Raw genomic sequence first — 42,737 nt, forward strand, 5'->3', positions numbered from 1 at the left:
ATGGGTCGGTACATCTGCGGCGTTTTCTGTGTCTGAAATATAGCCTTCGCGAGCAAGCTCCCACAAGGCTTATGCCGAGTGCTGAAGCGTGTGTCGTGCCAATGCACACGCGAGAAGCAGTTGCCATCAGAACGAATGCGACTGTTTGCGTCTGCGCCATTGCCCCAGTGATTCTGCCAGTCGCAAGGGGCTGTCGATCTGTTGGCGGCGGGCGTGGCTGAAGAGGATCAGCGCCAACTCGGCGGTGACCAAAGCATCGGCGCTGGCGTTGTGGCGTTCTTCGGCGTTCAGGCCGAAATAGCGGGTCCAGTCGTCGAGCCCGGCATGCCGCAGGTTGGCCTGCTCGAACAGCATCGGGGCGATTTCGGCGGCGTCGAAAAACGGGTGCTGCAGGTGGTAGCCCAGGCTTTCCTTCAGTGCCCGCGCCAGCATGTGCTGATCGAACGGCGCATGAAAACCCAGAATCGGGCTGTCGCCGACAAACTCCATGAAATCCAGCAACGCCTGGGCTGGCTCGCTGCCCGCCGCAATCGTGCTGGGCGCCAGGCCATGAATCAACACCGCCGGGCTGACTTTATGGTCGACGCGCAACAGGGTGCGTTCGAACTGCTGACCCAGATCGATGGCTCCGTCCTCGATGACGACCGCCCCGATGGACAGCACCTGATCGCGGTTCATGTTCAAACCGCTGGTTTCCAGATCCAGCACCACCCAGCGTTGTTGGCGCAACGGCTTGTCACTGAGCCGCGCGCAAACGAGCAGTTGTTCAAGCCGCTGCAGTTGATGAGCGTGCAGTGGCGCTGGCTTGCGACGCGGCCTGAGCCATTCGAACAGATTCATAGCTGATAACGCAGGGTCAGGCTGGTTTGCAGCCGCTGCGCCTGACGGAACGACTCGCGCAGGATGCGTCGGTCCAGATGGTTGAGCGTGTCCGGGTCGATGCGGTTGGAGTAAGCGAGGTTCTGGCGGCTTTGCAGTTGATGCTGCTGCATGCGGGTTTGCTGGATGAAGTGATAAGCCTCTTCGTAAGCCGCGCCATCCAGCGGGTCGATGACTTCGCGCTCGACCAGTTGCCGCAGACGTTCCTGGGTGTTGTTGGCCCCGATCCCGTTGGCCAGCGCCAGCAGGCGCGCGCCATCGACAAAGGGCGTGAGGCCTTCAGTCTTGAGGTCCAGTGTGTCCTTCTCGCTGCCTTTGCGGGCCAGCACGAAATCCTTGAAGCGGCCCACCGGTGGGCGCTGACGCAGCGCGTTTTCAGCCATCAGGCGCTGAAAAAGCCGGTTATCCGCGACCTGCTCAAGCACGCCACGGCGCAATTGCTCGCAGCCGCTGTCATCACCCCAGACCACACGCAGATCGAAATAAATGCTCGACGCCAGCAGGTTTTCCGGTGTCGCTTCGCGAATAAAAGCAGCAAAGCGCCTCGCCCATTCCGCACGGGACAGACACAGCTCCGGGTTGCCAGCCATGATATTGCCTTTGCACAGCGTGAAGCCGCATTGCGCCAGGCTCTGGTTGATGCGCTCGGCAATGGGCAGCAGCTGCCGACGAATCTGCTCCGTCTGCGTCGCATCGCTGGTTTCGAAAAGAATGCCGTTGTCTTGATCGGTGTGCAGCGTCTGTTCACGTCGCCCTTCGCTGCCGAAACACAGCCAGCTGAACGGCACGCCGGGGTCGCCGGTTTCTTCAAGCGTCAGCTCGATCACCCGGCACACCGTGTGATCGTTGAGCAAGGTGATGATCTGAGTGATCTGCGTCGAAGAGGCGCCGTGCGCCAGCATGCGATCGACCAGCTGAATGATGTCGCCCCGCAGGCCGCTCAGCGTTTCAATGCGCGGCGCCGTGCGGATGGTGCGCGCCAGGTGCACCAGATCGACCCGCTGCAATGAAAACAGATCGCGCTCCGACACCACGCCACACAGTCGCCCGTCTCTGACCAGGCAGACATGCGCAATATGTCGCCCGGTCATGGCGATGGCGGCGTCAAAGGCACTGGCATCCGGGCTCAGGTGAAAGGGCGCCAGGCTCATGGTGTGTCTGACGGGGGCGCTGAAGTCGGCATGCACATCGGCGACCGCTTCACGCAGGTCGCGCAGGGTAAAAATACCCAGTGGCGACTGCTGCTCGTCGACAATCACAATGCTGCCCACCTGCTGCTCGTGCATCAGCTTCACGGCTTCCCGCATCGGCGTTTCAGGGCTGCACATCACCGGGTGGCGCATGGCCAGTTCACCGAGGCGCGTGTTCAGCGAGTACTGCGTGCCGAGGGTTTCGGCGGCGCGTTGGCGGACCTGGTGATTGACCTGGTCCAGCAGGCTGCTGACCCCGCGCAGGGCGAAGTCGCGGAACGTGGTGGACAGCGCGAACAGCTTGATGAACGCCTGTTTGTTCAGTTGCAGGCAGAAGGTGTCTTCGGCCGCGCGATGCTCGGTTCGGGTCGCTCGTTCACCGAGTAAAGCCGCCAGCGGAAAGCATTCGCCGGTGGTGATTTCGAAGGTCGTCTCGGTGCCACCCTTGGCAGTATGCGGACGTTCGCCTGCAACTCTGCCTTGTTTGACGACGTAAAAATGTTCTACTGGCCCATCGCCAGGCTTGATGATGCTCTCATCGGCAGCGTAGAACCTGAGCTGACACTGTTCTACCAGGTAGGCGAGATGGGCATTTTCCATCTGATTGAAGGGCGGGAATTTTTGCAGGAACTGCATGGTGCCGTGTATGTTCTGCAACACGGCCGTTTTGCCTGCCTGGGTAAAAGCATCTGCCTTGCTCATGGCCTGTTCCGCGTTCTTGTTATTGGCGACCATGGTCGACCGCTTGCAGCACAGTGCCCATTGGACGTAAGTCTTACGCCTGAGCCAAGCGACAGTAGCACCGCTGTTGCGCAACGACTGATTTGACGAGTGCAAGGGATGGTGAGCTGCAACTGGCCGGGAAGCCGACGAAATACATCGCAGATTGAGCGAAGTCTGCTGTCGGATTAGTTCAGGGAATGATGAGACTGCAATGATTGATAACGACATTCTGAGCGACGACGAACGCAGCGCCCTCAAAGAGGTGATGCTGACGCCCGGTCGCAGCACACCGCAACGGGTACTGATCGTTGACGACGACAGTGACGCACGCGAGCTGCTGGCTGAAATTCTGAGTCTCAACGACATCAGCTGCATGACCGCGCCCGGCGGCGATATTGCGCTGGAAATGCTGCAAACCCATCAGTCCATCGGGCTGCTGATCACCGATCTGCGCATGGCCCCGTTCGACGGTTTGCACTTGATCCGCAAGGTTCGTGAATCGAAACGCGCCGAGCTGCCCATCATTATTGTGTCTGGCGACGCCAACGTGCGCGATGCCATCGACGCCATGCACCTGAACGTGGTGGATTTTCTGCTCAAGCCGCTCAACACCAAACAACTGGTGCAAATGGTCAAGCGTGAGCTGGGCATGAGTTGAAAAGCTGATCCGCACACCTGACTGACGGTCGTGCCGTTGCGCTGGCACGACCGGGTTTCCTGTTTCAAGGCGGCGGAAACTGGGCCGCGGTACGCTGACCGTCGACATTGGACAGCTTCTGCCACCGCAGCAGGTTGCGCCAGCCGACAACCGTAGAATCCCGCGCTCGTTCACGAACGATCAATACCAGCGGTCGCCACGTCTCTTTGGTCAGCAGGATATCGTCGATGGCCTGCTGAGCCTTTTCCGCCGCCTGCAAGTCGCCACGCTGCCTGGCCAGCGCCTGAATGCCGCGATACCCGTCTATCTCGGCACCCGCCCGGCCTTTCATCGAGTAGTTGACGTTGTACTGGCAGTAATGACTTTCCTTGCCGAGACGCTTGATCGTTGCCTCGAAAGCATCAAGCAGCATGGCCGCGCGCAAGCGATTGTCCGGCGTGTCTTTGTTGCCGGTCTCGTCCGGCTCCAGTGTCTCGATGCAGCGCATCAACCACAGGTCGCGGTTGGCGCTGATTTCGGCCTGCATGTCGCGTGGCGTGGAGTAATGTCGGTCCAGATCGGCGTCCTGTTTGTCGCCAATCAGGAAGGGCGATATTTCGTTCTTTTCCAGTGCCCAGGCCAGGTCCCGGGACATGCCCAGTTGCAAACCCAGCCCCTGACCCTGAACCCCATGGTTGGCACCTTTTTCTGCTGGCGTGGCCGAGCTGGCAATCGGTGCAAAGTTCAGGTTGGTGGTGACCCCCACCCGTTGCTGAGCGGTGTCACCCTTGGCGCCGACAACGCTGATGAATCCGCCGGTTTCCGTGCGTGTTTCCTTGATTCGATCCGCTTCGACGTACACCGAGGGCTCCGGCGTCAGGGTTTGAGAGGCGTGACTGGCGCCATCCTTGAAGCGTACCGCCGGGACGCGCAATGCCACACGCGCCGCGACGTTGCGGGTGCTGGACGTCGCATCGATCTGGCTGATAGAGACCTTCGGGTTACGCGCCAGTATGGCTTCCAGCGGCCCGGCGTAACGCGGGCCCTTTTGCGGGTCGATGATGTCCCAGCGCACCATACTGTCCAGCGCGTTGAGCATGTTGCCGCGCATTTCATCGTCCTTGTGACGGGTGCGAAAAAAACGCATGAGGGTCGAGCTGGTTTGAGTTTCCTGAGCGGTAAAGCGGCCAGTGAGCGCAGCCTGTATCGCCACACCGTCTGCAACCGCACTTCCTGCCGCCACACCGATGGTGGCCTCGGCGGCTTCGGTTCGTGCTTTGCCGAAGGACATTTCCATGCCCAGAATCGGCATGAACAGCTGGGCAAACGCTTCGTCACTGCGAGATTTCTCTGCCGAAAAGATCGGTGACACGATGGGCGATATCAAGCTGTAGGGCAGCGACGGCAAGCCTACGCCCAGCGTGCCTCCGCCGCCCAGCCGCAGCCGGTCGCGCAGGCGGCTTTCAAGAATGAACGGCTTGAAAAACGTCACGATGTCGCTTTTCTCGCTCAAGTGCCGGATTTTTAGCAGTTTTATCGCCGCGCTCAAGTCCTGATCAAGCACCTCTTCAACAGACTGAGCAGGTTGCAGCGCTGGCGGCAATATCTCGCGCAGGTGCTCATCGACACGATTGATGGCTTCGTAGACCGACAGCTTGCTGTTGGCCAGTTCGCTGTACAGCGGCGGCAGTTCGATGTGCTGAGCTTTGTGCAGTATGTTGACTGCGCGCTTGCCGTTCGCGTCCGGCTTATCCCATATCTGTGATAGCCGCTGCTGCTGAACGCGGGCCTTGAGCAGGCTTTGCATCGATTTGCCATCGCGCTTTTTAAGCGTCACCTGCGACAGGTGAGTGCCTTTCTTCTCCAGAGATTTAAGGTGATCAAGCATGGCGTGGGCTGCCGAGATTTCAAGTTGCAGTCCCGGTGCGCGCTTGGCGTTTTTCAGCGTTTCTTCCAGCATGCTGATACGCGCGGAAATAACCTGATCAACCTGCTTTCTGGGTGATTGCAGGCCCATGCTTTCGCCCACCGAGTAGGCCCGATCCAGCGTCGATTTGGCAAAGGGGGTCTTGTTCAGCGTGGGGATGAGACGGCGCGGCAACGAGCTTTTCGCCGGTGCAGTTGCCGTTGTTTGCTCCGGGGTGTTGGCCGCCACAGCGCGCATCACCCATTCCGCCGTCGCTTTTTTCAGGCGCTGATCATGTTGCGCGTAAGGCGTGCCGGGGGCGTTGCTGAAATAGCCGTTACGAACCGCATTGAAGGCGGCGTGATCCACATCGTCGAATGACTTCTCGTCTCCATCCAGCGTGCTGCGTGCCACCTGTTTGGCGGTTTGCAGCCAGGCTTTGACCTTGCTGTCGGGCTCGGTTTGCTGCGCTTCATCGGCATTCCAGAACACCCGCAGGGGGTTGGCACGCTCGGCTGTTATCGGTGCAGCGCCTTCGCTGGACAGCACTTGGAGGATTTCCATGCCGCGCGGCACAGTTGCCAGTTTTCGGCAAAAACTGACGGTGTCCTGCTGAACGCTGTTGTTTTTTGCGCTGCGGGTTCTGACCGACTTCGCCAGGTCCTCGGCAACCCGCGGCCAATGTTCCAGCGGGTGCTGGTTCAGCAGGTCGAGCACGCGCCTGGCGCGGGTTGCGTCGTTACCCGTCAGCGCTGCCAGCGCTGAAGTCACGATCTCGACCACGGCGAAGGCCGGCAGCGCTGTTGGCGGCGGGGTGCCCTGCAGACGATCGGCAATGCGTTGCAGGGCCGGTTGAATGTCCTCCGCGCCGGCCGCTGCAAAAGCATTGGCTTCGCCGAGCTGACTGGCGAGGTACTGCTCGCGGACTTTCTTGAGAGCGGTTTTGTCGATGCGCGCTTCGGCATCCGCTTTTAGCGGCGCGGTCGTTTGTTCCGGGGCAGGCAATTGCTGTTCGAGAGTCTTGAGTACCGAGCGCTCGCCGCTGACGATGGCCAGTTGCTGGTGCAGCTCGCCGATCTCGTCGTTCAAACGCGCACAATCGGCACTGACCCGCACCAGTCTTTTTGCCAGCTGCTGATGGGTTTGCATGGCCTGTGAGCGCTCTGCAAGCGCCTGCTCAATGTGTGTGTCCAACCTGCCAGCTTCGGCCGAGCCTTCGGGGGCTTCCCGGCGCTGGGCACGCAGCGCAGCGAGTTGTGCGTTGGCGTGCGCGGCGGCGCGTTCAGCCATGGTCATGTCGTGGTCGAGTGAGATCAGCTCGCGCGTCTCCGCCACTTTAAGCTCCAGTTCGATGGCGATAGCCGCATGCCGGTTGGCAAAACGGGCATCCACCGCCTGCATGCGTGTGCGCAGATCAGTCAGCCATTCCCGGGAGAACCCGGCTTGCTGTTCAACTTGATCTTGCCCCTCGCTCAGTGCGCCCAGTTGCAGCACCTCCGTGCCCTGGATCAGCTCCCGAAGTTGCTGGCCGGCCAGACGAGTCGTCCCATCGGCTTGCTTGACGCGGGCTCTGGCCTGGTCCAGTCGCTCGGTCGACGAGTGCGGGGTGGCGTGTTCGAGCGATTCAAGATGTGCCCGCGCCGCCACCAGCGCGTGGGTCGCCGTGGCGAGCACCTTGCTTTGATGATCCAGTCGAGTGCTCAGCTCTTCAACGGCAGTGGCGATGGCTTCGGGGCTGTGCTGCGGGGGGTTGGCTTCGGCTTTGCCTCTGGACTTGCTGTCGGTGCTGACCACCTCGCTCAGCGCGGCAGGCTTGAGCCACGGAAACACCTTGGTCGTCAGACGCCTTGCCTTTGACGGAGCGGGGCGCTCCCAGAGTGATGTCGGCGCTCCCTTCAGGCTGGTCAGCGCCGATTCGGCCAGGCGCTGCAGTTCATGCGCCTCTTTCAGCAACGGATCGTCAGCCTGATCATTCGCTGTGCCGGCTTCACCCTCCGGGACCCCGCTTCGCAAGGGCCGATTGATCGTGCGACCTGTGCCGGGAATACCAAGACTGAATTGGGTCTGCCGTTCGGAAAGCTTGCTGGCGACGTGCGTTTTCAGCCCATGCGCCTGCTGGACGCCGGGTGCTGATCGGGGGGCTGAGGGGTTTGCCACGACAGGAGGTTCAGGCGGTTCTACGGGGGTGGGAGGTTGTTTCGGCCGTGAGGTTGATCTTGTTTCGAGAGGTACAGCGGGCTTAACAGAAGACGTATTGATTCTTAAGGTCATGAGCGGGCTCCATCGGCTCAGATATCAAGGTCGACAGATCAATACAGGTGGTGGTAGTAATCGACACTGCGCATTCGGTGGTGCGTAAAACGTATTGAAAAGTGCTCGCCAGGACGCCGTAGCGGCAGGCAGCACATTCAAATTGCCAGGGCGGCACGGGGAAGCGTGTTTGCTCGTGGGCGGGGGATTTGCGGCGCTGACTCGCGGGTTGCTCCCTTTTGGCGGTCAGGCGGGGCAGGTGCCTTAAACCTCCTCAGTTAGCTGGGCGGGAGGTTTTCGGGCCTGTGGAGCTGGGTGGTCGGGACATGGATTCGGTTCCAGCCTTTTGACGATCCCGAAGAGGCAGCAAGCCGCCCCTCCGGTGTCATGGCTGTAGAGCATTACAGCCGGTTCATTGCCTTGAACTCGCGACGGCGGCGATGCAGCACCGGCTCGGTGTAGCCGTTGGGCTGTCGCGTGCCTTCGATGACCAGTTCGACAGCCGCCTGGAAGGCGATGTTGCTGTCGAAGTCTGGTGCGAGTGGGCGGTACAGCGGGTCGTTGGCGTTCTGGCGATCCACCACCGGCGCCATGCGCTTTAGGCTCTCCAGCACCTGGGCTTCGGTTACCACGCCATGACGCAGCCAGTTGGCCATGTGCTGGCTGGAGATGCGCAGCGTGGCGCGGTCTTCCATCAGGCCGATGTCGTTGATGTCGGGGACTTTCGAGCAGCCCACGCCCTGATCGATCCAGCGCACCACATAGCCAAGAATGCCCTGCGCGTTGTTGTCCAGTTCGTTCTGGATTTCTTCCGCTGTCCAGTCGGTGTTCGGCGCGAGCGGTATGGTCAGGATGTCATCCACCGAGGCCTGTTCGCGCTGGGCGAGTTCGGCCTGACGGGCGAACACATCGACCTTGTGATAGTGCAGGGCGTGCAGCGCAGCAGCGTTCGGCGAGGGCACCCAGGCGGTATTTGCGCCAGCCAGCGGGTGAGCGATTTTCTGCTCCAGCATGGCAGCCATCAGGTCGGGCATGGCCCACATGCCCTTGCCGATCTGCGCACGGCCTTGCAGGCCGCATCTCAGGCCGATATCAACATTGGCGTTTTCGTAGGCCGAGATCCATTTTTCGGCTTTCATCTGCGCTTTGCGCACCACCGGGCCGGCTTCCATCGAGGTATGGATTTCGTCACCGGTGCGGTCCAGGAAGCCGGTGTTGATGAACACCACGCGCTCGCTGGCCGCCTGAATGCAGGCCTTGAGGTTGACCGTAGTGCGGCGCTCCTCGTCCATGATCCCGACTTTCAGCGTGTTGCGCGGCAAGCCCAGCACCTGCTCGATACGCCCGAACAGCTCGTTGGTGAATGCGGCTTCCTGCGGCCCGTGCATCTTTGGTTTGACGATGTACATCGAACCGCTGCGGCTGTTGCTGCGCGTGTTATTGCCGTTGAGGTTGTGGATCGCCGCCAGACTGGTCAGCAGACCGTCGAGAATGCCTTCCGGCACTTCGTTGCCATGCTTGTCGAGAATCGCGTCGATGGTCATCAGGTGGCCGACGTTGCGGATGAACAGCAACGAGCGGCCGTGCAGCGTAACTTCGCCACCTTGCGGCGTGGTGTAGACCCGGTCCGGGTTCATGGTGCGGGTGAAGGTTTCACCGCCCTTGGACACCGATTCAGCCAGATCACCCTTCATCAGGCCCAGCCAGTTGCGGTAGACGACCACTTTATCGTCGGCATCCACCGCCGCGATGGAGTCTTCGCAGTCCATGATGGTGGTCAGCGCAGCTTCCATGAGGATATCTTTCACGCCTGCCGGGTCGGTCTGGCCGACCGGGCTTGCGGCGTCGATCTGCAATTCGAAATGCAGGCCGTTGTGCTTGAGCAGCACCGCGAACGGCGCCGAGGCGTCGCCCTGAAAACCAATCAGTTGTGTGTCATCGTGCAGCCCGGTGTTGCTGCCACCCTTGAGGCTGATGACCAGCTTGCCGTCGATCAATTTGTAAGCGGTGGAGTCAGCATGCGAGCCGGCGGCCAGAGGCGCGGCCTGATCAAGAAACGCGCGGGCGAAAGCGATGACCTTGTCGCCGCGCACCTTGTTGTAGCCCTTGCCCTTTTCCGCGCCGCCGTCTTCGCTGATGGCATCGGTGCCGTAAAGCGCGTCGTACAGCGAGCCCCAGCGCGCGTTCGAAGCATTCAGCGCGAAGCGTGCGTTCATCACCGGCACCACCAGTTGCGGGCCGGCCATGGTGGCTATTTCTTCGTCGACGTTTTGCGTGGTGATCTGAAAGTCCGCCGCTTCTGGCAGCAGATAGCCGATCTCCTGGAGGAAGGCTTTGTAAGCCGAGGCATCGTGCGCCTGGCCAGCACGTGACTGGTGCCAGGCATCGATCTGCGCCTGCAATTCATCACGCTGGGCGAGCAGTGCCTTGTTCTTGGGTGCAAGGTCGTGGATCAGTTGGTCCGCACCGGCCCAGAACGCGTCGGCATCAACGCCGGTTCCGGGGATGGCTTCGTTCTGCACGAAGTCGAACAGCACTCTGGCGACTTGCAGGTCACCGACTTGAACGTACTCAGTCATTGCACTGGCCTCACTCTGCTCAGCAGGGTCGAGCACACTCGGGGGAGCGCTCTGTTATTGGTTTTGATGTTATGTAGTACGCGCTGACGGATACTACATGAGCCTATGTCCGTGTGAAAACGTCTCTTAATATGTCATTAAACGACTGAAACTGAATAACGAGTCACCTTACGGTTTCTGGCGCTCTCGAAGGCGCTCAAGGTTGTTCGGTAAAGCGTGGCAAATCGTACACGATTGCCGGGTATGAGCGAGTGCGCAGGCGTGCCTATACTCAGGCGATTGCCGATTTTCAAATCATCTGCACAGAAAGAGGAAGTCACCGTGGATCATCTCGTTGTAACGCTGGTTGCCCCAGACAAACCGGGCCAGGTCGAACGAATTGCCCAGTGCATTGCCGAGCACGGCGGCAACTGGCTGGAAAGCCGCATGTCGCGCATGGCCGGGCAGTTCGCCGGGATCCTCAAGGTCGGCGTCGAACCGCAGCAGTACGACGACCTGATCAAGGCGCTGAACGCACTTTCAGCCCACGGCATTCGCATGCTGCTGGCCGACAGCGTGGTCGAGACCAGCGGCACCACGCGACCGATCAGCATGCAACTGGTTGGCAACGACCGCCCCGGCATCGTACGCGACATCACCCGCCTGCTGGCCGGAAAGGGCGTCAACGTCGAACACTTGATCACCGACGTAGCGCCTGCGCCCATGAGCAGCGAGGTGCTGTTCCACGCTGACGCCGTATTGGGCGTTCCGGTGGGCTTGTCGCTGGACGATCTGCAGGCCGGGCTAGAGACACTGGCTGATGATCTGATGGTGGAGTTGGTGTTGCGGAGTGAGGAGTGATTCCTGCAACTGATTGTGCTCAGGCGCGCTTGGCTTTTTGCTCCGGGACCAGTCTGACCTCGACCCGTTGACCCAGTGCTCTTGCAGCACTGGCCAGCGTTGCGAGTGTCATCCCCGGATCATCCTGATCCAGAGCGCGGTCTACCGCGGTTCGGCTTGTGTGCATACGCTCGGCGAGAGCCTTTTTGGTAACCTTCTGCTGTTTCATGACCTCAGCGATCTGCCAGGAAATAACCCGTTTGAGGGCAGCGGCAGAAACCTCCTCCGCAAAGCCTTGCTCGGCAAGAAAGTCATCGAAGTCAGAGCCAATGTGCCGGTTCACTCATGCCTATTGGCCATCCACACTGAACAGCCTTGATATCCGTGCCGACGGCCTTACGATCATCGCGAGGCAGATCGGTCAGCCATTCACGTACGGGCTCATTTCCCACTTCGGTGCAGCTGGAATGTACCAAAAAAGGTGCATCATTCAACTGGCGCGTTGGCATACCCAGGTTATCCAAGTTAATCGTGCACCTGCCTGTGGATAACCTGGGGGAATAGCGTTGCGCGCCATGCGCACAGTGGCTTTGCGAAGATTGATCAAAAATTCAACAGTTTCAAAGGCTTGTGCACAGATAAGGTGAGTCTGCCTGTGGATAACCCTTGGAGAACCCTGCGCAGGCCACGTTCTGCGTGGCCTGCGTAGATTTGTCTGTTTTTTGATCAGTGGCGGCCGCGGGATTTCAGCCAGATATCCACACTGTAGATCGCCAGCCCCGCCCAGATGAAAACGAAGGTGATGATAGTGCTGGTGGTCAGGTGCTCGCCGTACAGCAGCACGGCCAACAATAGAACCAGCGTGGGTGCGATGTATTGCAGAAAGCCCAGCGTGGTGAACGGCAAGTGGCGGGCGGCGGCATTGAAGCATACCAGCGGGATCAGCGTGACCGGGCCGGCGGCGGCGAGCCAGAGGGCTTGCGTGGTGGTCCAGAATTCGGGTTGCGCGCTCACGGCCATCGGGTTGAGCGCGAGCCAGATCAGCGCCAGCGGCACCAGCATCCAGGTTTCGACGACCAGGCCGGGCAGGGCGGCGACCGGTGCTTTCTTGCGGATCAGCCCGTAGAACGCGAAGGTCAATGGCAGCGCCAGCGATACCCACGGCAGGCTGCCGATATGCCAGACCTGCTGCGCGACACCTATGGCGGCGAGGATGACGGCCAGCATTTGCAGGCGCCTGAGGCGCTCGCCCAGCAGCACCATGGCGAGCAGCACGTTGACCAGCGGGTTGATGTAATAGCCGAGGCTGGCCTCAAGCATGCGCCCGTTGTTCACCGCCCAGACGTAGACGATCCAATTGGTGGCAATCAGCGTGCCGCTCAGCGCGAGCACGGCCAGCCTCTGCGGGTTGTTGCGCAGGTCGCGCCACCAGCCGGGGTGTTTCCAGAACATCAGCACGATCGAGCCGAAGAGTGCCGACCAGAGCGCGCGGTGGATAATGATCTCGATGGCCGGAACGGCGGCGATGACTTTGAAGTAGATGGGGAACAGGCCCCAGATGGTGTAGGCACTCAGGCCTAATATGTAACCTCGGCGCGGATTGGCGGCTTGCATGGAGCGTCCCTTGAATGCAGAAAATTCCGGTTTTAGTGTGGGGTGGGTGGTTTTGGTTGTACTGACGCTGCAGCGCTCGATGTTATACACAGATTCGACTGATCCATGACATCTGTGCGGCGCCGCTCGCTCAAGATCGGACGCAGAGCGTTCAGAACCGCATGTCGACGCAGAGCGTCGCACGATAGTCGGGGCTATCGTGCCTCACGCTCCACAGATCAAAACAGTTTCAGCGGTTCTTCATTCAACGCCGACATCTGCTCGCGCAGGGCCAGGATGTGGTCGCCCCAGTAACGCTCGGTGCCGAACCACGGGAAGCTGTGGGGGAACGCCGGGTCATCCCAGCGACGTGCCAGCCAGGCGCTGTAATGCATCAGGCGCAGCGCGCGCAGCGGTTCGATAAGGGCTAGTTCGCGCGGGTTGAAATCGTGAAATTCGTTGTAGCCGTCCATCAATTCGGAGAGCTGGCCGAGGCGTTCCTGGCGGTCGCCGGCGAGCATCATCCAGATGTCCTGCACCGCAGGGCCCAAGCGGCAATCGTCCAGATCGACGATGTGGAACATTTCGTCGCGGCACATCATGTTGCCGGGGTGGCAGTCGCCGTGCATGCGGATGTTGCTGTGCGGCGTTGCGGCGTAGACGTCTTCGACGCGTTTGAGCAGGTCGCGGGCCACCGACTCGTAGGCTGGCAGCAGGCCACGCGGGATGCAGTTGTTTTCCAGCAGGTAATTGACCGAGTCATGGCCGAAATTCTTCACGCCCAGTGCTTCGCGATGCGCGAACGGTTTGGTCGAGCCGACCGCATGAATACGGCCCAGCAACTGACCGAGGCGGTACAACTGATCCAGATTGCCCGGCTCTGGCGCGCGTCCGCCCCGGCGCGGGAACAGCGTGAAGCGAAAGCCGGCATGCTCGAACAGGGTTTCGCCGTTATGCACCATGGGCGCGACGACGGGCACTTCGACATCAACCAGTTCGAAGGTGAAACTGTGTTCTTCGAGAATGGCCTCGTTGGTCCAGCGCTGCGGTCGGTAGAACTTGGCGATCAGCGGCTGACCGTCTTCGATACCGACCTGATACACGCGGTTTTCGTAACTGTTGAGCGCCAGGATGCGTGCGTCGCTGAGAAAACCGATGCTTTCGACGGCATCCAGCACCAGATCGGGAGTGAGTGTTGCAAACGGGTGAGCCATGACTACTCCTGCGCGCAGCAGGTTGCCGCGTCGGACCGCTGATGGTAACGCAGACCGGTCCCGGTTCGCCAAACCCATCCGATTAAAGTGCTCAAGGGGCAGATTGTCATTGAACGGTCATCAGCCGTTCGCCATTCAGCCATGTTGGACGCTTACAGTCGCCGCCAATGAGATCGATCTCAAGCGAGCGACGATGACTGATTTGAAAGAGGTTGCAAGCCTGGCCGGGGTGTCCCGGGCCACCGCCGCACGCGCCTTCGCCAGCCCTGATGTGGTGCGCGCCGAAACCCGCGAGCGGGTGTTTGCCGCTGCCCGTGAGCTGGGTTTTCGCCCCAACCGGCTCGGCAGACAGTTGCGTCTGCAAACCACCAACCTGATTGGCGTGGTGGTGCCGAACCTGCTCAACCCGGTGTTTGCCGAACAGTTTCAGGCCATGGAGCGGGCGGCGCGGGCGCGGGGCTACAACCTGCTGCTGGCGACCACCGACTACACGGCTGAACGCGAGAGCGCCGTGGTTGAAGAACTGCTGCGCCAGCGGGTCGACGGGTTGGTCCTGACCGTGACCGACGCCGAGCACAACCGTGTGCTGGAGAGCCTGGTCAGTGAAGACACGCCGTTCGTGCTGGCCTATCACCAGACCGACAATGAGGATTACAGCGCGGTGTCTGTGGATAACCGCGCAGGCATGGCGCTGGCGACGCGTTATCTGATCGATGCCGGGCATCAGCGCGTCGCCATGGTTGCCGGCCCGGTCATGCAGTCCGACCGCGCCCGCCTGCGTTACGAAGGCTATCGCGATGCGATGAATGAGCGTGGGCTTGAGGCGCGGCCAGTGATTGAAATGCCCGCCCATACCAACGCCGATTTCGCCACGATCGAGCCCTTGCTGCGTGGCCCGGACGCGCCCAGCGCGTTGGTCTGTTCCAACGATTTGCTGGCCATCAGCCTGATTGCAGAGCTGCGCCGCAACGGCTGGGGTGTTCCGGAGCGTCTGTCGGTCATCGGCTTCGACGGCATCGCGCTCGGCACCCAGATGCACCCGACGCTGTGCAGCGTGGTTCAGCCCATCGCCGAGCTGGCGTACATCGTCATCGATCAACTGCTGGCAGGGATTGCCGGGGCACCACCGGTTTCTCATTGTCTGCCGTGCCACATCCGGCCCGGCGAAAGCACCCAGCCCTACCAGGAGATGCTTCATGCTCAGCCTCAGTAAAACCCTCGCGGCACTGCTGTTATGCGGTGCGGCCAGCCTCGCCCAGGCCGCCGAAACTGCTATCTGCTACAACTGCCCGCCCGAGTGGGCCGACTGGGGCACTCAGCTCAAGGCGATTGCCGACAGCACTGGCGTGCAGGTGCCGCTGGATAACAAGAACTCCGGGCAGGCGCTGGCGCAGATCGTCGCCGAACAGGCCGCACCGGTCGCCGACGTGGTGTATTACGGCGTGACGTTCGGCCTGCAAGCGCAGAAAGCTGGCGTGGTCGATACGTATAAGCCCAAGCACTGGGACGACATTCCGGCCGGGCTGAAAGACCCGCAAGGGCACTGGTTCGCCATTCACTCCGGCACCCTTGGCATCATGGTCAACGTCGACGCACTGGGCGGTCTGCCCGTGCCGCAGAGCTGGGCTGATTTGCTCAAGCCTGAGTACAAAGGCATGGTCGGTTACCTCGATCCTTCCAGCGCCTTCGTCGGCTACGTTTCTGCCGTCGCGATCAACCAGGCCATGGGCGGCACGCTGGACAACTTCGACCCGGCCATCGACTACTTCCAGAAACTGGCGAAGAACTCGCCTATCGTGCCCAAGCAGACCGCATATGCTCGCGTGCTGTCCGGCGAGCTGCCGATTCTGGTCGACTATGATTTCAACGCCTACCGCGCACGCTACAAAGACAAGGCTAATGTTGCTTTCGTGATTCCCAAGGAAGGCACCATCGGCGTGCCTTACGTAATGAGCATGGTTGCCAAGGCTCCGCACCGCGCCAACGCCGAAAAGGTGCTGGATTTCGTGCTGTCCGATGAAGGTCAGGCACTGTGGGCCAAGGCTTACCTGCGCCCGGTGCGTTCGAAGATGCCTGCCGAGGTCGCCGCGCAGTTCCTGCCGGACAGCGACTACGCCCGTGCCGGTGTGGTGGATTACCAGCACATGGCCGCCGTGCAGGAAGCGTTCGCTGCCCGCTATCTGCGTGAGGTGAAGTGATGTCGGCCTCGCCGGAAGACGCGCTGGCTCTGCGCAAGGGCGGACTTTTCAGGCTGCGGCTGCGCCCGACTGCTGCGCTGGCGCTGGCCCCGGCGATGGCGGTATTACTGGCCTTCTGGCTGCTGCCGTTGACCCATCTGATCCTGCTCGGTGCGCAGAGTACCGAGGGCAATGGCAGCGGTTACTGGCAGGTATTGAGCAGTGGGCAGTACCTGGGCAGTCTGGCGCAAACCTGTCTGCTGGCGCTGGTGGTGACGCTTGTGGCGTTGCTGATCGGCGGCATCAGCGGGGTGTTTCTGGCGCGTAATCATTTTTTTGGGCGCTCGGCGCTGGTGGCACTGCTGACCTTTCCGCTGGCATTTCCAGGCGTGGTGGTCGGCTTTCTGGTGATTCTGCTGGCGGGTCGCCAAGGCATCTTCGCCGCGCTCGGTCTGCAACTGGCCGGTGAGCGCTGGGTGTTTGCCTATTCCCTCATCGGGCTGTTCATCGGCTACCTGTACTTTTCGATACCGCGGGTGATTCTCACCGTCATGGCGGCGTGTGAAAGCCTGGACCGCAGCCTTGAAGAGGCGGCTCATTCCCTGGGCGCCGGTCATTGGCGCGTGGTCTGCGATGTGATCGTTCCGGGCCTGACACCGGCGCTGGTGTCCTGCGGGGCGATCTGCTTCGCCACGTCGATGGGCGCATTCGGCACGGCGTTCACGCTGGGCACACGTCTGAACGTCACCCCCGTGGCGATCTACAACGTGTTCACCAATTACGCCAACTTCACCGTGGCCGCCGCGCTGTCGGTGATCCTCGGTCTGGTGACCTGGGCGGTGCTGTTGCTGGCGCGGCGCATGGTCGGTAAATCGGGAGTCGCTTTGTGAAACGCTCTCCATTGTTTGCTGCACAACTGGCGTTCACGCTATTGGTCTGCGCGTTCATGCTGGTGCCGGTGGTCCTGTCGCTACTGGCTGGCGTGACCCGTAATTATTTTCTGGGCCTGTCGAGCGGCTTGACCTTCGACTGGCTGATACAGGTCTGGCAGGCCTACTCGCCGACGGTCTGGCTGTCGCTGCAACTGGCGGTGGCCTGCGCGATCTGCGTGTGCGTGGTCGGCGTGCCGGCGGCGTATGCGCTGGTGCGCATGAACAATCGCTTCAGTCGGGCGTTTGAAGAGCTGATGGTGCTGCCGGTCGCCATGCCCGGCCTGGCCAGCGCCCTTGCGTTGTTGCTGACCTACGGCCAGTTCGGCAGCTTTCGCAGCAGTTGGCTGTTCATCCTGGTCGGCCATGTGCTGTTCACGCTGCCGTTTCTGGTCCGGCCGGTCATGGCGGTCATGCAGCGTCAGCAGTTGCCGGTACTTGAAGAGGCCGCTGCCAGCCTGGGCGCAGGGCCGATCAAGCGGTTTTTCAGTGTTGTGGTGCCGAACTGCCGTGCCGGGATTCTTGCCGGTGTGCTGATGGTCGTGACCCTGTCGCTGGGTGAATTCAACCTGACCTGGATGCTCCACACACCAATGACCAAGACTCTGCCGGTCGGGCTGGCCGACAGTTATGCCTCGGCCCGGCTGGAAGTCGCCAGCGCCTACACCCTTCTTTTTCTGTTGCTGATTGTGCCGCTGCTTATTGCGTTGCAGGCCATCAGCGCGCGTCTTGCCCGTGGAGAGAGCCGATGAGCGGAACCACCATTCGCCTGAAGGGCTGCCGCAAGGCATTTGCCGACGGCACCGTTGCTGTACAGGATTTGCACCTGACCATCGAGCCCGGCGAGACGCTGGCGATTCTCGGCCCGTCCGGTTGCGGCAAAACCACCACCTTGCGGCTGATTGCCGGGCTTGAGCGACCGGATGTCGGTCAGGTGCTGTTCGATGACCAGGACGTCACGCGCCTGCCCATCGAGCGCCGCGACGTGGGCATGGTGTTTCAGAATTACGCGCTATTCCCCAATCTCGATGTGGCCGGCAACATTGTTTACGGTCTGAAGATTCGCGGCTTGTCGGCCGCCGAGCGCAACAAGCGTTGCGACGAGTTGCTGGAACTGGTCGGCCTGACCGGGCACGGCAATCGTCGCGTCAACGAGCTGTCCGGCGGGCAGCGCCAACGGGTCGCGCTGGCTCGCGCGCTGGCGCCGCGTCCTCGGGTGCTGCTGCTCGATGAGCCGTTGGCCGCGCTGGATGCGCAGTTGCGTGAGCGTTTGCGCAGTGAGCTGGACCAGTTGCTGCGCGGGCTGGGTATCACGTCGGTGTTCGTGACTCATGATCAGGGCGAAGCGATGGCCTTGGGCAACCGGATTCTGGTCATGGAAAAAGGCTGCGTGTCGCAGTTGGCGACGCCGAGGGAAATCTATCAACAGCCAGCCAATGCATTTGTCGCAGGGTTTGTCGGCAATCTGAATGCGTTCAGCGTGGTCGCGCGCACCGCGTCTGGCCTCAAGGTAAACGGCGGCGAACTGCCTTGGAACGGTGCTGACATGCCGGGCACGGTCTATTGCCGTCCCGAGCATCTGCGCCTGGTGCCGGGAAGCGGCGATCTTCAGGGGCGTCTGGTCGGGCAGTTTTTCCAGGGCGCGCAAAGTCGCTTGCTGGTCGATGTCGGCGGTCCGCAGCCGTTGTTGGTGGACAGCACCGATAACGTGATTTACGCCGCCAACGCTGTCATTGGCCTGAGTGTCGAACCGCAAGTGCTGTTCACCCTGCATTCATAAAATTGTTTTCCTGCGAGAGATTATTGTGAATCGTCCGTTTCTTATCGCCCAGATCAGCGACCTGCACCTCAAAGCCGACGGGCGCCTGACCTATGGGGTGGTCGACACGCTGGCCGCGCTGCGCCGCGCCGTTGCGCATATCAACGCCAGCAAGCAGCGCCCCGACATCGTGGTGATCAGCGGTGACCTGGTGGATTTCGGGCGCGAGGATGAATATGCGGTCCTCAAACCCGAACTGGAGCGCCTGCAAATGCCGTTCTATCTGGTGCCAGGCAATCACGATGACCGCGAGCACTTGCTGGCCGCGTTTGCCGATCAGGTGTACCTGCCGTTGTCGGCCAATGCGCCGCTGGACTGGGTGGTGGAAAAGTACCCGGTGCGACTGATCGGCATGGACACGACCATTCCCGGCGAGCATGGCGGGCAGCTGGATTACTGTCAGCTGGACTGGCTGCATGCGCAACTGTCGCGTCGTCCGTATGTGCCGACCGTGATCATCCTGCACCACCCGCCGTTTATCACCGGCATCGGCCACATGGACCGCGAACCGTTCGGCAATGCTTCAGCGCTGGAACGGGTGATTGCTCAGCATCCGCAAGTGGAGCGTTTACTGTGCGGGCATTTGCATCGACCGATGCAGCGGCGTTTTGGTGGCAGCGTGGCGAGCATCTGTCCCGGCACCTCGCACCAGATCGTGCTGGACCTCGACGAAGCCGCCCCGGCCCATTTCAACCTGGAACCGGCAGGCTACGTGCTGCACCGCTGGCATTCCGAGCAAGGCCTGGTGAGCCATAACGTCGTGTTCGGGGACTATGACGGGCCGTACCCGTTTTATGATGTGAACGGGTTGATCGATTGAGTGAACAATTGCTTATTGCTCCCATTTGGAGCGCTGAGCGTTGTACATAAGCCTGCTTTGGATTCTGGCCGAAGGCCGTAGGAGTGGACTTGTCCACGAAGGGGCTGGTGCATTTTCCGAAATTTATCGTTTGAGCCCGCCGGTCCGCTCCCACAAAAGCCATACCTTAAAGCCGATCAGGCGCCGATCACGCCGCCATCTTCGCGGGTGATCACCATCACCGATGAGCGTGGTTTGCCGTTGGGCAGGTGCTCGGGGAAGGTGGAGCCGCCGTTTTCGCCGGGGTGCTGGATGCCGATGAACATCGTCTTGTAGTCCGGCGCAAAACTGATACCGGTGATTTCGCACCCGACCGGCCCGACCAGAAAGCGACGAATCTCGCCGCTGGCTGGGTCTGCGCAGAGCATCTGGTTGTTGCCCATGCCGGCAAAATCACCTTTGTTGCTGGAGTCGCCATCGGTCTGAATCCACAGGCGACCCGCCTGATCGAAACTCAAGCCGTCCGGGCTGTTGAACATGTTCTGCGCGTTGATGTTGCTCGACCCGGCCTGCGGCGTACCGGCATACACGGTCGGGTTGCCGGCGACCACGAACAGGTCCCATTCGAACTCCATAGCCGAAGGATTGCTGCCTTCCTCGCTCCAGCGCAGGATCTGCCCGTACTGGTTCTTGGCACGCGGATTCGGTCCACCCACCGGCTGACCTTCATCGCCGCGTTTGATGTTGTTGGTCAGCGTGCAATACACCTGGCCATCCTTGGGGCTGACCACGATCCATTCCGGACGGTCCATGCGTGTGGCTTTCACGACACTGGCCGCCAGGCGCGCATGAATCAGCACTTCAGCCTGGTTATTGAAACCGGCAGCGGCGTCCAGGCCATTCTTGCCGTGGGTCAGCTCGATCCACTGGCCTTTGCCCTTCGGATGATCCGGGTTGCTGTCGCCCGCGTCGAATTGCGCGACGTACAAGGTGCCGTGGTCCAGCAGATTGCGGTTGGCTTTCGGGTTCTGGTGATCGATCTTGTCGCGGCTGATGAATTTGTAGATGAACTCGCCACGCTCGTCGTCGCCCATGTACACCACGGCGCGCCCGCCCTTGGTCTGCGTGAACGCTGCGTTCTCATGCTTGAAGCGCCCGAGCGCCGTGCGCTTGACCGGCGTCGATTTGGGGTCGAACGGGTCGATCTCGACCACCCAGCCATGACGGTTCACTTCGTTAGGGTTTTTCGCCACGTCGAAGCGCGGGTCGTGCGGGTGCCAGTTGATCTCCTTGCTGGCGGCCACGACGCCGTAGCGTTTCATGCCCGCATCGAATTTCTGCTCCGGGTTGCTGCTGCCGAAGCAATCGGTGAAGTTCTCCTCACAGGTCAGGTACGTGCCCCATGGCGTCTGGCCGCTGGAGCAGTTCTGGAAAGTCCCGAGGACGTGGCTGCCACTCATGTCGGCCTCGGTCTTGAGCCAGTCATGTCCGGCTGCCGGGCCGCTCAGGGTGATCGGTGTGTTGCCGTGGACACGACGGTTGAAGCGTGAGTCCTGAACGAACTGCCATTTGCCGTTTTTCTGCTGGACCTCAATCACAGACACGCCTTCTGCGGCCAGTGCCTTCTGCACCTCTTCAGCCGACTGTGGCTCCTTGCCATGATCGAAGAGGTAGCGGTAGTTGGTGTATTCGTTGTTGATCGCCATCAGTGCGCGGTCTTTGTGACCCGGCATCGGGAAAAAGCACATGCCGTCGTTGTTGTCGCCGAATTGCACTTCCTGCGCCTTGGCGGTGCCCTTGCCGCTCGGATCGAACGCCGGGCCGCCCGCATGCAGCGGCTGGCCCCAACTGATCAGGACCGATGACGTGTAGCCTTTTGGCAAACTGATGCTGTCGGCCGTAGCGGTGGGGATGCTCTCGAAACCCGGCAATGCGCCGGAAGCGGCGCTGACGCTGTTGGCCAGAGCGGTGCGGCTCAGGATATTGCCGCCAAGGAACATCGCTGCCCCACACAAGGCGCCCGCGCTGATGAAGCCGCGACGGGTAAGGCCGACCCGGTTTGCGCCGACCAGGTTTTCCAGATCGGTAGTTTGATTTTCTTCTAATAGTTTCATCATCACGGCTCCCTCGAATATGGCAGCCACCTTAGTGTGCGCATATGACGGAATTGTGTCGCGGTGATGACTTGCCGGCGTTTAAGAGGGTATACCCAGCAGCACGAACGATGCCGCGAATCGTGCCTGTACCGCGACGCCAGTTTTCAGCTGTTGAGCCTGCAGGTGCTGAGGCGTCGCCAGGGCGCAGAGTGTCTGGCCGCTCGGGAGCTTTATACGCACTTCACTGGGGCCATCGTCAGCGTCGATCACACTTTCGATCTGCCCGATCAGGCAATTGTTTCCATTTGTTTCTTCTGCGTTATCAGCATGCACTTCCAGCCAGCCTGCCTTGATCAGCGCGACTGCGTCGGTGCCGATTTCCAGCCCCAGGTGCAGCGTACTGTCGTGGGTCACCTGCGCGTCGACAAACACCTCATCGGCCAGTCGCAGGCGAATCTGATCATGATGGCCCTGACGGGTGATGGCGACGATACGTCCCAGCAACTGATTGCGCGCACTGGTGCGCAGGGTCAGGCGATTGAGCAGCTCCAGATCGCTGCTGTCTTCGGCGGCTTCCAGCACTTGCGCCTGCACTGCCTGCACGCGTTGATAGAGACGCAGCACCCGCTCGCCCTCGGCCGACAGTTTGGCGCCGCCCCCGCCACGCCCACCGACGCTGCGTTCGACCAGCGGCTTTTGCGCCAGATTGTTCAGTTCGTCGATGGCGTCCCATGCGGCTTTGTAGCTCAACCCTGCGCTTTTCGCGGCGCGGGTGATCGAACCCTGCTCGGCAATGTGCTGCAACAGCGCAATACGTTGCGGGCGACGGACCATGTGTTGCGTGAGTAAAGGAGGCAGGGACATGGTGATCCGCGAAGGCTGGGGATGAGCGGGCAGTATGATCGCTCTGGTGCGTGGCGTCGAAAAGCGGACGCGGAGCGTTCAGAAAGGCGTCCCTACGCTGGAGTACTCGGCGTTACACGCATTTCCGCTTTAGATTCTGGCCGAAGGCCGTGCGACCGGGGCGGCGATCCGCATTGTTCGCGAAAGGGCCGATATAGTCGCCGAAAATGCATTGTTTGAAATACCGTCTTCGCGGACAAGTCCGCTCCCACAAACGCTTCATTTTCCGGGCTTATCAGGAATTGTGTAGAACGCCGAACTCTGGATTGGGAACGATATTGTATTTCCAGCCGCGTTTCCCATGCTCTTGAGCACATCCCCATTCAATCCCCAGGCTTGGGCGTCCGCGCCAGGCAATATACGTCCACCCGTCGCGCACCTGCGCTGTTCAATAATCGAGCAATGACCTCTGCCGTCGAGCCGGTGGTCAGCACGTCGTCGACCAGCGCCAGGTGTTTGCCGTGCACCCAATCGGGGTCGCTCAACGTGAAGGCGCCGCGCAGGTTGCGTTTGCGGGCTTTGGCGTCGAGGCCCTGTTGCGCGGTGGTCTCGCGGCTGCGCTGCACGTGCTGTTCATCGACAGGCAATTGCAGTTGCTGGCCCAGCCATCCGGCCAGCATCGCGGCCTGGTTGTAACCGCGCTGGCGCAGGCGTTTGGTGGCCAGCGGCACAGGCAAAAGACAGTCCGGGCGCGGCTGGCCTTCATCGAAGCGATGCTGGATGAAGTGCCCGCACAGTTCGGCCAGCAGCCGGCCCATTGGCCATTTGCCGTTGTGTTTGAAGCGAGTAATCAGGCTGTCGACCGGGAAGTCGTACAGCCATGGGGCGATCACCTGAGAGAAAGCGGGTGACCGTTTGCTGCATTGCACGCAATCGAGGCCGGCAATAGGCATCGGCAGTGCGCAGCGTTCGCACTGGTCGCCAAGCCACGGCAACTCGGCTTCGCACGGCACACAGACAGGCGCTGGCACCTCGCTGCGTTCGTCGCACAATAAACAGGCTTGTTTGTTTTTTAACCAGATGTAAACCTCGTGGTTGTAGCTGGGTTGACAGCGCATGGCTCTTCCTTAAATATGCCCGACATCCGTGTAGCGCCTGGGGTCTTTTCCGCCCTCGCGCATTGCCCAGAAACACCAAGGAGCCGCCCGATGAGCGCCAGCACCACCGCCACTTTGCGTCACGACTGGACTTTAGCCGAGGTCAGGGCGCTGTTTGTACAGCCATTCAATGACCTGCTGTTTCAGGCGCAAACGGTGCACCGCGCTCACTTCGACGCCAACCGCGTTCAAGTCTCCACGCTGCTGTCGATCAAGACCGGTGCCTGCCCGGAAGACTGCAAGTACTGCCCGCAGTCCGGCCACTACAACACCGGGCTTGAGAAAGAAAAGCTGCTTGAAGTGCAGAAGGTTCTCGAAGAAGCGGCGCGCGCCAAGGCCATCGGCTCGACCCGTTTCTGTATGGGCGCAGCCTGGAAGCATCCGTCTGCCAAAGACATGCCTTATGTGCTGGAGATGGTCAAAGGCGTTAAGGCCATGGGCCTGGAAACCTGCATGACCCTGGGTCGCCTCGATCAGGAACAGACCGAGGCGCTGGCCACCGCCGGGCTGGATTACTACAACCACAACCTCGACACCTCGCCGGAGTTCTACGGCAGCATCATCACCACCCGCACCTATAGCGAGCGCCTGCAAACCCTCGCTTACGTGCGTGATGCCGGGATGAAGATCTGCTCGGGCGGTATTCTCGGCATGGGCGAGTCGCTCGACGATCGCGCCGGGCTGCTTATTCAGCTGGCCAACCTGCCGGAGCACCCGGAGTCGGTGCCGATCAACATGCTGGTCAAGGTCGCCGGCACGCCGCTGGAAAACGCCGAGGACGTCGACCCGTTCGACTTCATCCGCATGCTGGCCGTGGCGCGGATCTTGATGCCCAAGTCCCATGTGCGTCTGTCCGCCGGGCGCGAAGCCATGAACGAACAAATGCAGGCGCTGGCATTCTTGGCCGGGGCCAACTCGATTTTCTACGGCGACAAGCTGCTGACCACCGCCAACCCGCAGGCCGACAAGGACATGCTGCTGTTCTCGCGTCTGGGCATCAAACCCGAAGCCGGCGAAGGCCATGCCGACGAAGTGCATCAGGCTGCCATCGAGCAGGCGCTGGTCGAGCAGCAAAGCAGCGCGATGTTCTACGACGCCGCTTCTGCCTGACCCCCTTGAGCGGGCCGGTGGTCATCGGCCCGCTTTGAATCGCCATCTCCCGCACCGGGGCCCGCATGTCTTTCGATCTCCGCACGCGCCTCGATGCCCGTCGCGCCGAACACCTTTATCGCCAACGTCCGCTGCTGCAAAGCCCGCAAGGCCCGCAGGTCGTGGTCGACGGTCAGCCGTTGCTGGCGTTCTGCAACAACGACTACCTGGGCCTGGCCAATCACCCCGAGGTGATCGCGGCCTGGCAAGCGGGTGCCGAGCGTTGGGGGGTGGGCGGCGGAGCGTCGCATCTGGTGATCGGTCATAGCGCGCCTCATCACGAACTGGAAGAAGCGCTGGCCGAGCTGACCGGACGCCCGCGTGCGCTGTTGTTCTCCAACGGCTACATGGCCAACCTCGGCGCGGTGACGGCGCTGGTCGGGCAGGGCGATACGGTGCTGGAAGATCGTCTCAATCACGCTTCGCTGCTGGACGCTGGTCTTCTGAGCGGCGCGCGGTTCTCCCGTTATCTGCACAACGACGTCGACAGCCTGGGCGCGCGTCTGGAGAAGTCTGTCGGCGATACGCTGGTGGTGACCGACGGCGTGTTCAGCATGGATGGCGATATCGCTGACTTGCCCGCGCTGGCGCAGGCTGCACGGGCCAAAGGTGCCTGGCTGATGGTCGACGATGCGCACGGCTTCGGGCCGCTGGGAGCAAACGGTGCGGGGATCGTCGAGCATTTCGGCCTGAGCCTGGAGGATGTGCCGGTGCTGGTCGGGACGCTGGGCAAATCGTTCGGCACCTCCGGGGCATTTGTGGCGGGCAGTGAAGAGCTGATCGAAACCCTGATCCAGTTTGCTCGCCCGTACATCTACACCACCAGCCAGCCACCTGCGCTGGCCTGCGCCACGTTGAAAAGCCTGCAGTTGTTGCGCAGCGAGCATTGGCGTCGTGAGCATCTGGCAAATTTGATCCAGCAGTTTCGTCGCGGTGCCGAGCAGCTCGGTCTGCAATTGATGGACAGCTTCACGCCGATCCAGCCGATCATGATCGGCGACGCGGGGCGAGCATTGCGCCTGTCGCAGTTGTTGCGCGAACGTGGCTTGCTGGTCACTGCTATCCGTCCGCCCACCGTGCCTGCGGGCAGCGCTCGGTTGCGTGTCACGTTGTCGGCAGCCCACAGCGAGGCTCACGTGCAGCTATTATTGAATGCGCTGGAGCAGTGTTATCCGCTGCTGGATGCAAGTGAATTCACGGAGCCCGTTCATGCGTGATCGACTGATTTTGCTGCCGGGCTGGGGCCTGGGTATCTCACCGCTGCAACCGCTTGCGGATGCGTTGCGCGGCCTGGACGAACATTTGCGCGTCGAGATCGAGCCGTTGCCGGAGATCGACAGCTGCGACCTGCCGGACTGGCTCGACGAACTGGACGCTAACCTGCCTGACGACGCCTGGCTGGCCGGCTGGTCGCTCGGCGGCATGCTCGCTGCCGAACTGGCCGCGCGGCGCGGCGAAGGCTGCTGCGGATTATTGACCCTGGCCAGCAACGCCTGTTTCGTTACTCATGGCGCTTGGCCGCATGCAATGTCCGCTGAGGATTTCGATGCGTTTCTGGCAGGCTGTTCTGTCGATCCGAATGCGACGCTCAAGCGTTTCAGTCTGTTATGCACCAATGGCGCAGAAGACCCGCGCGGCCTGGCACGGCTGCTCAAGGCCGGTGCGCCGCATACCTCGTCCACCACGCTGGTCGACGGGCTGAAAGTGCTCAAGCAACTGGATACCCGCAGCGCGCTGCAAACCTATCGCGGCCCGCAACTGCACCTGTTCGCCGGGCTGGATGCCTTCGTGCCGGCCGAGGCTGCGGGTGATCTGCTGGCTTTGTTGCCAGACGTTGAGGTCGGGCTGATCGAACAGGCCAGTCATGCGTTTCTTGTGGAAAACCCCCACGGCGTGGCGGCTGCCATCCATGCTTTTCTGCACGAGTCGGGCGATGACTGATCTTTCCAATCCCAGACCGCCGTCCGTGCTGCCCGACAAGCGTCAGGTCGCGGCGTCGTTTTCCCGAGCGGCAGGCAGCTACGACAGCGTCGCTGAATTGCAGCGCAGCGTTGGCAATCAGTTGCTGGCGCGCCTGCCTGCGGGGTTCACGCCTTCGCGCTGGCTGGACCTGGGCTGCGGCACCGGTTATTTCAGCCGGGCGCTGGCGCAGGCGTTCGATCACAGCGAAGGCATTGCGCTGGATATCGCCGAAGGCATGTTGCGTCACGCGCAGCCACTCGGCGGGGCGCAGCACTTCATTGCCGGGGATGCCGAGCATCTACCGTTGCGCGACCAGAGCTGCGCGCTGATTTTCTCCAGCCTTGCCGTGCAATGGTGCGCCGATTTTGCAGCGGTGCTGAATGAAGCTCATCGCGTATTGCAGCCTGGCGGCGTGTTTGCCTTCGCCAGCCTGTGCGTGGGAACGCTGTACGAGTTGCGCGACAGTTGGCAGGCCGTTGACGGCCGGGTGCACGTAAACCGTTTTCGTCATGAAGATGACTACCGCCAGCTGTGTGCCGCGAGTGGTCTGCAGGTGCGCAGTTTCGAGGTTCGCCCACAGGTGCTGCATTACCCGGACGTGCGCAGCCTGACCCATGAGCTGAAGGCACTCGGCGCACACAATCTCAATCCCGGACGCCCGAACGGCCTGACCGGGCGGGCGCGGATTCTGGGCATGGTTCAGGCCTACGAGCGCTTTCGTCAGGAGGCCGGGCTGCCCGCCACGTACCAAGTGCTGTACGCGGTTCTTGAAAAAGCCTGATGGCATTATGTTGTAAGGAAAGATGACCGAAATGAGCGTTGCCTACTTCATTACCGGAACCGATACCGACGCCGGTAAAACCACGGTTGCGGCCGGGCTGCTGCATGCCGCCCGGCTGGCCGGCCTGAGTACTGCGGCCGGCAAACCCGTTGCGTCCGGTTGCGGCATGACGTCAGAGGGCTTGCGCAACTCTGACGCGTTGGCGTTGCAGGCTGAGTGCTCCGTCGAACTGGCGTACGACGAGGTCAACCCGTTGGCGCTGGAACCTGCGATTGCTCCGCATCTGGCGGCGCGTGAGGCCGGGGTCGTGCTGACAGTCGATTCGTTGCTGCAACCGATGCGCCACATGCTGGCCAAACAGGCGGATTTCACCCTGATCGAAGGCGCCGGTGGCTGGCGTGTGCCGTTGGCCGGGCAGAGCTATCTGTCTGATTTGGCCATTGCCCTGAAGCTGCCGGTGATTCTGGTGGTGGGCGTGCGGTTGGGCTGTATCAATCATGCCGTGCTGACCGCCGAGGCTATCGCTCGGGACGGTTTGCATCTGGCGGGCTGGGTGGCGAATGTCATCGACGGTGAAACGTCGCGGCTCGAGGAAAACCTTGCCACTTTGATCGAGCGTCTGCCTGCAGCGTGTCTCGGACGCGTGCCTCGACTGAGCAGCGCCAGCGCCGAAAATGTGGCGCGGTATCTGGATATCGGCAAGCTGGGCTGACAGCAACGCTATGTGACTGACCCACAACGGGGTTTCAGGTTTTCACGATTCTGGCGACGGTACGGCCTAGTGCCATTAGTCTGGTTGTCGAGTATTTCTGTGCAATAGCTGCTTCAATGGCATGTGTTCGTTTTTTGAACTGAGGATCGGCGTATGCAAATCACCATGAACAACACCCTGTACCCGGGTCTGAGCGCCATGCAGGTCGGGCAGAGCCGTGTGGACCAGGCTGCCACCCAGATCGCCAGCTCCAATGTCGAAGTCTCCGGCAGAAGCCAGTCTTCGGACTTTCAGCTCGAAAACCTGCGTTCGGTCGATCGCAGTCAGCGTTCCGAGCTGCCAGCCAATATTGTCGAGCTCGCAGCCGGCAAGGACCAGTTTGAAGCCGGACTTGCTGCACAAAGGGCCAGTAACGAGATGCTGGGCACGCTGATCGACACTTACGCCTGATTTTCGCGTCACCTTCCGCCGAGCCATTCGCGCACGGCGTTGCTTTATGAATTACTCCGCATCATTGTCCTGTATCACCTCTGTTCCTTCCTGTGTCCTTCACTAGACTTCCGCTAGCGTTTTCCCCGAACGGTGTGCGTGCGCCTGTGCCCGGCTGTTACAGCGTCTGTGGCAAAGCCGTGGACGAATGGTGCACGGTTCGCTATTGACAAGGTTTGGGCGTAAACGTATGTTTCAAACACCTGTTTGACCGCAAGGCATACGAGATTGTCTGGTGCTTGAGGGTATGTCCCCAACGACCGCCCGGTCATTCGTTCCAGGATTCATCAGCAGAGGTTATCGCTATGCCTGACTACAAGGCCCCCTTGCGTGATATTCGTTTCGTTCGTGATGAACTGCTCGGCTATGAAGCGCATTATCAAAGTCTGCCCGCTTGCCACGACGCCACGCCGGACATGGTCGATGCCATTCTCGAAGAGGGCGCCAAGTTCTGCGAGCAGGTGCTGGCGCCGCTGAACCGGGTGGGCGATACCGAGGGCTGCACCTGGAGCGAGTCGGGCGTGAAGACGCCGACCGGTTTCAAACAGGCTTACAAACAGTTTGTCGAAGGCGGCTGGCCAAGCCTGGCGCATGACGTTGCGCATGGTGGTCAGGGCCTGCCTGAATCGCTGGGCCTGGCGGTCAGCGAGATGATTGGTGAGGCCAACTGGTCATGGGGCATGTACCCGGGCCTGTCGCATGGCGCGATGAACACGATCTCCGAACACGGCACGCCCGAGCAGCAGGAAGCGTACCTGACCAAACTGGTGTCCGGTGAATGGACCGGCACCATGTGCCTGACCGAGTCGCACTGCGGCACTGACCTGGGCATGTTGCGCACCAGGGCCGAGCCTCAGGCTGACGGCACTTACAAGGTCACCGGCACCAAGATCTTCATTTCCGCTGGCGAGCACGACATGGCCGATAACATCGTCCACATCGTGCTGGCGCGCCTGCCGGATGCACCGGCCGGCACCAAAGGCATTTCGCTGTTCATCGTGCCGAAGTTCCTCTCGGCGGCCAATGGCGGCATCGGTGAGCGCAACGCGGTGAACTGTGGCTCCATCGAGCACAAGATGGGTATCCACGGCAACGCGACCTGCGTGATGAACTTCGACGGCGCCACCGGCTACCTGATCGGCCCGCCGAACAAGGGCCTGAACTGCATGTTCACGTTCATGAACACCGCGCGTCTGGGCACCGCACTGCAAGGTCTGGCGCATGCCGAGATCGCGTTCCAGGGTGGCTTGAAATATGCCCGTGACCGTTTGCAGATGCGCTCGCTGACCGGGCCGAAAGCGCCGGACAAGGCCGCTGACCCGATCATCGTTCACCCGGACGTACGTCGCATGCTGCTGACCATGAAGGCTTTCGCCGAGGGCACGCGTGCCATGGTGTACTTCACGGCCAAGCAGGTCGACATTGTCAAATACAGTGACGATGCAGAGCAGAAGAAATCCGCCGACGCACTGCTGGCGTTCATGACGCCGATTGCCAAAGCATTCATGACCGAAGTCGGTTTCGAAGCCGCGAACCACGGTGTGCAGGTTTACGGCGGTCATGGTTTCATCGCCGAGTGGGGCATGGAGCAAAACGTTCGCGACAGCCGTATTTCGATGCTGTACGAAGGCACCACCGGCATTCAGGCACTCGACCTGCTTGGCCGCAAGGTGTTGATGACACAAGGCGAAGCGCTCAAGGGCTTCACCAGGATCGTCCACAAGTTCTGCCAGGGCAATGAAGGCAACGAAGCCGTTCAGGAGTTCGTGACGCCATTGGCTGCGCTGAACAAGGAATGGGGCGAACTGACCATGAAAGTGGGCATGGCGGCCATGAAGGACCGTGAAGAAGTGGGCGCAGCGTCGGTGGATTACATCATGTATTCCGGTTATGCCTGCCTGGCCTACTTCTGGGCCGACATGGCCCGCCTGTCCGCCGAGAAGCTGGCAGCCGGTACCTCGGACGAAGCGTTCTACCGCGCCAAGATCCAGACCGCACGCTTCTACTTCCAGCGCATCCTGCCGCGCACCCGCACGCACGTTGCGACCATTCTGTCGGGCGCTGCCAACCTGATGGACATGAAAGAAGAAGACTTCGGCCTGGCTTACTAAGCCCTGCGTTAGTCACGAAAACCGCCTGATCATTGATCAGGCGGTTTTTTGTTTGGCTGGACACCTCTCGTTTCGCACGCTCTACAGCGTAGGAATGCCTTGCGTGACGCTCCGCGTCACAGATCTGCGCCGCGCTGCATATTCAAGATCGGACGCAGAGCGTCCAGAACGGCGTGCGACGCGGAGCGTCGCACGATAGTTGAGGTGATCGTTCCGCACGATCCACGCAATAAACATTTTCCATCGCCTGCCGTTACAGAAAGTAGCCCGTTTATCGATCCTGCTGAATGCATTGTTCGCCGGATGAAGGCACAATGATATCGGTTCGTTCCAGGGCAGGAGATAACCCCTTTTGTTGCGTCCATCCGCTGCACGCCTGAGTCATTTTCTGCCCTCGCTGATGTTGCTGGTGGCAGGGCTTGCGGCTGCGTACGTCAAGGACCTGAACGTCTTCTTCACTTCGCTGTTCAATGTGCTGCCCACGCTGGTCCTGCTGTTGGGCGGCGCCTATTGCTGCGTTTACCGACGGCAGCGTGAGCTGTTTCAGATGCTCACCGTCTACATCGCCTATTACCTGCTGGATACCCAGACGGACTATTACCGCGACAACGGCAAAGTTCGTGAAGACGCGGCGGTGATTTTCCATCTGGTCTGTCTGTTGCTACCCGTGTTGTTCGGCCTGTACGCAGCATGGGAAGAGCGCACTCACCTGTTCCAGGACATGGTCGCCAGGCTCGCGGTGCTGGTGGCGCTGAGCAGCGTGGCGCTGGGCCTCGAGCAAAGTTATCCGGTCGAACTGCAAGCCTGGCTGGCGGACATTCGCTGGCCGGCCTTGCATGGCGACTGGATGAGCCTGATCCAGTTGTCCTACCTGATGTTTCTGGTGTCGTTCGGGGTGCTGGTCTGGCAATATCTGGAAAAACCGCGACCGCTGCATGCCGCGCAGATCGTCGGTCTGCTGGGGTTGTTCTGGGCACTGCCGAAGACATTCATCCTGCCCTTCACGCTGAATATTCTGTGCAGTCAGGTGATGTTGATGATTGCGGCGGCCGTCGCCCACGAGGCGTATCAGATGGCCTTTCGCGATGAGCTCACCGGGCTTCCCGGCCGTCGTGCGCTCAATGAAAGGATGCAGCGCCTGGGCCGCAACTATGTGCTGGCGATGAGCGACGTAGACCACTTCAAGAAATTCAACGACACCTACGGCCACGATGTGGGCGATCAGGTGTTGCGTCTGGTTGCCAGCAAACTGTCGAAAATCACCAGCGGCGGCGGCAAGGCTTATCGCTATGGGGGCGAGGAGTTTGCCATCGTCTTTGCCGCCAGGACGCTCGATGAATGCATGCCGCATCTGGAAGCGATTCGTGAAACCATCGCCCAGTATGAAATCCAGTTGCGCAATAAAGACAATCGTCCTCAGGACGATCAGCAAGGCCGGCAGCGGCGGGGCGGGTCGCATACACGCAGCGTGTCGGTGACGATCAGCATCGGTGTTGCCGAGCGTCAGCCGGAACATCGCATCGCGGAAGAAGTGCTCAAATGCGCCGATCAGGCGTTATATGCCGCCAAGGGCGCAGGCCGTAACTGCGTCGTCGCTTTCGACCAGTTGAGCCGGCGCGGTGCCGTGCGCACAACCGAAACATCGGCCTGATCAAATCGTTCTATTCACGTGACCTGTTGTGACTATTCAGTCATGACACGACCCTATGTGTCTGAAATGTTGTTCGGGTAGACTCGTGAAAACCGACGGCTGATCTGCCTCGCTGCACGCACCGATCGGCCTCCCAAGTTTCTCGCTACGTGTTCACGAGGTTTGCCATGGCTGACTATAAAGCGCCGCTGCGCGATATGCGCTTCGTCCTCAATGAAGTGTTCGAGGTTTCCAGACTCTGGGCGCAACTGCCTGAGCTGGCCGAAACAGTCGATGCTGAAACGGTCGATGCCATTCTCGAAGAAGCCGGCAAAGTCACCAGCAAGACCATCGCCCCGCTGAGCCGTAACGGTGATGAAGAAGGCTGTCACTGGAAAGACACCGTCGTGACTACCCCGGCGGGCTTCCCTGACGCTTATCGGACTTACGCTGAAGGCGGCTGGGTGGGCGTGGGCGGTAATCCCGAGTTCGGCGGCATGGGCATGCCCAAGGTGGTCTCGGCGCAGGTCGAAGAGATGATCAACTCCGCGAGCCTGGCCTTTGGTCTGTACGCGATGCTGACCTCCGGTGCCTGTGTCTCCATCAACACCCACGCCAGTGAAGCGCTCAAGGCCAAATTCCTGCCCAACATGTACTCGGGCGCCTGGGCCGGGTCAATGTGCCTGACCGAGGCGCACGCCGGTACGGACCTCGGCATGATCCGCACCCGAGCCGAACCTCAGCCTGACGACACTTACAGGCTCACCGGCAGCAAGATTTTCATCACCGGCGGCGAGCACGATCTGACGGAAAACATCATTCACCTGGTGCTTGCCAAGCTGCCTGATGCGCCGTCCGGGCCGAAAGGTATTTCGCTGTTTCTGGTGCCCAAGTTCATGGTCGGTGACGACGGCAGCGTCGGCGAGCGCAATACCGTCAGCTGTGGCTCTATCGAGCACAAGATGGGTATTCAGGCGTCCGCGACCTGTGTCATGAACTTCGACGACGCGGTCGGCTATTTGATCGGCGAGCCGAACAAGGGCCTGGCGGCAATGTTCACGATGATGAATTACGAGCGCCTGGGTGTGGGTATTCAAGGCCTGGCGTCGGGCGTGCAGTCTTATCAGAACGCTGTCGAATATGCCCTTGATCGCATACAAAGCCGTGCCCCGACCGGTGCACAGAACATAGACAAGGCCGCTGACCCGATCATCGTCCACCCCGATGTGCGGCGCATGCTGCTGACCATGAAGGCCTTTAACGAAGGCGGTCGGGCGTTCTCCAGCTACGTCGCGCTGCAACTGGATATTGCCAAGTTCAGCGACGATGACACGGCGCGCAAACGTGCCGATGACCTGGTCGCGCTGTTGACGCCGGTGGCCAAGGCGTTCCTCAGCGATATCGGCCTGGAAACCACGGTTCATGGCCAGCAGGTGTTTGGCGGTCATGGATACATTCGTGAATGGGGCCAGGAGCAACTGGTGCGTGACGTGCGTATCACGCAGATCTACGAAGGCACCAACGGCATTCAGGCGCTGGATCTGGTCGGCCGCAAGATCGTCGGCTCCAACGGCGCGTTCTATAAGGTGTTCTCGGATGAAGTGCGTCAGTTCCTCAGTGCGTCCGACAGCGCGCTGAGCGAATTCACCCGGCCGTTGGCCTCGGCGCTGAACATGCTGGATGAGTTGACCGCGTGGGTGCTGGACCGCTCGCGTAACAATCCCAACGAAATAGGCGCGGCGTCGGTGGAGTATCTGCATCTGTTCGGTTACACCGCCTACGCCTACATGTGGGCAATGATGGCCAAGGCTGCCGTCGGCAAGGAGCAGCAGGAAGAATTTTACGCCAGCAAAATGGGCACGGCGCGCTTCTACTTTGCCCGTTTGCTGCCGCGTATCCACTCGCTGGATGCGTCGGTGCGTGCCGGCAGTGAGTCGCTGTTCCTGCTGGAAGCGTCACAATTCTGATCAGGAAAAGTCTGTAAGCATTTGCTTACACGTCGTGGTGCCATTTGGCCTCTTCCCAAAAAAAGGATCCAAAGTTAATCTTTGTTCATGGACGTAGCGCAGGAAGCGCACTAAGACACAACAGGGACACGTAGGGAAGCCTGCCAGGATGGCGGGGTGAAAGGGAAATCAGGGAAACAGTCTGGAAAGCCCCGCTTCGGCGGGGTTTTCTTTGTCTGCGTTTCAGGTATTCAGACTTCGCGGAGCACGGAATTCTGTGCAGAGCGAACATCCGGCGTGATTTTTCGAGGAAAACACTGGCACCGTGCCACAGCTGTTGAACCCTCATCGATGCCCAAGGTCGATTAGCTGTATGGCCATTTAGAGCCAATCACTCAGGAGCATCCCATGGACATCATTCGTATCATTTTCGCCATTCTGCTGCCGCCCGTGGGCGTGTTCATGCAAGTCGGCTTTGCTGGCGCTTTCTGGCTGAATATCCTGTTGACCCTGTTGGGTTACATTCCGGGCATCATCCACGCGATCTACATCATCGTTTCGCGTAAGTAACGCCCTGGCGCTTTGGTTGATCGTTCCTTCAGCAGGAACGATCAATCGGCCGCATCAAGCACATCCCGGTAAAACTTCCATTCCTTTTCCAGCGCATCTGCCAGGTTGTTTGCCTTGCGGAAACCATGATGCTCGTCCGGATAAAAATGCGCTTCGGTCTTGATGCCTCTGTCCTGCAAGGCCTTGAGCATGGAACGCGTCTGCTCCGGCACCACCACGGCATCGAGTTCGCCCTGAAAGAAAATCACCGGCACGCTGATGCGGTCTGCATGTAACAAAGGCGTTCGGGCCTCATAGCGCTCGATGTCCTTGAGCGGGTCACCGATCAGCCAGTCCAGATAATCACCCTCGAACTTATGCGTGGCCCTCGCCAGCGCCACCGGATCGCTGACCCCGTACAGGCTGGCCCCGGCGCGAAACACGTCCTGAAAGGCGAGTGCGCACAAGGTGGTATAACCGCCCGCGCTGCCGCCGCGTATGAACGCCTGCTGTTCATCGATCAGGCCGCGTTCGGCCAGATGGCTGACCACCGCACAGGCATCCTCGACATCCGCCACGCCCCAGGTCAGATGCAGGCTTTGTCGATACTCGCGGCCGTAGCCGCTGCTGCCCCGATAGTTCAGGTCCGCCACGGCAAAGCCGCGATGTGTCCAGTACTGGATACGCGGGTCCAGCACCGGGTAGCAGGCCGACGTCGGGCCGCCGTGAATGAAGACCACCAACGGCGGCTTTTGCACCCCGGTCATGGCTGGATAGAAATAACCGTAAGCCTCGGCGCCGCCGCTGGGATAGCGCAACGCCTGCGGAAGGCTGATCTGCTCGACCGGCAACGGAGAGCCGCCACCGGCCAACACCTGCACGCGGTGATCGGCACGGGAGAGGGCCAGCACGGCAGAGGTGCTGACCGCCGAGGCTGCGATGCAGTAGATAAAATCTTCGTCGACGGCCAGGCTGCGGAAACGGTTGTATCCGGCGCTGAAATCCATCACCGAGCCGTCTGCTTCTTTCAGGCCCAACACCCAGGAACCGTCCTGCGCCCAACTGGCCAGATAACCCTCGTTGATCGGCAGCCAGGTGCAACTGCCCAGTTGCCACGGCGCGGAGGCATGATCAGCGGGCGCGGCCGCAAGCGGTGCGAACCCGGTAGACGATTCGCCCCACGGCTGCCAGAAGCCGCCGCGATCGGTCAGGCAGAACAGTCGGCCCTGCGCGTCGAAGCGCGGTTGTTGCAAGGATTCTTCGGCGTCATCGCCTGCAACACATAACGCAGCACTCCAGCGGCCATCGTTCTGCCGGGTTGCACACATCAGGCGGGTGCGGGTCCACGGCTGATGGGGGCGCTGCCATTCGATCCAGGCCAGGCGTTTGCCGTCAGCACTGATAACGGGTGACGCGTAGAAGTCGGCGCCTTCGGCCAGCAGCGTGCGCTGACCGTCCGCCAGGGCGATGGCGACCAGCCGATGGGTGTCGTGGTCTTCTTCGACGGCGAGAATCCGGTCGTTGCTGAAAAACAGGCCGCCGTAACGTTTGTCGCCCTGAGTCAGGGCCAGCGGTTCACTGGCGTCCAGCGCCTGTCGATAAAGCTGCTGATCGCGCTCGTTGACGAACACCACGCCGTCGTCGGCCAGGCAGAACGATCCGCCGCCGTATTCGTACACCCGGCTGCGCACGCTGAAACCCTGCGGCGTCAGGCAGCGCTTGCTGTTCGCGTACCAGTGCCAGAGGCGACTGGCTCCGTCTTCGGGCCGGTATTCATTCCAGAACAGGCCTGCGGAATTGACGTCCAGTTCGGCGAAGTCGACGCCCGCTGCAACCGCCTGCGTGGCAGTCAGAGGTTCAGGAAGATTTTGCGATGAGTCGTGAGTTTCGGTCATTGCGAAAGGCCAGCTCTTCAATGGTTTGAGTAGCGGTTTCTGACTCGTCGCGAGCCTGAGTGATGATCCCGTGGTGATAGGATTTGCTGCACACCGGATCGGCATTGGCCGCATCACCGGTCAGCATGAACGCCTGGCAGCGGCAGCCGCCGAAGTCTTTTTCTTTCTCGTCGCACGAACGGCACGGCTCGGGCATCCAGTCGTAACCGCGAAAGCGGTTGAAGCCGAACGAGTCGTACCAGATGTGCTGCATGCTGTGGTCGCGCACGTTGGGGAACTGGATCGGCATCTGCCGCGCGCCGTGACAGGGCAGGGCGGTGCCGTCCGGGGTCACGGTCAGAAAGATATTGCCCCAGCCATTCATGCAGGCCTTGGGGCGCTCTTCATAGTAATCGGGAGTGACGAAGATCAGCTTGCACGGGTGATTGTCCGCCTCCAGCCGCGCCCGGTACTGATTGGTGACAGCTTCGGCGCGTACCAACTGATCCTTGGTCGGCAGCAGGCCAACACGGTTCAAGTGCGCCCAGCCATAGAACTGACAGGTCGCCAGTTCGACGAAGTCCGCTTCCAGTGCCAGACACAGCTCGATGATCTTGTCGATCCGGTCGATGTTGTGCCGATGGGTGACAAAATTCAGCACCATCGGGTAGCCGTGCTTTTTCACTGCCTTGGCCATTTCCAGCTTTTGCGCGAAGGCCTTCTTCGACCCGGCGAGCATGTTGTTCACTTGCTCGTCGCTGGCCTGAAAGCTGATCTGGATATGGTCCAGCCCCGCTTGCTTGAAGGCGATGATCTTCTCTTCGGTAAGGCCGATGCCGGAGGTGATCAGGTTGGTATAAAAGCCCAGCCGGCGCGCTTCGGCGATCAGCTCGGCGAGGTCCTGACGCACCAGCGGTTCGCCGCCGGAAAAACCGATCTGCGCCGCGCCCATTTCCCGCGCTTCCTGCATGACCTTGAACCACTGCTCGGTGCTCAGCTCCTGGCCCTGTCTGGCGAAATCCAGCGGGTTGGAGCAGTAAGGGCATTGCAGCGGGCAGCGATAGGTCAGCTCGGCGAGCAGCCACAGCGGCAGGCCGACCTCGGGCGTCGGCGGAATGTAGGGACTGTTGGTAGCGGGCGTGATGTCAGACAAGATCGATCCAGTTTTTCTTTTTGGCGCCTTCCATGAACTCGTCGACGTCCATGCCCAGTTCGGGGACATTCGGGAACCGTTGATGAAGCTCATGGATGATGGCGGCGATCGTGCGCTGCCCATCGATCAGCCCGCCAATCAGCGCCGCGCTTTCATTGAGTTTGATCATGCCTTCAGGGTAAAGCACCACATGGGCCTTTTGCGCAGGCTCGTACTGAAAGCGATAGCCTTGGTGCCACTTGGGAACCTTGGATCGGAACGTCGGCTCGTGTTTCATAGCGCAATCCCCTTATGCCAGACCTGCTGGTCTGTAACACTGTGATACGGCGGGCGATTCAGCTCGTAGGCCATGGACATCGCATCGAGCATGCTCCACAGAATGTCGAGTTTGAACTGCAGGATTTCCAGCATACGCTGCTGGCCTTCGTAGGTCGTGTAGTGCTGTAGCGTGATCGCAAGGCCATGTTCCACATCGCGCCGGGCCTGGCCCAGGCGAGTGCGGAAATACGCGTAACCGGTCGGGTCGATCCACGGGTAATGCTGCGGCCAGCTGTCCAGTCGCGACTGGTGGATCTGCGGCGCGAACAGTTCGGTCAACGAGCTGCTGGCCGCTTCCTGCCAGTTGGCGCGACGGGCGAAGTTCACGTAGGCGTCGACCGCAAAGCGCACACCGGGCAGTACCAGTTCCTGCGAGCGCAGTTGATCCGGGTCCAGCCCGACGGCCTCGCCGAGGCGCAGCCAGGCTTCGATGCCGCCGTCTTCACCGGGCGCGCCGTCATGGTCGAGCAAGCGCTGAATCCATTCGCGACGAATCTCGCGATCCGGGCAATTGGCCAGAATCGCCGCGTCCTTGAGCGGAATGTTCACCTGATAGTAGAAACGGTTGGCGACCCAGCCCTGAATCTGCTCGCGGGTCGCGCGGCCTTCGTACATCGCCACATGGAACGGGTGATAGATGTGGTAATAGGCACCCTTGGCGCGCAGGGCCTGCTCGAATTCAGCGGGGGACAACGCAGTCGCTTCGCTCATGTCAGCTCCTAAAGCTCGATGCTCATGCCGTCGAAGGCGACTTCGACGTTGCGCCGCACCAGCTCGGCGCGCTCCGGCGAGTCTTCGTCGAGAATCGGGTTGGTGTTATTGATGTGGATCAGCACCTTGCGCTGATCCGGGAAGCCTTCCAGGACTTCGAGCATGCCGCCTGGGCCGCTCTGTGCCAAATGACCCATTTCCCGGCCGGTACGAGTGCCCACACCACGGCGCTGCATTTCGTCGTCGTCCCACATTGTGCCGTCGACCAGCAGGCAATCGGCATCGCGCATTTTCTCGGCCAGCGCTTCATCGACCTTGCCCAGCCCCGGCGCATAGAACAGCTTGCCGCCGGTGCGGGTGTCTTCGACCAGCAGGCCGATGTTGTCGCCCGGATGCGGGTCGAAACGGTGCGGCGAGTAGGGCGGTGCAGCGCTGCGCAACGGGAACGGTGTGAAGCGCAGGTTCGGGCAGGCCGGAATCACGAAGCTGCCTTGCAGCTCGATACGGTTCCAGGTCAGGCCGCCGTTCCAGTGCTTGAGCATTTCGAACAGCGGGAAACCGGTGCTCAGGTCTTCGTGAACCATGTCGGTACACCAGACCTGGTGCGGGCAGCCTTCGCGCAGGCTGAGCAGGCCGGTGGTGTGGTCGATCTGGCTGTCCATCAGCACAATGGCGCTGATGCCGGTGTCGCGGAGTGCCCGGCCTGGCTGCATGGGCGCGAAGCTCTGCAATTGCGCGCGAATGTCCGGCGACGCGTTGCACAGCACCCAGTTCACGCCATCGTCGGACAGCGCAATGGACGACTGGGTACGCGCCTGAGCCCGCAGGCTGCCATCGCGAAAACCTGCGCAATTGACGCAGTTGCAGTTCCACTGGGGGAATCCACCGCCCGCAGCGGAACCTAGAATCTGGATGTACATGTCAGCTCCCTGGCACACAATCTGGAACACAAAAACAAACAACCGCAACAACCATAAAAAAAGCCCCGGCGAACCGAGGCTTCACAACGCACTGAAATCAACGGCTTTCGAAGTACATGGTGACTTCAAAACCGATACGCAGATCAGTGTAAGCAGGTTTAGTCCACGACATAAAAATCTCCTCGGATAAGTGCAGCGGTGGGTGACTACATCTTAGTGCATCGCTGAAGGCATACGTTCAGATGCTTAGGAAGCTATGTTACTCATTTTAACAATTAAGCAGGGCCAGAATCTGTACGAAAGACCGTTACTGTTCAGGTAAGGACCGGGCGTTGGCCGCAGGAACCGGGCGGTTGGCCACAATCAGCCAGCCGCCCGTGGCGTTGATCAGTCGATCAGCGGCGGCCAGCAACGAGTGTGTATCCAGATTTGACAGAGCTTCCCGCAACGCTTGCGCCGGATCGTCTTGATGCCCTGCAAGGTGCGCCTGCCACCGCAGCTCGGCGTGCTGTTGTTCGGGCAGGTTCATAGGGTCGAACTGGGCTGACAGGGTACAGATTTGCTCGGACAGGTCTGCACTCCGGACGAGATCCGGCAGTGCGCCGATGAAGGCCTCGATGTGCTGAAACAGTTGTTCGGCATTGCAGGTGGGCGATTGAGCGCCGAACAGCAATCCGGTACGCCCGGCGATTTGCCTGATGCCGCTGAACACCGCGTAACCCAGTTGCAATTCGACGCGCAGTTTTTGATAGAACGGTGCCTGCAACAGGTGCCCAAGCAGACGCCACGTGGCCTGGTCTTCAGCTGACTCGCTCGGTGCAGGGCAAAACACCAGCACGGCGTCTTCTGAAGAGGACGACGCTTCAAACGCCCAGCGTTTGCCGGGCTGTAGGGCTGGCAGTGTCGATGGGGTGGTTTGCAGGGCTCCGGGTGTGGCGTCCAGTGCCGCGTTGATCCGCAGCTGGCTGGCAGGGCACCAGCCGCTGGTAAAACTGATCCAGCGTGAATCTGCCCAGACGGTTTGCAGATCACCGACCGGTTGCTTTGGCTCGCTGCTCAAATAATGATCAGTCAGGCGTTTGAGCAACTGACGAATGGGAATCAGCGCGGGCTGCGCTTGGACTGTCAGCGTTTCCGGTCGAGGTAGGTGCAGACGACGCAGGCCGTGCGTAAGGATGTCGACCATCGGCGCCCGCAGACCGTTAAGTTGCAATTGCCAAAACGGGCCATAGGCGCTGAACGTGACGGTCACGCCGGCTTGCCGGGCGTCTTCGATCAGGTCGTTGAGGCTGGCGTTGAGCATTTCCCACAGTGCAGGCTGCGGGGATGACAGCGCCCAGCGCAGATAAAGCGCGGCTTCAGCGCTGTCGTTCAACGTCGAATTCAGAAATGGATTGGGCGACGGTAGACGCCAGTCAATGTGATCGTCGCCTGAGTTATCCACAGTCGGCGGATCGATCAAGGCATCTGACGTGAGCTGTTCAAGCAAAACGCTCAGTGCCGTTGCGCCGTGTGCGCTCAGTTGTGCTGGCAGCTCGTGGCAATGGTGATGCGCCAGCGCCAGAGGCCCGCACCTGCACAGACGACGCTGTTGCAGGCGCTGATATTCGTCGACCAGCGCAGGCCAATGGGTCTTGAAGAACTCAAGCCAGTTGCAAAGCACACTGCTGACACGGGCTGTGTTTGCCAAGGCCCCTTTGAGCTCGACAACCAGCAACAGTTGCCCCTCGAACTGGTACAACGGCGTAGCGCTCAGCGCTTCAGCCAGGCCTCTGTCGACCAGCTCGGCCACCAGACCGCCCGGCTGCGTGTTGTTCAACCAGTGGCAGAGGAACGCTACTGCCTCGCCTGCCTGCGCTGGCAAATCTTCGCAGGCAAACAATAACCTGTGCCGGGCGCTTTTTTGTCGATGACTGGGTGAGTGAGTGACCAGTGGCGGCGGCGGGCGCTGTCTGAGCTTTGTTCCGCTGGCGAACAACGCGCCATAGCGTGTGGCCAGCGCTTCAAGTTCGGTCAACGATTGCGGCCCGGTCAGGCACAAGGTCAGCTGCCCGGCTTGATAGAAACGAGTGTAAAAATCGTTCAGTGCTCGCTGGAACGCCGGATTGGGTACGGGCAGGCTGTAACGGTTGCCGGCATGGAAACCGCGCAGCGGATGCTGTGGATTGATCGGCGCAAGCAGGCGTATCTGCTTTTGCGTTTCAACGTCGCCCAGCCAGGCAATGAACTCGGCGTGCAGCACTTCGCGTTCGCGCCGTTGATCGGCAATGGCCATGCGCGGGTTGGCGAGCATGTCGCACAGGCGCTCCAGGCCTTGCGCGAAGGCAGCTTGTGGCAGCTCGAAGAAAAAATCGGTGGTGCGCTCGCGGGTGCTGGCATTGACCTGTCCGCCATGACGCTGCACGAAGGTCATCAGGTTTTCCCCGGCGGGGAAGCGCTCGGTGCCGAGGAAGAACAGGTGCTCCAGAAAATGCGCCAGCCCCGGCCACGCCTGTGGCACGTCATGACTGCCCGCCGCGACCCGCAACGAAGCCGCGCTACGCTTGAACCGCGAATCGTGACACAGCATCACACTCAAGCCGTTGGCCAGCGTGATGCGTCGGGTGTCAGTGGGTAGCGGGGCAGGCATGAAGGTGTCCACGGGGCAGGGAGTGCAAGGCGTCATGCTAGCGGATAACCGGCGAGGTTCGCGAGCCTGGCACGTTAGTAGAGATGGCCGATACATTCGCAGAAATCGGGTCACCTGAAACACCGTCTTCGCGGACAAGTCCGCTCCCACGCCCTCCGGGCAGAAACGCTTTAAGTGGCAGCGGATCGGGCGA

General features: G+C 60.8%; 35 protein-coding genes and 1 pseudogene. 18 read left to right on the forward strand and 18 right to left on the reverse strand.

Annotation, left to right across the window (positions count from 1 at the left end):
* Positions 1 to 126 precede the first annotated feature (126 nt).
* Together ABJ99_RS00705 and ABJ99_RS00710 are read right to left on the reverse strand one after the other, a co-directional pair.
* Positions 127 to 840 (reverse strand): 3'-5' exonuclease, encoded by a 714-nt coding sequence (locus ABJ99_RS00705; protein ID WP_054084178.1) that lies wholly within the window; start codon positions 838 to 840, stop codon positions 127 to 129.
* Positions 837 to 2,771, reverse strand: a complete 1,935-nt coding sequence (locus ABJ99_RS00710) for a DUF294 nucleotidyltransferase-like domain-containing protein (protein WP_054084284.1) — start codon at positions 2,769 to 2,771, stop codon at positions 837 to 839. Before ABJ99_RS00710 ends, ABJ99_RS00705 begins: the two co-directional genes overlap by 4 nt.
* 232 nt (positions 2,772 to 3,003) lie before the next feature.
* Here ABJ99_RS00710 and ABJ99_RS00715 point away from each other — a divergent pair, with 232 nt between their 5' ends.
* A complete protein-coding gene (locus tag ABJ99_RS00715; protein ID WP_054084179.1) occupies positions 3,004 to 3,450 on the forward strand; it encodes a response regulator in 447 nt (148 codons plus the stop codon).
* 64 nt (positions 3,451 to 3,514) lie between these two features.
* On the opposite strand, the gene ABJ99_RS00720 is transcribed toward ABJ99_RS00715, so the two are convergent.
* Together ABJ99_RS00720 and ABJ99_RS00725 are read right to left on the reverse strand one after the other, a co-directional pair.
* Positions 3,515 to 7,288, reverse strand: coding sequence for a coiled-coil domain-containing protein (locus ABJ99_RS00720; protein WP_054084285.1), 3,774 nt, complete (start codon positions 7,286 to 7,288; stop codon positions 3,515 to 3,517).
* 698 nt (positions 7,289 to 7,986) lie between these two features.
* Complete coding sequence (locus ABJ99_RS00725; RefSeq protein WP_054084180.1) at positions 7,987 to 10,164, reverse strand: malate synthase G; 2,178 nt, start codon at positions 10,162 to 10,164, stop codon at positions 7,987 to 7,989.
* 321 nt (positions 10,165 to 10,485) lie between these two features.
* On the opposite strand from ABJ99_RS00725, the gene ABJ99_RS00730 reads away from it, so the two are divergent.
* A complete protein-coding gene (locus tag ABJ99_RS00730) occupies positions 10,486 to 11,004 on the forward strand; it encodes a glycine cleavage system transcriptional repressor (RefSeq protein ID WP_054084286.1) in 519 nt (172 codons plus the stop codon).
* A 19-nt stretch (positions 11,005 to 11,023) separates the two neighbouring features.
* Here the strand turns inward: ABJ99_RS00730 and ABJ99_RS00735 are convergent, their stop codons facing one another.
* From ABJ99_RS00735 to ABJ99_RS00745, 4 genes and pseudogenes are all read right to left on the reverse strand, one after another.
* Complete coding sequence (locus tag ABJ99_RS00735) at positions 11,024 to 11,326, reverse strand: XRE family transcriptional regulator (RefSeq protein ID WP_054084181.1); 303 nt, start codon at positions 11,324 to 11,326, stop codon at positions 11,024 to 11,026.
* Positions 11,310 to 11,492 (reverse strand): annotated as a pseudogene (locus ABJ99_RS28920) (hypothetical protein); the annotation flags it as partial. The pseudogene ABJ99_RS28920 and the gene ABJ99_RS00735, both read right to left, overlap by 17 nt.
* A 217-nt stretch (positions 11,493 to 11,709) precedes the next feature.
* A complete protein-coding gene (gene rarD / locus ABJ99_RS00740) occupies positions 11,710 to 12,597 on the reverse strand; it encodes an EamA family transporter RarD (protein WP_054084182.1) in 888 nt (295 codons plus the stop codon).
* Between the two features lie 218 nt (positions 12,598 to 12,815).
* Positions 12,816 to 13,790: a serine/threonine protein kinase gene (locus ABJ99_RS00745; protein WP_054084183.1), complete on the reverse strand. Its 975-nt coding sequence runs from the start codon at positions 13,788 to 13,790 to the stop codon at positions 12,816 to 12,818.
* A gap of 193 nt (positions 13,791 to 13,983) precedes the next feature.
* On the opposite strand from ABJ99_RS00745, the gene ABJ99_RS00750 reads away from it, so the two are divergent.
* From ABJ99_RS00750 to ABJ99_RS00775, 6 genes are read left to right on the forward strand one after another with little or no spacing between them, the layout of a single operon-like run.
* Entirely contained in the window at positions 13,984 to 15,003 is a 1,020-nt protein-coding gene (locus tag ABJ99_RS00750) for a LacI family DNA-binding transcriptional regulator (RefSeq protein ID WP_054084184.1), read from the forward strand.
* A complete protein-coding gene (locus ABJ99_RS00755) occupies positions 14,987 to 15,988 on the forward strand; it encodes an ABC transporter substrate-binding protein (protein ID WP_054084185.1) in 1,002 nt (333 codons plus the stop codon). The genes ABJ99_RS00750 and ABJ99_RS00755 overlap by 17 nt, the downstream gene beginning before the upstream one ends.
* Positions 15,988 to 16,857 carry an ABC transporter permease gene (locus ABJ99_RS00760; RefSeq protein WP_054084186.1) on the forward strand — a complete coding sequence of 290 codons (870 nt, stop codon included), beginning with the start codon at positions 15,988 to 15,990 and terminating at the stop codon, positions 16,855 to 16,857. The genes ABJ99_RS00755 and ABJ99_RS00760 overlap by 1 nt, the downstream gene beginning before the upstream one ends.
* Positions 16,854 to 17,648: an ABC transporter permease gene (locus ABJ99_RS00765; protein ID WP_054079706.1), complete on the forward strand. Its 795-nt coding sequence runs from the start codon at positions 16,854 to 16,856 to the stop codon at positions 17,646 to 17,648. Before ABJ99_RS00760 ends, ABJ99_RS00765 begins: the two co-directional genes overlap by 4 nt.
* Entirely contained in the window at positions 17,645 to 18,676 is a 1,032-nt protein-coding gene (locus tag ABJ99_RS00770; RefSeq protein WP_054084187.1) for an ABC transporter ATP-binding protein, read from the forward strand. Before ABJ99_RS00765 ends, ABJ99_RS00770 begins: the two co-directional genes overlap by 4 nt.
* A gap of 25 nt (positions 18,677 to 18,701) precedes the next feature.
* A complete protein-coding gene (locus tag ABJ99_RS00775; protein ID WP_054084188.1) occupies positions 18,702 to 19,535 on the forward strand; it encodes a phosphodiesterase in 834 nt (277 codons plus the stop codon).
* A gap of 176 nt (positions 19,536 to 19,711) precedes the next feature.
* On the opposite strand, the gene ABJ99_RS00780 is transcribed toward ABJ99_RS00775, so the two are convergent.
* From ABJ99_RS00780 to ABJ99_RS00790, 3 genes are all read right to left on the reverse strand, one after another.
* A complete protein-coding gene (locus ABJ99_RS00780; protein WP_054084287.1) occupies positions 19,712 to 21,628 on the reverse strand; it encodes a PhoX family protein in 1,917 nt (638 codons plus the stop codon).
* 81 nt (positions 21,629 to 21,709) lie between these two features.
* Entirely contained in the window at positions 21,710 to 22,474 is a 765-nt protein-coding gene (locus tag ABJ99_RS00785) for a TOBE domain-containing protein (RefSeq protein ID WP_054084189.1), read from the reverse strand.
* A 362-nt stretch (positions 22,475 to 22,836) separates the two neighbouring features.
* Positions 22,837 to 23,571 (reverse strand): ComF family protein, encoded by a 735-nt coding sequence (locus ABJ99_RS00790; protein WP_054084190.1) that lies wholly within the window; start codon positions 23,569 to 23,571, stop codon positions 22,837 to 22,839.
* A gap of 90 nt (positions 23,572 to 23,661) precedes the next feature.
* Between ABJ99_RS00790 and bioB the strand changes: the two genes are divergently transcribed.
* The 10 genes from bioB (at position 23,662) to ABJ99_RS00840 (ending at position 34,960) form a co-directional block, all read left to right on the forward strand.
* Complete coding sequence (gene bioB / locus ABJ99_RS00795) at positions 23,662 to 24,720, forward strand: biotin synthase BioB (protein ID WP_054084191.1); 1,059 nt, start codon at positions 23,662 to 23,664, stop codon at positions 24,718 to 24,720.
* 65 nt (positions 24,721 to 24,785) lie between these two features.
* Complete coding sequence (gene bioF, locus ABJ99_RS00800; RefSeq protein ID WP_054084192.1) at positions 24,786 to 25,976, forward strand: 8-amino-7-oxononanoate synthase; 1,191 nt, start codon at positions 24,786 to 24,788, stop codon at positions 25,974 to 25,976.
* Positions 25,969 to 26,700, forward strand: coding sequence for an alpha/beta fold hydrolase (locus ABJ99_RS00805; RefSeq protein WP_054084193.1), 732 nt, complete (start codon positions 25,969 to 25,971; stop codon positions 26,698 to 26,700). Before bioF ends, ABJ99_RS00805 begins: the two co-directional genes overlap by 8 nt.
* Entirely contained in the window at positions 26,693 to 27,502 is an 810-nt protein-coding gene (bioC, locus tag ABJ99_RS00810; RefSeq protein ID WP_054084194.1) for a malonyl-ACP O-methyltransferase BioC, read from the forward strand. Before ABJ99_RS00805 ends, bioC begins: the two co-directional genes overlap by 8 nt.
* A 31-nt stretch (positions 27,503 to 27,533) precedes the next feature.
* A complete protein-coding gene (gene bioD / locus ABJ99_RS00815; protein WP_054084288.1) occupies positions 27,534 to 28,214 on the forward strand; it encodes a dethiobiotin synthase in 681 nt (226 codons plus the stop codon).
* 153 nt (positions 28,215 to 28,367) lie between these two features.
* Positions 28,368 to 28,664, forward strand: coding sequence for a hypothetical protein (locus tag ABJ99_RS00820; RefSeq protein ID WP_007247982.1), 297 nt, complete (start codon positions 28,368 to 28,370; stop codon positions 28,662 to 28,664).
* Between the two features lie 344 nt (positions 28,665 to 29,008).
* Positions 29,009 to 30,814, forward strand: coding sequence for a phenylacyl-CoA dehydrogenase (locus ABJ99_RS00825; protein WP_054084195.1), 1,806 nt, complete (start codon positions 29,009 to 29,011; stop codon positions 30,812 to 30,814).
* Between the two features lie 352 nt (positions 30,815 to 31,166).
* Positions 31,167 to 32,465: a GGDEF domain-containing protein gene (locus tag ABJ99_RS00830; RefSeq protein ID WP_054084196.1), complete on the forward strand. Its 1,299-nt coding sequence runs from the start codon at positions 31,167 to 31,169 to the stop codon at positions 32,463 to 32,465.
* A 167-nt stretch (positions 32,466 to 32,632) separates the two neighbouring features.
* On the forward strand, positions 32,633 to 34,411 hold the full coding sequence (locus ABJ99_RS00835; protein WP_054084197.1) for an acyl-CoA dehydrogenase C-terminal domain-containing protein: 1,779 nt from the start codon (positions 32,633 to 32,635) through the stop codon (positions 34,409 to 34,411).
* A 387-nt stretch (positions 34,412 to 34,798) separates the two neighbouring features.
* Positions 34,799 to 34,960, forward strand: coding sequence for a YqaE/Pmp3 family membrane protein (locus tag ABJ99_RS00840; RefSeq protein ID WP_002555565.1), 162 nt, complete (start codon positions 34,799 to 34,801; stop codon positions 34,958 to 34,960).
* Between the two features lie 41 nt (positions 34,961 to 35,001).
* Here ABJ99_RS00840 and ABJ99_RS00845 read toward each other — a convergent pair whose 3' ends face one another.
* The 7 genes from ABJ99_RS00845 to pqqF form a co-directional block, all read right to left on the reverse strand.
* Complete coding sequence (locus tag ABJ99_RS00845; RefSeq protein WP_054084198.1) at positions 35,002 to 36,834, reverse strand: S9 family peptidase; 1,833 nt, start codon at positions 36,832 to 36,834, stop codon at positions 35,002 to 35,004.
* Positions 36,797 to 37,966: a pyrroloquinoline quinone biosynthesis protein PqqE gene (gene pqqE / locus ABJ99_RS00850; RefSeq protein WP_054084199.1), complete on the reverse strand. Its 1,170-nt coding sequence runs from the start codon at positions 37,964 to 37,966 to the stop codon at positions 36,797 to 36,799. Before pqqE ends, ABJ99_RS00845 begins: the two co-directional genes overlap by 38 nt.
* A complete protein-coding gene (gene pqqD / locus ABJ99_RS00855; RefSeq protein ID WP_054084200.1) occupies positions 37,959 to 38,243 on the reverse strand; it encodes a pyrroloquinoline quinone biosynthesis peptide chaperone PqqD in 285 nt (94 codons plus the stop codon). Before pqqD ends, pqqE begins: the two co-directional genes overlap by 8 nt.
* Positions 38,240 to 38,995: a pyrroloquinoline-quinone synthase PqqC gene (gene pqqC, locus ABJ99_RS00860; protein ID WP_054084201.1), complete on the reverse strand. Its 756-nt coding sequence runs from the start codon at positions 38,993 to 38,995 to the stop codon at positions 38,240 to 38,242. Before pqqC ends, pqqD begins: the two co-directional genes overlap by 4 nt.
* An 8-nt stretch (positions 38,996 to 39,003) precedes the next feature.
* Positions 39,004 to 39,915 carry a pyrroloquinoline quinone biosynthesis protein PqqB gene (gene pqqB / locus ABJ99_RS00865; protein ID WP_054084202.1) on the reverse strand — a complete coding sequence of 304 codons (912 nt, stop codon included), beginning with the start codon at positions 39,913 to 39,915 and terminating at the stop codon, positions 39,004 to 39,006.
* Between the two features lie 97 nt (positions 39,916 to 40,012).
* Positions 40,013 to 40,087: a pyrroloquinoline quinone precursor peptide PqqA gene (pqqA, locus tag ABJ99_RS26420; RefSeq protein WP_080377969.1), complete on the reverse strand. Its 75-nt coding sequence runs from the start codon at positions 40,085 to 40,087 to the stop codon at positions 40,013 to 40,015.
* Between the two features lie 135 nt (positions 40,088 to 40,222).
* A complete protein-coding gene (gene pqqF, locus ABJ99_RS00870) occupies positions 40,223 to 42,544 on the reverse strand; it encodes a pyrroloquinoline quinone biosynthesis protein PqqF (RefSeq protein WP_054084203.1) in 2,322 nt (773 codons plus the stop codon).
* Positions 42,545 to 42,737 lie beyond the last annotated feature (193 nt).

It is taken from the genome of Pseudomonas syringae pv. cilantro, from assembly GCF_001293775.1.
Taxonomy (GTDB): Bacteria; Pseudomonadota; Gammaproteobacteria; order Pseudomonadales; family Pseudomonadaceae; genus Aquipseudomonas; species Aquipseudomonas syringae_P.

Excerpts from the sequence above, each read along its gene's own strand:
- ABJ99_RS00705 (WP_054084178.1), bottom strand. The coding sequence starts at position 840 with ATGAATCTGTTCGAATGGCTCAGGCCGCGTCGCAAGCCAGCGCCACTG.
- ABJ99_RS00710 (WP_054084284.1), bottom strand. The coding sequence starts at position 2,771 with ATGAGCAAGGCAGATGCTTTTACCCAGGCAGGCAAAACGGCCGTGTTG.
- ABJ99_RS00715 (WP_054084179.1), top strand. The coding sequence starts at position 3,004 with ATGATTGATAACGACATTCTGAGCGACGACGAACGCAGCGCCCTCAAA.
- ABJ99_RS00725 (WP_054084180.1), bottom strand. The coding sequence starts at position 10,164 with ATGACTGAGTACGTTCAAGTCGGTGACCTGCAAGTCGCCAGAGTGCTG.
- rarD (WP_054084182.1), bottom strand. The coding sequence starts at position 12,597 with ATGCAAGCCGCCAATCCGCGCCGAGGTTACATATTAGGCCTGAGTGCC.
- ABJ99_RS00745 (WP_054084183.1), bottom strand. The coding sequence starts at position 13,790 with ATGGCTCACCCGTTTGCAACACTCACTCCCGATCTGGTGCTGGATGCC.
- ABJ99_RS00750 (WP_054084184.1), top strand. The coding sequence starts at position 13,984 with ATGACTGATTTGAAAGAGGTTGCAAGCCTGGCCGGGGTGTCCCGGGCC.
- ABJ99_RS00755 (WP_054084185.1), top strand. The coding sequence starts at position 14,987 with ATGCTCAGCCTCAGTAAAACCCTCGCGGCACTGCTGTTATGCGGTGCG.
- ABJ99_RS00760 (WP_054084186.1), top strand. The coding sequence starts at position 15,988 with ATGTCGGCCTCGCCGGAAGACGCGCTGGCTCTGCGCAAGGGCGGACTT.
- ABJ99_RS00770 (WP_054084187.1), top strand. The coding sequence starts at position 17,645 with ATGAGCGGAACCACCATTCGCCTGAAGGGCTGCCGCAAGGCATTTGCC.
- ABJ99_RS00780 (WP_054084287.1), bottom strand. The coding sequence starts at position 21,628 with ATGAAACTATTAGAAGAAAATCAAACTACCGATCTGGAAAACCTGGTC.
- ABJ99_RS00785 (WP_054084189.1), bottom strand. The coding sequence starts at position 22,474 with ATGTCCCTGCCTCCTTTACTCACGCAACACATGGTCCGTCGCCCGCAA.
- ABJ99_RS00790 (WP_054084190.1), bottom strand. The coding sequence starts at position 23,571 with ATGCGCTGTCAACCCAGCTACAACCACGAGGTTTACATCTGGTTAAAA.
- bioB (WP_054084191.1), top strand. The coding sequence starts at position 23,662 with ATGAGCGCCAGCACCACCGCCACTTTGCGTCACGACTGGACTTTAGCC.
- bioF (WP_054084192.1), top strand. The coding sequence starts at position 24,786 with ATGTCTTTCGATCTCCGCACGCGCCTCGATGCCCGTCGCGCCGAACAC.
- ABJ99_RS00805 (WP_054084193.1), top strand. The coding sequence starts at position 25,969 with ATGCGTGATCGACTGATTTTGCTGCCGGGCTGGGGCCTGGGTATCTCA.
- bioC (WP_054084194.1), top strand. The coding sequence starts at position 26,693 with ATGACTGATCTTTCCAATCCCAGACCGCCGTCCGTGCTGCCCGACAAG.
- bioD (WP_054084288.1), top strand. The coding sequence starts at position 27,534 with ATGAGCGTTGCCTACTTCATTACCGGAACCGATACCGACGCCGGTAAA.
- ABJ99_RS00820 (WP_007247982.1), top strand. The coding sequence starts at position 28,368 with ATGCAAATCACCATGAACAACACCCTGTACCCGGGTCTGAGCGCCATG.
- ABJ99_RS00825 (WP_054084195.1), top strand. The coding sequence starts at position 29,009 with ATGCCTGACTACAAGGCCCCCTTGCGTGATATTCGTTTCGTTCGTGAT.
- ABJ99_RS00835 (WP_054084197.1), top strand. The coding sequence starts at position 32,633 with ATGGCTGACTATAAAGCGCCGCTGCGCGATATGCGCTTCGTCCTCAAT.
- ABJ99_RS00840 (WP_002555565.1), top strand. The coding sequence starts at position 34,799 with ATGGACATCATTCGTATCATTTTCGCCATTCTGCTGCCGCCCGTGGGC.
- ABJ99_RS00845 (WP_054084198.1), bottom strand. The coding sequence starts at position 36,834 with ATGACCGAAACTCACGACTCATCGCAAAATCTTCCTGAACCTCTGACT.
- pqqD (WP_054084200.1), bottom strand. The coding sequence starts at position 38,243 with ATGAAACACGAGCCGACGTTCCGATCCAAGGTTCCCAAGTGGCACCAA.
- pqqC (WP_054084201.1), bottom strand. The coding sequence starts at position 38,995 with ATGAGCGAAGCGACTGCGTTGTCCCCCGCTGAATTCGAGCAGGCCCTG.
- pqqB (WP_054084202.1), bottom strand. The coding sequence starts at position 39,915 with ATGTACATCCAGATTCTAGGTTCCGCTGCGGGCGGTGGATTCCCCCAG.
- pqqF (WP_054084203.1), bottom strand. The coding sequence starts at position 42,544 with ATGCCTGCCCCGCTACCCACTGACACCCGACGCATCACGCTGGCCAAC.